Raw genomic sequence first — 56,491 nt, 5'->3', positions numbered from 1 at the left:
CGAGGCCCGCACCAGCTCCCGGTGGAAGGCCACGGTGTGCCGCACCTGGGCCTCGCCGTCGGCCCTGCGGTCGGCCTCGTAGAGCGCCCGCACCTCGGGCTCCAGCGCCGAGGTGTCCTCGGCCAGCCGGGGCGCCGCCAGCTCGGCGGCGATCTGCTCCAGACCGGCCCGCACCGGATAGATCTCCTCCAGGTCGGCGGCGGTCAGGTTCCGCACCCGGACGCCCTTGTTCGGCGCCGACTCGATCAGCCGCAGCGTCTCCAGCTCGCGCAGCGCCTCCCGTACGGGCGTCTGGCTCACCTCCAGCTCGGTGGCGATGCGCCGCTCCACGATCCGCTCGCCCGGCTTCCACCGCCCGCTGACGATGCCCTCCACGATGTGCTCGCGGATCTGCTCGCGCAGCGAGTGGATGACGGGCGGGATCATAAAGAGCGCTCCTTCGGAACCAGCGGTGAACGGAAGTCATTATCCAGGTGGCACGAGAACCAGGTGGCACGGAAAAGGGCCGCGCCCCGCACGGAAGCCCGTGCGGGGCGCGGCCGTATGCCGGAGGGGGCTCAGAGTCCGAGCTCGACCTCGAACTCACCGGCCTCCAGGATCTCCTTGACCGCGGTCAGGTAGCGGGCCGCGTCGGCACCGTCCACCAGGCGGTGGTCGTAGGAGAGCGCCACGTACGTCATGTCGCGCACCGCGATGGTCTCGCCCAGGTCCGGGTGGTTGATGACCACCGGACGCTTGACGGTCGCGCCGATGCCCAGGATGGCGACCTGGTTCGGGGGCACGATGATCGTGTCGAACAGCGCACCGCGCGAGCCGGTGTTGCTGATCGTGAAGGTGGCGCCGGACATGTCGTCCGGGGTGATCTTGTTGGAGCGGACCTTGCCCGCCAGCTCCGCCGTCTTCTTGGAGATGCCCGCGATGTTGAGGTCGCCGGCGTTCTTGATGACCGGGGTCATCAGGCCCTTCTCGGCGTCGACCGCGATGCCGACGTTCTCCACGTCGAAGTACGTGATCGTGTCGTCGTCGTTGATCCGGGCGTTGACGGCCGGGTGGGCCTTCAGCGCCTGGACGGCGGCCTTCACGAAGAACGGCATCGGCGAGAGCTTGACGCCCTCACGCTGCGCGAACGCCTCCTTGGCCTGGGCACGCAGCCGCATGACCTTGGTGACGTCCACCTCGACCACGCTGGTCAGCTGGGCCTGGCCGTGCAGGGCCTTCATCATGTTGTCGCCGATGACCTTGCGCATCCGCGGCATCTTGATGGTCTGGCCGCGCAGCGGCGAGACCTCCTGCTTGGCGGCCTTCGGCGCGGCGGCGGCCGGGGCCGGAGCCTGGGCCTGGGCCGCGGCCTTGGCGGCCTCGGCGGCGGCGATGACGTCCTGCTTGCGGATGCGGCCGCCGACGCCGGTGCCCTTGACGGTGCCCAGGTCCACGCCGTTCTCCGCGGCGAGCTTGCGCACCAGCGGGGTCACGTACGCGCCCTCGGCCTCGGGGGAGGCCGGAGCCGGGATGGACGGGGCCGGGGCCTGGGCGGCCGGGGCCGGGGCGGGCGCCGCCGGAGCCGGGGCGGGCGCCGGGGCCGGGGTGGGCTCCGGAGCGGGGGCGGGGGCCGGGGCCTCCTCCTTGACCGGCTCGGGGGCCGGGGCGGGGGCGGCCGGGGCCTCGGCGGGCGCGGCGGCCGGAGCGGCACCAGCGGCACCGATCACGGCGAGCTTGGCGCCGACCTCGGCGGTCTCGTCCTCGCCGACCAGGATCTCCAGCAGCGTGCCCGCGGCCGGGGCCGGGATCTCGGTGTCGACCTTGTCGGTGGAGACCTCGAGCAGCGGCTCGTCGGCCTCGACCGACTCGCCGACCTCCTTGAGCCAGCGGGTGACGGTGCCCTCGGTGACGCTCTCGCCGAGCGCCGGGAGGACCACGTCGGTGCCCTCGGCGCCACCGGCCGGGGCGGCGGCGGGGGCCGGGGCCTCGGCCGCGGGGGCCGCCTCGGGCTCGGGCTGAGCCGCCGGAGCGGGCTCGGCGGCGGGGGCGGGGGCCTCGGCCGGGGCGCCCTCGCCGTCGTCGATGACGGCCAGCTCGGCGCCGACCTCGACCGTCTCGTCCTCGGCCACCTTGATGGACGTCAGCACACCGGCGCTGGGCGCCGGGATCTCGGTGTCGACCTTGTCGGTCGAGACCTCGAGCAGCGGCTCGTCGGCCTCGACGCGCTCACCTTCGGCCTTGAGCCAGCGGGTGACGGTGCCCTCGGTCACGCTCTCGCCGAGCGCCGGCAGGGTTACGGATACCGCCATGGTGTTCGGTTGCTCCTTAACGATCTGTGCGGAATGGGTCGCGCGCTCGGACTGACTAGTCGTGGGAGTGCAGCGGCTTGCCGGCAAGTGCCAGGTGGGCCTCGCCGAGCGCCTCGTTCTGGGTGGGGTGGGCGTGGACGAGCTGCGCGACCTCGGCCGGCAGCGCCTCCCAGTTGTAGATCAGCTGAGCCTCGCCGACCTGCTCGCCCATGCGGTCACCGACCATGTGGACGCCGACGACAGCACCGTCGCGGACCTGGACGAGCTTGATCTCGCCCGTGGTCTTCAGGATCTTGCTCTTGCCGTTGCCCGCGAGGTTGTACTTCAGGGCGACGACCTTGTCCGCACCGTACAGCTCCTTGGCCTTGGCCTCGGTGATGCCGACGGAGGCGACCTCGGGGTGGCAGTACGTCACCCGGGGCACGCCGTCGTAGTCGACCGGAACGGGGTTCTGGCCGGCCAGGCGCTCGGCCACCAGCATGCCCTCGGCGAAGCCGACGTGGGCGAGCTGAAGCGTGGGGACCAGGTCACCGACGGCGGAGACGGTCGGGACGTTGGTCTGCATGTACTCGTCGACCAGGACGAAGCCGCGGTCCATGGCGACCCCGGCCTCCTCGTAGCCCAGGCCCTGCGAGACCGGGCCGCGGCCGACGGCCACGAGCAGCACCTCGGCCTCGAAGGTCTTGCCGTTCTCCAGCGAGACCTTGACGCCGTCGGCGGTGTACTCGACGCCCGAGAAGCGGGAGCCCAGGGAGAAGTTGATGCCGCGCTTGCGGAAGGCGCGCTCCAGCAGCTTGGAGCTGTTCTCGTCCTCGACCGGGACGAGGTGGGGAAGCGCCTCGACGATGGTCACGTCGGCCCCGAAGGACTTCCACGCGGAGGCGAACTCGACGCCGATGACGCCGCCGCCCAGCACGATCGCGGACTTCGGAACCCGGTCCAGGACCAGGGCGTGGTCCGAGGAGATGACGCGGTTGCCGTCGATCTCCAGGCCCGGCAGGGACTTCGGCACCGAACCGGTGGCGAGCAGGATGTGGCGGCCGGTGTAGCGCTCGCCGTTCACATCGACGGAGGTCGGCGACGACAGCCGGCCCTCGCCCGTCACGTAGGTGACCTTGCGGGACGCGATCAGACCCTGCAGGCCCTTGTACAGGCCCGTGACCACGCCGTCCTTGTACTTGTGCACACCTTCGATGTCGATGCCCTCGAAGGTGGTCTTCACGCCGAATTCCGAGCCCTCACGAGCCTGGTCGGCCAGCTCACCGGCGTGCAGCAGAGCCTTGGTGGGAATGCAGCCGCGGTGCAGACAGGTGCCGCCCAGCTTGTCCTTCTCGATCAGGGCGACGTCCAGGCCCAGCTGCGCCCCGCGCAGGGCAGCGGCGTAACCGCCGCTACCGCCTCCGAGGATCACTAGGTCGAAAACGGTGCTGGCGTCGTTCGCCACGTCACGTCCTCCATGCATGGGTGCGCCGGGCCGGCCGTAGGTAGCCGGGCGGCGGCGGTTGTTCGGCCGCTTCTTGCTCGCAGCCCTGGTGTGGGGGCCCTGTCCTGCCGGGACAACATCTTCGCACTTGTTGACGGGAGGCGGGACGCGGGGCCGCTGTGTGAGATATCTCTGGACCCGGGTCCAGGGGTTACTCGGCAGTACCCGGTAAAGGGTCTACCGGGTCAGCCTAGATCCCCCTCGGCGGTGCGCTCCGCGAGCCGTACCAGGGTGCGGACCGCGGACCCGGTGCCGCCCTTGGGGGTGTAGCCGAACGGACCGGACTCGTTGAAGGCGGGGCCCGCGATGTCCAGGTGACCCCAGGCGATCCCGTCCTCGACGAACTCCTTCAGGAAGATACCGGCCACCAGACCGCCACCCATGCGCTCGCCCATGTTCGCCAGATCGGCGACCGGGGATTCGATGCTCTTGCGGAGATCGGCGGGCAGCGGCATCGGCCAGGACGCCTCGCCCGCCTCGTCGGCGATCTCGTGCAGCGCGGTGCGGAACGCCTCGTCGTTCGACATGATCCCGAACGTGCGGTTGCCGAGCGCCAGCACCATCGCACCGGTCAGCGTCGCCACGTCGACGATCGCGTCCGGCTTCTCCTCGCACGCGCGGGTGAGCGCGTCGGCGAGCACCAGGCGGCCCTCGGCGTCGGTGTTCAGCACCTCGACCGTCTTGCCGCTGTACATCGAGAGCACGTCGCCGGGGCGGGTCGCCGAGCCCGACGGCATGTTCTCGGCCAGCGCCAGCCAGCCGGTGATGTTGACCCGCAGCCCCAGCTTGGCCGCCGCCACCACGGTGGCGAACACCGCGGCCGCGCCGCTCATGTCGCACTTCATGGTCTCGTTGTGACCGGCCGGCTTCAGGGAGATGCCGCCCGAGTCGTACGTGATGCCCTTGCCGACCAGGGCCAGGGTCTTCTCCGCCTTGGGGTGGGTGTACGCGATCCGCACCAGCCGCGGCGGGGCGTCCGAGCCCTGGCCGACGCCCAGGATGCCGCCGTACCCGCCCTTGGCGAGGGCCTTCTCGTCCAGCACCTCGGTCTTCAGGCCGTGCTCCTTGCCCGCGGCCACGGCGGCCGCCGCGAACGAGGCCGGGTCGAGCAGGTTGGACGGGGTGTTGATCAGGTCGCGGGCGCGGTTGACCTCGGCGATCAGCGCCGTGGCCCGTTCGGCCGCCGCCTTGTACGCCTTGTCGCGCGGCTTGCCGCCGAGCAGGGCCACCTCGGCGAGCGGACCGTTGTTCTTCGCGTCCTTGTCGCCCTTGGCGGCCTTGCCGCTCTTGGCGCCGTTGCCGTTGGTCTTGTCGTACGCGTACGCGCCGAGCAGCGCGCCCTCGGCGACCGCGGCCGCGTCCGCCGCGTCCTCGACGGGCAGCGCGAACGCGCCCTTCTTCGACCCCGCCAGCGCCCGGGCGGCCGCGCCCGCCGCGCGGCGCAGCGCCTCGGCGGCGAAGCCGTCGCCCTTCGCCGGAGCCTCGCCCAGGCCGACCGCCAGCACGACCGGGGCCTTGAGCCCGGACGCGGCGGGCAGCTTGGTCACCTCACCCTCGGCGCCGGTCGCGCCGAGCGTCTCCAGAACGGTGGCGAGCTTCCCGCCGAACGCCTTGTCCACGGCCTCGGCGCCCGGGGCGACGACGGGGCCCTTGGCCCCCTTCGCCACGCCGACGACGACGGCATCCGCGCGCAGCGTCGCGGCGGAGGAGGTGCTGAGAGTCAGTGCAGTCACAGTGGTCGGGTCCCTCTTCCGGTAGTTCACCGGCCGACACCGGGTGTGGTCAGCCTCGGGGCCCACCCTATTTCAGGCTTCGGTTTCGCCTCAGGGGCGTCGAAGCCCCGTATCCGTACGCTCAGCCGAACGTCAGGATCAGCAGGGCCGCCGTGGCCGCCGTCTCCGCGAGGGCGCCGAAGACGTCGCCGGTCACGCCGTCGAAGCGGCGTACGCAGTGGCGCGAGAGCAGATCGGCGGTGCCGAGCCCGGCCAGGGCCGCCAGGCCGTGCATCGGCATGGTGGACACTCCGACGAGCGCGCCCGCCCCCGCGCAAGCGGCGACGGCCAGCGCGGCCGCGACGGCGGCGGCCCGTGGCGGGACCACCCCCGCGACCGCCGCGCCCAGCCCCTCCGGCCGGGCCGCGGGCATTCCCTGGCGGGCCGCGAGCGTCAGCGCGCACCGGGCGACGAGCCCCGACGCGGCGGCGGCCACCGCGCCGCGCGTCCAGCTCTCCCCGTACAGCTCGGCCAGCGCCGCCACCTGCGCGAGCAGCACGAACAGCAGGGTGATGACACCGAACGGGCCGATGTCCGACCGCTTCATGATGCGCAGCGCCTCGTCCGCGGGCTTGCCGCTGCCGAGGCCGTCCGCGGTGTCCGCGAGCCCGTCGAGGTGCAGGCCGCGGGTCAGTACGGCGGGTACGGCGGCGGTGGCGACGGCCGCGAGGAGCGGCCCGGAACCGAGGAACAGCAGCACGCCGCCGAGTGCGGCCGCGCACAGCCCGACCGTCAGACCGACCGGCAGGGCGCACAGCATGCCGACGCGCGCCGCCTCGCGATCCCAGCGCGCCACCCGCACGGGCAGCGCCGTGAGCGTGCCGAAGGCGAAGCGGAGGCCGTCGTCGAGGGAGACGCGCGGGGGGTGCGCCGGTCGCGGCGGTATCTCCGGGCCGGGGTCAGGGCCGGGGCTCGGCGGTGTCTCCGGATCCGTTGCCCCCGGTATCTCCGGGTCCGGATCCGGCTGGCGGTCGGGGGACTGCTCCGGCGTGGTGTCCATCGCGCCGCAGGGTATCGCGCGACCCTGACGGGCCATGGCCCAATGGTGGGAACGCAACATCGTCGAGCCCGGCAAGCTGCCGCTGCTCCTCGCGCTGGCCTCGTTCATCCTCTCGTTCGTGATCACGCGCACCATCACCCGCCTGATCAAGGCGGGCAAGGGCCCGTTCCACGACGTCACCCCTGGCGGGGTGCACGTCCACCACGTGGTGCCCGGCGTGATCCTGACCGTCATCGGCGGCTTCGGCGCGGTCGCGAGCGCGCGGCACGGGGTGGGGGCGGCGGTCTCGGCGGTGCTCTTCGGGATGGGCGCGGGGCTGGTGCTCGACGAGTTCGCGCTGATCCTCCACCTGCACGACGTCTACTGGTCCGAGCAGGGCAGACAGAGCGTCGAGGTCGTCGTGGTCACCGCCGCCCTGGTCGCCCTGGTGCTCAGCGGCTTCCTGCCGTTCGGGGTGAACGAGGTGTCGGACGCCGAGCGCGGCGACCGCGGGGCGGTGGTCGCGGAGGTCTCCGTCAACTTCGCCTTCGCCCTGCTGGCCCTCGTCAAGGGCAAGTTGCGGATCGCGGTGATCGGGGTGCTGGTGCCGCTGGTGGCGATCGTCGGCGCGGTACGGCTCGCGCGCCCCGGATCGCCGTGGGCGCGCCGCGTCTACCGCCACCGGCCCCGGGCCCGGGCGCGGGCCCGCCGCCGGGCCGCGCGCCACGACGCGCGCTGGGACGGGGCGCGGCGGCGGCTCCAGGACTGGATCGGCGGTTTCTCCGAGCCGTCCTGAGTGCCCGTCAGCCGTCTTCCGGGTCCTCGGTCTCCTCCGCCGCTTTCTCCGCGGCCCGCTCGGGCAGTTCCCCCGCGAGCGCCGCGGCCGCCTGGACCAGCGGCAGCGCCAGCAGCGCCCCGGCTCCCTCGCCCACGGTCACGCCGTGGTCGAGCAGCGGGTCGAGCGCGATCCGGTCGAGCGCCTTCTCCTGCGCCGGTTCGCCGCTGGCCTGGCCCGCCAGCCACCAGTCCGGCGCGCGGAACGCCACCCGCTGGGCGACCAGCGCGCAGGCCGCCGAGACGACGCCGTCCAGGATCACGGGGGTGCGGCGCACCGCGCTCTGGAGCAGGAGGCCGGTGATCGCGGTGAGGTCCGCGCCGCCGACCGTGGCCAGCAGCTGGAGCTGGTCGCCGAGGACCGGGCGGGCCCGGCGCAGCCCGTCACGGATCGCCGCGCACTTGCGCATCCAGGCCAGATCGTCGATCCCGGCCCCGCCGCGCCCGGTCACCACGGACGCGTCCGTGCCGCACAGCGCGGCGGTCAGGGTGGCCGCGGCGGTGGTGCCGCCGACGCTGAGGTCGCCGAGCACCAGGAGGTCCGTCCCCGCGTCGGCCTCCTCGTCGGCGATGGCCATGCCGGTACGGAACGCCTGCTCGGCCTCCTCGGCGGTCAGCGCGTCCTCGATGTCGAGCCGCCCCGAACCCCGGCGCACCCGGTGCCGGGTGACCTCGGCGGGCAGGTCGGCCGGGTCGCAGTCCAGCGCCATGTCGACGACGCGGACGGGCACCCCGAAGCGGCGGGCGAGCACGGCGACGCTGCTCTCGCCGTCGATCACGGCGCGGGCGAGTGCGTGGGCGCTGCCTGCGGGGCGGGCGGAGACGCCGAGTTCGGCGATGCCGTGGTCGCCCGCGAACAGCACCACGCGGGGGCGCTCGATGGGCTTGACCGGCACCTGCTGCTGAGCGGCGGCGAGCCACTCACCCAGCTCGTCCAGCCGCCCGAGCGCCCCGGGCGGCGGCACCAGCCGCTCCCGCCGCTCCTCGGCGTCACGTCGGATGCCCCCGTCGGGGCGCTCGATCAGGTCGACGAAGTCATCGAGATTCAGGCCGCTGCTCACGCCGTGAACCCTACCGGCCGCCCGGCGTTGAGCCTCCAGCCCCCGGGGATCTCTCCCCGACCCCGCCCCTCCCCGAATCCGGGGGACACCCCCGGGCCCCCGGCAGCGTCGCCGCACGCCCTTGGTCGGGTCGGGCCCCGGCCCGGGCACGCGTGCCTCACCCCCGACACCCGCGGCCCGGGGCGGAGTTGCCCCACCCCATCCCGTCCGGCGTCGCCGGAGCGGGACCGGAAGCGGGGGTGGACCGCCTTCAGCCTCTCCGGCGTTTGAGGAGCGGGGGCCGGGGGTGCCCCCCGGTTACGGGGAGGGGCGGGGTGGGGGAAAGTCCCCGCGCTCAGCCCCGGAGGGGGAGGGGCTGGCCCGCTACCACCAGGAGCACCTGCTCGCACTCGCCCGCGAACCCCGCGTTCAGCCGCCCCAGTTCGTCCCGGAAGCGGCGCCCCGCCGCCGTCGCGGGGACCACCCCGGCGCCGACCTCGTTGCTGACCGCCACCACCGTCCGCTCCGTCGCCCGCACCGCCGCGACGAGGGCGGAGACCCGCTCGTGCAGGGCGCGTTCACCGCCGTGGGTCCACTTCTCGTCGTCCCAGGCCCCCACCGAGTCCATCGCGTCGGTGAGCCACAGCGACAGACAGTCGATCAGCAGCGGGGCACCGTCCCGCGCCAGCAGCGGCACCAGGTCGCAGGTCTCGGCGGTGCGCCACGAACCGGGCCGCCGGTCGCGGTGGGCGGCGATGCGGGCGGCCCACTCCCCGTCGCCGTCCCGGGTGCCGCCGGTCGCCACGTACAGCACGTCGGGGAAGGCGGCCAGCCGCCGTTCCGCTTCGAGTGACTTGCCGGACCGCGCCCCGCCCAGCACCAGGGTGCGCCGCGGCAGGTCCGGCACCTCGTGGAACTCGCCGACGATCAGCGTCTTCCCGTCCGGTACGGTGCGCGCGCCCACCGTCGCGAGGCGGCGGTGCAACTCGGCGCCGGGCGGCACGGTGTGGTCGAGGTGGACGGCCACCACGTCGGTGGTGGCGCCCACGCCGCCGGACGACCGGAGCCGGGCCAGCGCGTCCGGGCGGCCGAGGACGTCGAGCACGACCATGTCGTACGGCTCGGCGACGGGACCGGACAGCCCGGACGGGGCGCCGCCCGGCGGCAGATACAGCAGGCGGGTGCCGTCGGGGCCGGTCACCTCGTACCCCGTACCGGGCGAGTCCAGCGCCACCGCCCGCACCCGGTGCCCGCTGATCAGGGACAGTTCGCGCCCGTCCGGCACCCGCCCCGGCGCCGGGAGCCCGGCCGGGAACTCGACGGCGGGGCCCGCGTGCGGATGGGAGAGGAGTACCTGCCGCACCCCGACCAGCGAGTATCCGGCCCGCGCCGCCGCGAAGGCGGCGCCCGGGGTGAGGTCGAGGAGTAGCGCGCCGTCGATCAGCAGTGCCGTCGCCGCCCGCGCCTCGTCGCCGACGGCGGTCGCGCAGGCCGCGCAGGGACAGCCGTGGCGCGGCAGTCCATCGGGGGCCCCGGTGCCCAGAAGAGTGAGTTCCACGCCCCGATCGTCTCGCGTCCCCGCGGGCCGGGCGCGCCGGGTCACCCTCCGTGGCGGCGTACCGATCGGTTCGGAGCCGTACGGAGTGATCAGTCGCCTAGGCTGCGGGCAGATATCACGTGTCGACCAGTGGGATCGAGGAGGCGGACATGGCCTGGACGTGGCGGTTCGAGAAGTCCGACGGGACGGAGACGGCACCCGCGGTGCAGCCCGAGGAGTTCCCGACCCAGGGGGACGCGGAGTCGTGGATCGGCGAGGAGTGGAAGGCGCTGCTGGAGGGCGGCGCGGAGCAGGTCACGCTCTTCGAGGACGGGTCGGAGATCTACGGCCCGATGAGCCTGCGCGCCGAATAGCAGCCGAACAGCAGCCGCGTAGCAGCGGAAGAGCAGGGGGGCGGGGTACCGCCCCCCTCAGCCGCGTACGCCGCACAGGTGCAGCAGCGCCGCCACCGCGCGGTACGGATCGGTGCGCCCCGCCCGCTCCTCGGCGGCCAGCAGGCGGTCCCACTCGGGGGACGGCGGGGGCTGGGCGGTGTCGGGGGCCTGGTCGGTGAAGACCCGCACCCCGTACCAGGCGTGCAGCGGTGCCCCGATCGCGGTGAGCGTGGTGGTCAGCTCCTCGCGCCGGTCGGCGCGGACCTGGAGCCCGAGGCGGTTGGTGTACACCGGGGAGTCGAACGAGTCGAGCGCGGTGTCCCAGTCACCGGCCAGCCCCGGCCGCATCGCGAGCGCGTCGGCGTTGCGCACCAGGAGCGAGAGCAGCCCGCCGGGGGCCAGCACCCGGGCCAGCCCGGCGAGCAGCGGGTCCGGCTCGGCCGTGTACATCAGCACGCCGTGGCAGAGCACCACGTCGAAGGCGCCGGGCAGGAACGTCGCGCCGGTCTCCCGGCCGTCGCCCTGCAGCAGCCGCACCCGCTGCCGGATGCCCTCGGGCTCGTCGGCCAGCGCGGTACGGGCCGCCTCCAGCATCGCCGGATCGGATTCGATGCCGGTCACCTGGTGACCGGCACGGGCTAATCGCAGCGCCTGGGTGCCCTGGCCGAGGCCGACGTCGAGCACCCTGAGCCGCTGGTCGAAACGGAACCGCGAGGTGATCTGCTCATCGAGCTGATGGGCGACCAGGGCCTGGCGGACCGTGTTCCGTAAGCTTCCGAGGCCGCCGAGCCAGCCGGCCGCCCCACCGGCGAAGCCGGAGGTCCCGCTCAGGGCCGCTCTCCGCGCTTGACCTGCGGCTTGGGCAGACGCAGCCGGCGCATCTGGAGGGTGCGCATGAGGGCGTACGCGATCACGCCCCGCAGGTTCTCGTCCGGGAACTTCTGGCGCAGCTGCCGCTTGAGCTGGAAGGTGATGACGAAGGAGTTCAGGACGATCAGCACGATCACGACCATCCACAGCAGCAGCACATAGCTCTGCATGGCCCCGGCCTGGATCATGCTGAGCACCATGATCAGCACGGCGAGCGGCAGGAAGAACTCGGCGATGACGAACCGCGAGTCCACGAAGTCACGGGCGAACCGGCGCACCGGACCCTTGTCGCGGGCGGGCAGATAACGCTCGTCGCCACCGGCCAGCGCCTCGCGCTGGCGCGTCAGATCGGCGCGGCGGGCCTCCTTCTGCCGCTTGGCGGCGTCCTTGCGGGTCGTCGGCGTATTCGCCAGGCTGCGGCGCTGCGACTGGGCCACACTCCGCTTGGGCGTGGGGCGGCCCTTGGGCGCCTGAGGGTCACGGGTCTGCTGCGGCTGGTCCGCGGTCACCTTGGCGGCGGCGGCCTGCTCATCCTTGGAACGGCTTCGGAACACAAAGCCCAAGGGTACGGGTTCACGCGTGTGGGCCCCAGCGTCAGGGGGAAAGATCCGGCAACCGCTTTCCCGCTCCGCACGCCGCCGAACCGGATAAAACGGAAAGAGCGGGCGGGGTGGCCGGAGTGGTCCCCCTCCTCCCTGCGCCGGAGGCGCCTGGGCCGCGATCGTCCTGCAGGAGGAGCGCGGGACCGGCGGAACAGTGCGGTAATGGAAGCAGGGCCCGTAGGCTGGGTCTGTTGGGTGTGCTGGTTCCACAAGTCCGTCAGAAGGGGGCGCGCGAGGCCCATGAGCGGTGTCATGAAGCGTATGGGGATGATCTTCCGCGCGAAGGCCAACAAGGCCCTGGACCGGGCCGAGGACCCGCGCGAGACCCTTGACTACTCGTACCAGAAGCAGCTGGAGCTGCTGCAGAAGGTCCGGCGCGGAGTGGCCGACGTGGCCACCTCCCGCAAGCGCCTGGAGCTGCAGCTGAACCAGCTGCAGGGCCAGTCCGCCAAGCTGGAGGACCAGGGCCGCAAGGCGCTCGCGCTCGGCCGGGAGGACCTGGCGCGCGAGGCGCTGTCCCGCCGTGCCGCGCTGCAGCAGCAGGTCACCGACCTGGAGACGCAGCACCAGACGCTGCAGGGCGAGGAGGAGAAGCTCACCCTGGCCGCGCAGCGGCTGCAGGCCAAGGTCGACGCGTTCCGCACCCGCAAGGAGACCATCAAGGCCACCTACACCGCGGCCCAGGCGCAGACCCGGATCGGCGAGGCGTTCTCCGGCATCTCCGAGGAGATGGGCGACGTCGGCATGGCGATCCAGCGCGCCGAGGACAAGACCGCGCAGATGCAGGCCCGCGCGGGCGCGATCGACGAGCTGCTGGCCTCCGGCGCGCTCGACGACCAGTCCGGGATGGCCAAGGACGACATCGCGGCCGAGCTGGACCGGATCTCCGGCGGCACGGACGTCGAGCTGGAGCTGCAGCGGATGAAGGCCGAGCTGGCCGGTGGCAGCTCGCAGCAGGCGATCGAGGGCGGCCAGCAGGGCCAGTCGCAGCAGTCGCAGAACCAGCACAAGTTCGACAAGCAGTAGCCGCCGCCCCTTCCCGGGCGAGGTCGGTCGACGTCCCAAGGAGGTCGTCATGATCGTACGGATCATGGGGGAGGGGCAGGTGCGGGTGGACGACAGCCATCTGCCCGGACTCAACAAGCTGGACGACGATCTGCTCGCCGAAATCGAGAGCGGCGACCACGACGGCTTCCGGCGCACGCTCGGCGCGCTCCTCGACGCGGTGCGCTCGGCGGGCGAGCCGCTGCCCGCCGACGCGTTGGAGCCGTCCGGGCTGATCCTGCCCGCCCCGGACGCGACCCTTGAGGAAGTCAAGGCGATGCTCAAGGACGACGGCCTCATCCCGGGCTGAGCACAGTGCCCGCAGACCGCGCGTCCTCCCAGGTCACAGCCCAGGTCACGGCGGATCCCCCCGGTGCCGCGCGGAGGGCGGGGGCGGGACGCCGCCGAACCGGTCCGGCGCGGCGTTTACCGTTGGATCCCGTGACTCCCCTCGCCGTCGGGCCGGGCCTGGCCCGTCCGCACCGCTGGCTGGCCGCCCATCCACGTGCCCTGGACACCCTCGTGGCCGCGGGCTGCCTCGCCCTGATCCTCATCGGCGCGGCGTCCAACCCGCATCTGCGCGACCACCAGCACATCGGTGCCTTCTTCGGGCTGCTGGCCATCCTCACCTCCGCCTCGCTCGTCCTGCGCCGCGAGCTGCCGCGCGCGGTGCTGGCGTTCACCTGCGCGATCAGCGTCATCGAGATCGTCACCAACGACGACGGGCCGCCGCGCACCTCGATCGTGTTCGGGGTCGTGGTCGCGCTCTACACGGTCGCCGCGCGCACCGACCGGTCCACCACCTGGCGGATCGGCGCGGTCACGGCCGTGCTGCTCACCGGCACCGGGATGCTCTTCGGGCTCACTCCCTGGTACGCGCAGGAGAACTGGGGCATCTTCGCCTGGACCGGGCTCGCCGCCGCCGTGGGCGACGCCGTCCGCAGCCGCCGCGCCTTCATCGCCGCGATCGAGGAGCGGGCCGAGCGGGCCGAGCGCACCCGCGAGGAGGAGGCCCGGCGCCGGGTCGCCGAGGAGCGGCTGCGGATCGCGCGCGAGCTGCACGATGTCGTCGCGCACCACATCGCGCTGGTCAACGTGCAGGCCGGAGTCGCCTCGCACGTCATGGACAACCGCCCGGACCAGGCCAAGGAGGCGCTCGCCCACGTACGCCAGGCCAGCCGCTCGGCGCTGGACGAACTGCGTGCCACCGTCGGCCTGCTCCGGCAGTACGGCGACCCCGCCGCTCCCACTGAGCCCGCGCCGGGCCTCGGCGTCCTCGACCAGCTGGTGGACGGCTTCGTACGGGCCGGAATGCGGGTCGAGGTCAAGGAGCATCCGCGGGACGGCCTCGGGACGCTCGCCGGTTCGGTGGACCTCACCGCCTACCGGGTCGTCCAGGAGGCGCTGACCAATGTGCACAAGCACGCCGGGCCCGACGTCCGGGCCGAGGTCCGCATCGTCCGCACGGACGGCGAGCTGGAGATCACGGTGCGGGACGACGGCGTCGGCAACCTGTCCGGCGACGACGGGGGCGGCCACGGGCTGCTGGGGATGCGCGAACGGGTCGCCGCGCTGCGCGGCACCTGCGAGGCGGGGACCCGCCCCGAGGGCGGCTTCGAGGTGCGGGCGACACTTCCTCTGCAGACCCGCGGGGGAGGGGATTCATGACGATCAAGGTGCTGCTCGCCGACGATCAGACGCTGCTGCGCAGCGCGTTCCGGGTGCTCGTCGACTCGGAGCCCGACATGGAGGTCGTGGGGGAGGCATCGGACGGCGCGGAGGCGGTCGACATCGTGCGCGCCGAGGGCGCCGACGTGGTGCTCATGGACATCCGCATGCCCGGTACGGACGGGCTCGCCGCCACCCGCATGATCAGCGAGGACCCGCGGCTCGCGGACGTCCGGGTGGTCATGCTGACCACCTTCGAGGTCGACGAGTACGTGGTGGACTCGCTGCGGGCCGGGGCGAGCGGTTTCCTCGGCAAGGGCGCCGAACCCGGCGAACTCCTCGCCGCCATCCGCATCGCGGCCGCGGGGGAGGCGCTGCTCTCCCCGGTCGCCACCAAGGGCCTGATCGCCCGCTTCCTGGCCCAGGGTGCCCCGGTGTCCGGCGACGGCGCGTACGACGCCTCCCGGCTGGACGCCCTCACGGGCCGGGAGCGCGAGGTCCTGGTCCAGGTCGCGGGCGGCCACTCCAACGACGAGATCGCCACCCGCCTGGAGGTCAGCCCGCTGACCGTGAAGACACACGTCAACCGGGCGATGGCCAAGCTGGGCGCGCGGGACCGGGCCCAGCTGGTGGTCATCGCGTACGAAACGGGCCTGGTCCGCCCCGGCGCGTAATCCCCGCTGGGGCGCCCGCCCGCCGGGCAGGCGCCCCCGCTGCCGTCACCCGTCCGTGGCCTCGGTGGCCTCCTCCAGCCGCCTGCACAGCTCAGTGGCCAGCGCCTCAGCGTTGCGGCAGGTCCACAGGATCGTCGGGGGCGGCTTCAGGCCGAACCGGGCCGAGCGAGCGCACCCGGGCGGCGAACCCGCCCCCGGCGCCACCGCCGCCCGCGGAGGCCTCCCGCAGCTCCTGCCAGGTCGCCTGCGTCAGTGTCTCCGGATCGGCCTCGAACCACCGCGGCAGATCGAGGGGCGCGTCCCCGACCACGTCCTCCTCGCCGCTTTCCAGGAGCGCGCGCAGCGCGGACCATGCCCCGGCGGCCGGGAAAGCCGTCATGCCGTGATCGGCGAGCCGCGCCCCGCGCAGGGCGTCCGCGCCCCGCGCAGGGCGTCCGCGTCCCGCGGCAGGCCGGGGGAGCGGGGGAGGGCTACGGGAGCGCCAGCATCCGTTCCAGCGCGGCCTTCGCGTGGGCCTCCGTCTCGGCGTCCACCTGGATGCGGTTCACGACCTTGCCCGCCACCAGCGACTCCAGGGCCCACACCAGGTGCGGCAGGTCGATCCGGTTCATGGTCGAGCAGAAGCACACCGTCTTGTCGAGGAAGACGATCTCCTTGTCCTCCGCGGCGAATCGGTTCGCCAGCCGCCGGACGAGGTTCAGCTCGGTGCCGATGGCCCACTTGCTGCCGGGCGGGGCGGCTTCGAGCGCCTTGATGATGTACTCGGTCGAGCCGACGAGGTCCGCCGCCGCGACGACCTCGTGCTTGCACTCGGGGTGCACCAGCACGTTGACGCCCGGTATGCGCTCGCGGACGTCCGCGACGGACTCCAGCGAGAAGCGGCCGTGCACCGAGCAGTGGCCGCGCCACAGGATCATCTTGGCGGCGCGCAGCTGCTCGGCGGTCAGCCCGCCGCCGGGCTTGTGCGGGTTGTAGACGACGCAGTCGTCCAGCGACATGCCCATGTCCCGCACGGCGGTGTTGCGACCCAGGTGCTGGTCGGGGAGGAACAGCACCTTCTCGCCCTGCTGGAACGCCCAGTCCAGGGCGCGGCGGGCGTTGGAGGAGGTGCAGATCGTGCCGCCGTGGCGGCCGGTGAAGGCCTTGATGTCGGCGGAGGAGTTCATGTACGAGACGGGCACCGTCGTCCCGGCGACGCCCGCGTCGGTCAGCACCTCCCAGCACTCGGCGACCTGCTCGGCGGTGGCCATGTCGGCCATCGAGCAGCCCGCCGCCAGGTCGGGGAGGACGACCTGCTGGGCGTCGCCGGTCAGGATGTCGGCGGATTCCGCCATGAAGTGCACACCGCAGAAGACGATGTACTCCGCGTCCGGCCGGGCCGCCGCGTCACGGGCGAGCTTGAAGGAGTCACCGGTGACGTCGGCGAATTCGATGACCTCGTCGCGCTGGTAGTGGTGGCCGAGCACGAAGACCTTGTCGCCGAGCTTCTCCTTGGCCGCGCGGGCGCGGGCCACCAGATCCGGGTCGGAGGGCGCGGGGAGGTCGCCGGGGCACTCCACACCGCGTTCGCTCCTCGGGTCGGCGTCACGGCCGAGCAGGAGCAGCGCGAGCGGGGTCGGCTGGACGTCGAGGGGCTGGGCGGTGGTCACGACACGCACCCTTCTTTCTTCACTCGGAACCCTAATCGTCAATTTGACACTATCTATCATAACCGCTTCACGTCATGTTGACGATGGGCATCGCGTCGATGTGACGCATTCCGGACCGCGGGCCCCGTGTGCGAGCATGAAGTGCCAGGAACATGCGCTGGGCCCGGAATGAATCCGGGGTGCCGTTGGTTGGTGCCGACGGCAAGCAGTCCGTACGACCCGGGAGAGAAGCAGATGACCGTTCAGGACGAGACCACCGCGAGCGAGGGCATCATCCTGTCCGACGCCGCCGCGTCGAAGGTCAAGAGCCTGCTGGAGCAGGAGGGCCGCGACGACCTCGCGCTGCGCGTCGCCGTCCAGCCCGGTGGCTGCTCCGGCCTGCGCTACCAGCTCTTCTTCGACGAGCGCGCGCTCGACGGCGACGTCGTGAAGGACTTCGATGGCGTCAAGGTCGTGACCGACCGGATGAGTGCCCCGTACCTGGGCGGTGCCTCGATCGACTTCGTCGACACCATCGAGAAGCAGGGCTTCACGATCGACAACCCGAACGCCTCGGGCTCCTGCGCCTGCGGCGACTCCTTCAGCTGAGTCAGTCGGGCATACGGAGGCGGCGGGTCCATCCGGACCCGCCGCCTTCGGCTGTGTACGCCCTCTGGCGTTACTTCTTCTGCGCCGGGACCTTCTCGCCCGTCGACTTGTCGACGACCTCGCGGCCGTCCACCGGCTTGTCGAGCGTGACCTTCTTCGTCATCTCCTTGGCCATGAGGATGCAGGCCTGGCCCGGACGCTTCGGCTTGCTCTCGACCTCGACCGTCACCTTCTTCGACGTCTCCTCGGCGGAGACCGAGTAGGTGTCGCACACACCGCCCCAGAAGCGCAGCGTCAGGGTCTTCCCGTCCGCGCTGTACGAGGTGATGTCGTCGGCCTTGGAACCGCGGCCCGGGGTGCCCGGCTCACTGCGCTTCTGGCCCTGGCCCGGGGCCTCGCCACCGGTGTCGGTGCCCTTGGCCCGGTCCGCCTCCTTCTTGATGAACTCCGGCTTCACGGCCGGGTAGGGGAGGGTCGCCGCGACGCCGTTGGCCCCGGTCGGCTCCGTCTTGAAGATCCACGACGGCACCAGCGCCCGCTGCCCGGCCACGGAGTGGGAGGCCAGCCCGAAGGTCACCGACTTCACGGTCACCTTCCCGGCCCCCTTCGCACCGCTCTTGGGGGCCGTGGCGTTGAGCTTCTTCAGCGCCTGCTGGGCGCTGATCAGCGGGTAGCTGTCGGCCTCCTTCGGCGCCGACAGCATGCCGCTCCCGCCGACCAGCCCGCCGTCCGCACCCACCTGGAGGCTGGTCGTCCAGCCCTGCGTGGGCAGCTTGTCCAGCACCGGGTCCGCGTTCACCATGCGCACGGCGCCGTAGCGGCCGCCCGCGTCGAGCTTCGCGTCGGACAGCCCGAGCGCCTTCAGGACCGGCTCGGCCGTGCGCTTGGCCTTCTCCTCGGACACGGCCTTGTCGTCACCGCTCGTGTCGCTCTTGTCGGTGCCGCTCTTCTTCTCGCCGTCGCGGTAAGTCGGGCAGGAGGTGTTTCCGGCCTTCGGCCCCGCGCCCGGCGGATGCACGCACGAGTCGCCGCCCGGCGTCCCGGAGCGGGAGAACGACCAGCTGCCCGGGCCCTTCTCGCTCACCCGCAGCACCGGACCGCGGCCGTCCTCCGCGCCGCCGACCTTCCAGGAGCCGTGGTCGGCGCGGGGGCTGCCGGAGACGTCCAGGGCCTTCGCCAGCCGCGCCACGTCGGCCTTGGTGACCTTGGCGCCGGTCCGGTAGACGGGCGCCTCATCGGGCCCGTCGGGAAGCTTTCCGTCGACCACATAGCGGTCGCCGCCGCCGCTGCCGTGCGGATCGGGCTCGCCGACCGCGATCCCCTCGTGCCCCGCCGGGGCGGCGTACGCGTCCAGTGCGAGGGGCTGGGGGGTTCCACCCGAGCCCGGGCCCTGGGAGCCGCCGCCGTTCGCCGCGGTCGAGGCCCAGTAGGCGCTGCCGCCACCGGCGACCAGCACCGCGGCCGCCACCGATACGACGGCCAGCCGGGAACGCCGACGCGGCTGCGGATGGTCGTCGTCGGGGGTCTGCGGGGTGTCGGTCTCCTCGGTGCTCACCGTTTCACTCCTTCGGCTCCGCTCACGTTGTCCGGTCCCTTGCCCTCGCGAGGGGGTTGCCGTTGTGACGGGGTGAAGGGGCGGCTGGTTCCTTCCGCCGCTTTTCGGCCGCTCAGTGGCGGCCGTCGGCGGCGGCCTTCCTCAGTCGCCGTAGTCGGACATGCCGCCGACCAGATCCGCTGACGCGGCCGAAACCGTGATCCCGCGGATGCGCGACGGAGACACGGGCGCGGCGGGAGGCGCTACGGTGACCACCGGGACCGCCCAGTGCGGCGCCATCCGGGCGCCGTAGCCGCGCAGTTCGGCCAGGGAGTCGGGTTCGATCACACCGGCGGCGGGCAGGTCGGGCGTGACGTGCTGCGGCATACGGTCTCCCGGTCCAGGGGGCCCGCACGGGCACGAGCCCCGCCATCTCTGCACCGTATGCCCTACTACCGGGTAGTTCCTGCCGTTCGTAAGCGGCCGGGGAAGCCGATAGCGTGAAGCGTCCGATTTCGCCGCCGCCCCGAAACAGGAGCAGCTCTCGTGCGTATCGCCGTCACCGGCTCCATCGCCACCGACCATCTGATGACCTTCCCCGGACGCTTCGCCGATCAGCTGGTCGCCGACCAGTTGCACACGGTCTCCCTCTCCTTCCTGGTCGACACCCTCGAAGTCCGCCGGGGCGGGGTCGCCCCCAACATCTGCTTCGGCATGGGGATGCTCGGGCTGAGCCCGATCCTGGTCGGCGCGGCCGGCGAGGACTTCGCCGAATACCGTGCCTGGCTGGACCGGCACGGTGTGGACACCCAGTCCGTCCGGATCTCCGAGGTGCTGCACACCGCGCGCTTCGTCTGCACCACGGACGAGGACCACAACCAGATCGCCTCCTTCTACACCGGAGCGATGAGCGAGGCCCGCCAGATCGAGCTGCAGCCGGTCGCCGACCGGGTCGGCGGCCTCGACCTGGTCGTTATCGGCGCGGACGACCCGGAGGCGATGGTCCGCCACACCGAGGAGTGCCGTTCGCGCGGCATCCCGTTCGCCGCCGACCCCTCGCAGCAGCTCGCCCGCATGGACGGCGAGGACATCCGGGCGCTGGTGGGTGGCGCGCAGTACCTCTTCACCAATGAGTACGAGGCCGCGCTGATCGAGACCAAGACCGGCTGGACCTCGGAGCAGATCCTCGCCAAGGTCGGCACCCGCGTCACCACGCTGGGCGCCCAGGGCGTCCGGATCGAGCGCGAGGGTGAGGAGCCGATCGTCGTCGGCTGTGCCGAGGAGGAGCAGAAGGCCGACCCGACGGGCGTCGGCGACGCCTTCCGCGCGGGTTTCCTCACCGGTCTGTCCTGGAACCTCCCGCTGGAGCGCGCCGCCCAGGTGGGCTGCATGCTCGCGACGCTCGTCATCGAGACGGTCGGCACGCAGGAGTACGAGCTGCGCCGCGGCCACTTCATGGAGCGCTTCGCCAAGGCCTACGGCCACGAGGCGGCCGCCGAGATCGGCGACCACCTGGTCTGACGGCAGTACGCGCGGGGCGGGGCCGGGGGAGCGCCCTCCCGGCCCCGCCCCGCGTCCTGCCTCACGTCCGGCGGCGCACCCGGTACGCCGTGCCGCGCTCGGCGGGGCGCTCGCCCTCGTACGTCTGCCCCCGCATCTCGCACCACGCCGGGATGTCCAGCCGTGCGGCCTCGTCGTCGGACAGCACGGTCACCACCTCGCCCACCGGTACGTTCCCGATGACCCTGGCCAGTTCGATCACCGGAATCGGGCACCGCTTCCCCAGCGAGTCGACGACCAGGCCAGGAGCCTCGGAAGCGGCCTCCGCGGCGGGGGAGGCCCCGGCCGGGGGCGACGGGGCGCCCAGCCGCTCGCGCACCCCGGCCACCACGCCCGGCAGCACCTCCAGGAACCGGTCCACGTCCTTCCCGGACGTCCCGCGCGGGAGCGAGACCCGGATGTTGCCCTCGGACAGCACTCCCATGGCCCGCAGCACATGGCTGGGGACCAGCGTGCTCGACGTGCACGACGAGCCGGAGGAGACCGAGAACTCCGCCCGGTCCAGTTCGTGCAGCAGCGCCTCTCCGTCGACATAGAGACACGAGAAGGTGACCAGATGCGGCAGCCGCCGCTCCGGATCGCCGACCACCTCCACGTCCGGCACCAGCTCCGGCACCCGGACCCGGACGCGGTCCACCAGCTCCCGCAGCCGCGCCGCCTCCTCGGCGGCCTCGGCCCGTACGGCGCGCAGCGAGGCGGCGGCCGCGACGATGGCCGGGAGGTTCTCGAAGCCCGGGGCGCGCCCCGACTCCCGCTCGTCCGCCGCGGCCGGACGGAATCGCGTGCCCTTGCGCACCGCGAGCAGCCCGACCCCGGCCGGGCCGCCCCACTTGTGGGCGCTCGCCGTGAGCAGCGACCACGGGCCCTCCACCGGGCCCCAGCCCAGCGACTGAGCCGCGTCCACCAGCAGCGGCACGCCGTCCGCCGCGCACGCCTCCGCGGCCGCCGCCACCGGCTGCACCGTGCCCACCTCGTGGTTGGCGGACTGGAGGCAGGCCAGCGCGACGCCGTCGGGGGCTCCGCGCAGGGCCGCCGCGTACGCGTCCGGCGCGACCCGGCCCGTACGGTCCACCGGGACCTCGGTGACCTCGCCGCCGGACGCCTCGTGCGCCGCCGCGGCCTGGAACACCGCGGAGTGCTCCACGGCGGAGACGATCAGCCGCCGCCCGGCCCGCCGCCGCCCGGTGAGCGCCCCGGCGATGCCGTCGTGGAGGGCGCGGGTTCCCGAGGGGGTGAAGGCCAGCTCGTCGGGGCGGCATCCGACGGCCTCGGCGGCGGTCTCCCGCGCGGCGTCCAGCAGCAGCCGGGCGCGCCGCCCCTCGCGGTAGAGCCGGGCCGGGTCGGCCCACCCCTCGTCGAGGGCGGCGAGCAGCGCCTGCCGGGCCACGGGATGCAGCGGTGCGGACGAGGCCGCGTCGAAATAGGGCACGTATAGAACATGCCACGCACGGGCGTACGGCGTGCCGACGCGCGCGCATCACACGAATGGGGCGCTGCCCGCCCCACCTGTACCCCCGTCCCCCTCCGGCCACACCCCGCCCCGCCCCCGGGCCCGGAAAACGCTGGCCGAGCAGGTCATTCCGCCTGGATTCCGCGGCGTTCCGGGGGTGACGCCACCCCTTCGGGGAGGGGTCCGGCGCGTTGGGCACCCTCCCCGCGCAGCGCCAAATGGCGTCCAGTAGGGTTTGGTCCGCATAAACATCCAAACCCCTGCCCGCACCGGGCCGGCGACCGACCAGATGACGGCCGCGGCCGACCGCGCGGGCGAGACTCTCGGGAAGGCGCTACGTGAGTCCCAACGGCTCCGACCGCTCGTCGCGGCGCCCGGTGCGGCGGAAGCTGCTGCAGGCGCTGTCCGCCGGCGCGGTCCTGGCGACCGCCACCGGTTGCACATCCAAGGACTTCCCCCGGCTCGGAATGCCCACCCCGGTCACGGAGGAGGCGCCGCGGATCCTCTCCCTGTGGCAGGGCTCGTGGGCGGCAGCGCTCGCCGTGGGCGTGCTGGTGTGGGGCCTGATCCTGTGGTCGGTCGTCCTCCACCGCCGGACCAGGACCAGGGTCGAGGTTCCGGTACAGGTCCGGTACAACATGCCCCTCGAGGCACTGTTCACCGTGGTCCCGATCGTCATCGTCGCGGTGCTGTTCTACTTCACCGCGCGCGATGAGAACGCCCTCCTCAAGACCTCCAAGAAGCCCGACCACGTGGTCAACGTCGTTGGCTACCAGTGGAGCTGGGGCTTCAACTACATGGAGGACGTGGACGGGAACCCGGCCAGCCCCAAGGCCACCCCCAAGGAGGTGTCGTCCATCCCCGACAAGATGCTCGACACCGCCCCCAAGGGTGCCGAGGGCGTCTACGAGACCGGCACCCCCGGCGAGCGGAATCCGCAGAACGGCAACCCGGGTCCGACCCTGTGGCTGCCCAAGGGTGAATCGGTTGAGTTCATCCTGACCTCCCGCGATGTCATCCACTCGTTCTGGGTGGTTCCCTTCCTGATGAAGATGGACGTCATCCCGGGCCATGCCAACCGGTTCGAGGTCACCCCGAACCGCGAGGGCACCTTCAAGGGCAAGTGTGCCGAGCTGTGCGGCGTCGACCACTCCCGGATGCTCTTCAACGTCAAGGTCGTTTCCCCGGAGCGCTACCAGCAGCACCTGAAGGACCTGGCGAAGAAGGGCCAGACGGGATACATCCCGGCGGGCATTGCGCAGACGGACCCCGCCAAGAACGCGGAGACCAAGACACAGTGAGCATCCTCAACGAACCCCAGGGTGCCGACGCAACCGCCTCGTACGAGGATGAGTTGCCGGTGCGCCGCAAGCAGCCCGGCAATGTCGTCGTCAAGTGGCTGACCACCACGGACCACAAGACGATCGGCACGCTCTACCTGGTCACGTCGTTCGCGTTCTTCTGCATCGGCGGCGTGATGGCGCTCTTCATGCGCGCCGAGCTGGCCCGTCCGGGCACGCAGATCATGTCGAACGAGCAGTTCAACCAGGCGTTCACCATGCATGGCACGATCATGCTGCTGATGTTCGCCACCCCGCTGTTCGCGGGCTTCACGAACTGGATCATGCCGCTCCAGATCGGCGCGCCCGATGTGGCGTTCCCGCGGCTGAACATGTTCGCGTACTGGCTGTACCTCTTCGGCTCGCTCATCGCGGTGGGCGGCTTCCTGACCCCGCAGGGCGCGGCCGACTTCGGCTGGTTCGCGTACTCGCCGCTGTCGGACGCGGTCCGCTCGCCGGGCGTCGGCGCCGACATGTGGATCATGGGTCTGGCCTTCTCCGGCTTCGGCACGATCCTCGGTGCGGTCAACTTCATCACCACGATCATCTGCATGCGCGCTCCCGGCATGACCATGTTCCGCATGCCGATCTTCACCTGGAACGTGCTGCTGACCGCGGTGCTGGTCTTGCTGGCCTTCCCGGTGCTGGCCGCCGCGCTGTTCGCCCTGGAGGCGGACCGTAAATTCGGGGCGCATGTCTTCGACGCGGCCAATGGCGGGGCGTTGTTGTGGCAACACCTCTTCTGGTTCTTCGGACACCCAGAGGTGTACATCATCGCGCTACCGTTCTTCGGGATCATTTCCGAGGTCATCCCGGTCTTCTCGCGCAAGCCGATGTTCGGTTACTTCACCCTGGTCGCCGCGACGATCTCCATCGCCGGTCTGTCGGTGACCGTGTGGGCGCACCACATGTACGTCACCGGCGGGGTGCTACTGCCGTTCTTCTCCTTCATGACGTTCCTGATCGCGGTTCCGACCGGTATCAAGTTCTTCAACTGGATCGGCACGATGTGGAAGGGCTCGCTGAGCTTCGAGACCCCGATGCTCTGGGCGGTCGGCTTCCTCATCACCTTCACCTTCGGTGGTCTCACCGGCGTCATCCTTGCGTCGCCGCCGATGGACTTCCACGTCTCCGACTCGTACTTCGTGGTGGCCCACTTCCACTACGTGGTCTTCGGCACCGTGGTCTTCGCGATGTTCTCCGGCTTCCACTTCTGGTGGCCGAAGATGACCGGCAAGATGCTGGACGAGAAGCTCGGCAAGATCACCTTCTGGACGCTGTTCATCGGCTTCCACGGCACCTTCCTGGTGCAGCACTGGCTGGGTGCCGAGGGCATGCCGCGCAGGTACGCCGACTACCTGGCGGCCGACGGCTTCACCGCGCTGAACACGATCTCCACGATCAGCTCGTTCCTGCTCGGCCTGTCGATCCTGCCGTTCCTCTACAACGTGTGGAAGACCGCCAAGTACGGCAAGAAGGTCGAGGTCGACGACCCGTGGGGCTACGGCCGCTCGCTGGAGTGGGCCACCTCCTGCCCGCCGCCTCGGCACAACTTCCTCACCCTGCCGCGGATCCGTTCCGAATCCCCGGCGTTCGACCTGCACCACCCCGAGATCGCGGCGCTCGACCAGCTTGAGCACCAGGGTGCGGCCGACGAAGACAAGGCCCTCGCGGGTGGTAAGGAGGCCGGCAAGTGAAGGTCCAAGGCCGGATGTTCATCTGGCTCGCCGTCTTCATCCTGCTGATGGCGATCGTCTACGGCGTGTGGTCGAAGGAGCCCGCCGGTACCACGGCGCTGTTCCTCGCCTTCGGCCTGAGCATCATGATCGGCTTCTACCTGGCGTTCACCGCGCGCCGGGTGGATGCCGGAGCGCAGGACAACGAGGACGCCGATGTCGCGGACGACGCCGGTGAGCTGGGCTTCTTCTCCCCGCACAGCTGGCAGCCGCTCTCCCTGGCCGTCGGCGGCGCCCTGGCCTTCATGGGCGTGGTCTTCGGCTGGTGGCTGCTGTTCTTCTCCGCTCCGATGATCATGGTCGGCCTCTTCGGCTGGGTCTTCGAGTACTACCGCGGCGAGAACCAGAACCAGTAGCAGTTTCTGATCAAGGGGCCCGGCACCGAACAGGTGCCGGGCCCCTTGGCCGTGTGCCGTCACCCTGCTGCCTCGCCCGGCGCGCCGTCCGCCGCGGGCCTTCATAGCGTGAGCGCATGAACCACACACCTCGATCTCCTCGAACCCGGGCGGTGCTCTCCAGTGCCCTGCTGGTGGCGTCGCTGATAGCGGGTCTCAGCGGATGCGGGGGCCCCTCCTCGGACCCGCTGTCCGCCAAGCCGTACGACGCCGCCGACCAGATCTCCTTCAACGGTGAGAGCGGCGCGCGCGACGCCGATCCTGACCGGCCGCTCCAAGTGACCGCCAAGGGCGACGACGGCCGGATCACGGACGTCACCGCCACCGACGCGGCAGGCCGGTACGTACGGGGCGAGCTGACGCCGGACGGCAGCCGGTGGCGCTCCACCGTGCCGCTGGCCGCGGGCGCCCACTACACGCTGCGGGTGTCCACGGAGGACTCGGGCGGCGCGCCGGGCCGCCGTACGATCAGCTTCGCCACCAGCTCCAAGCACCGCCAGCTCAAGGTCAGCTTCGGGCCCAAGGCGGGGGAGTACGGGGTCGGCCAGCCGATCACCGCCAAGCTGAGCCGCCCGGTGAAGGACCCCTCGGCCCGGTCCGTGGTCGAGCGGGGCCTGAAGGTCGACTCACAGCCCGCGGTGGACGGCGTCTGGCACTGGGTGAACAACAAGACGCTGCACTACCGCCCGGCCGAGTACTGGCCCGCCCACGCCACCGTCAACGTGCGCTCCAACCTCAAGGGCATCAGGATCGGCGGCGGGCTCTACGGCGGCGAGGCCAAAACGCTGCGGATCACCACCGGCGACCGGATCGAGGCCCTCACCGACTCGGGGACCCACCAGATGACGGTGAAGCGCAACGGGCAGGTGATCCGGACCATCCCGATCACGACCGGTATGCCCGGGTTCGACACCCGTAACGGCACCAAGGTCATCCTGGCCAAGGAGTCGGCGGTACGGATGACGGGCGCCAGCATCGGCCTCGGCGCGGGTTCCTACGATCTGATGGTCTACTGGGCGGCCCGGGTCACCGAAAGTGGTGAATACGTCCACGCCGCGCCCTGGTCGACCGGCTCGCAAGGGTATGCCAACGTCAGCCACGGCTGCACCGGCATGTCCACCGAGAACGCCCGGTGGTTCTTCAACACCGTGCACCTCGGCGACGTCGTCAAGGTCGTCAACAGCAACGGCGCCGACATGGCGACGTTCGGCAACGGCTATGGCGACTGGAACATGGCCTGGGCCGACTGGCGACAGGGCAGCGCCCTCGCCGCCGGTCAGCGGGACGGCAGCACCCCGGCCGACGCGGCCCGGCTCCGCCCCATGGCGTGACCGGGTGAGACCGCGCGGAGTGCGGTCAGGCGCCCACCGCGAGCCGCTTGCGGAGCAGCCCGGCCAGCGCGTCCGACAGGGCCACCGGGTCCACCGGATGCGTCACCGCGGCCTCCGCGCGGCTCCAGGTGGCCAGCCAGGCGTCCTGCGGGCGGCCGATGAGCAGCAGCACCGGCGGGCACTGGAAGATCTCGTCCTTGATCTGCCGGCAGACGCCCATCCCGCCCGCGGGCGCCGTCTCTCCGTCCAGGACGCACACGTCGATCCCGCCGTCCTCCAGCGCCGTCAGGACGGCGGGGAGCGTCGCGCACTCCACGAACTCCACCGGAGGCAGATCGGCGGCGGGCCGGCGACCGGTCGCGAGCCGCACCTGTTCACGGGTGTTCGCGTCGTCGCTGTAGACCAGCACCGTGGCGGTCGGCCGCATCGTTTCCTCCGCATCAGCCAAGGGGACTACCGGGCTTCTGTGGCGGATGTTACTCCCGTACAGCCTTCCGGAGGAGGGGGCGAACCGATCTCTCCCCCCTTCGAGGGACGGCCCGGGAGAGCCGCGACGAGCAGCATCGATGCCCTTGACGCAGCCCCGGACACTCCGAACGGCACCCCCGGGAGTGAGGGCCGGATAAGCGACCGACATAATGTCGGTCGTGGCGACAGCAACAGCAACAGATACCGGGCACGCGCACCCGTCGGTCAACCGGCCGAACCTCACCAGCGTCGGAACCATCATCTGGTTGAGTTCCGAGCTGATGTTCTTCGCGGCCCTCTTCGCGATGTACTTCACCCTGCGATCGGTGACCGGAGCCGAGCACTGGAAGGAAATGGCGTCCGCGCTGAACTTCCCGTTCTCGGCGACGAACACCACGATCCTCGTGCTCTCCTCCCTCACCTGCCAGCTCGGTGTCTTTGCTGCCGAGCGTGGCGACGTGAGGAAGCTGCGCTCCTGGTTCGTGATCACCTTCATCATGGGCGCGATCTTCATCGGCGGTCAGATCTTCGAGTACACCGAACTGGTCAAGAAGGACGGGCTCTCGCTCTCCTCCGACCCGTACGGCTCGGTGTTCTACCTGACCACCGGTTTCCACGGACTGCATGTGACGGGCGGACTCATCGCCTTCCTGCTGGTCCTGGGGAGGACGTACGCGGCCAAGAGGTTCACCCACCAGCAGGCGACGGCGGCCATCGTCGTGTCCTACTACTGGCACTTCGTCGATGTCGTCTGGATCGGCCTCTTCGCCACGATCTACATGATCAAGTAAGCCGGTCACCGCGACCGGAAGCACGTCCTTAAGCATCGACGCAGAAGATCCTGACACCGGGGTAATCCGTGAAAAAGCTCTCCGCACGACGGCGCCATCCGCTGGCTGCGCTCGTCGTCCTACTCTTCGCGCTGGCGGTCACTGGGGGGCTGTACGCCGCGTTCTCGCCGAGCGAGGCGAAGGCCGATGACAGCTCCGCCCAGTCCCTCGCCATCGAGGAGGGCAAGAAGCTCTATGCCGTCGGCTGCGCCAGCTGCCACGGTACGGGCGGTCAGGGGACCACCGACGGCCCGAGCCTCGTCGGAGTCGGCTCCGCCGCCGTCGACTTCCAGGTCGGCACCGGCCGGATGCCCGCCCAGCAGCCGGGCGCCCAGGTGCCGAAGAAGAAGAAGATCTACTCGGACGCCGAGACCGAGCAGCTGGCCGCCTACATCTCCTCGCTCGGCGCCGGGCCGGTGACGCCCTCCAAGAGCCAGTACAGCACCGACGACGCGGACGTCGCGAAGGGCGGGGAGCTCTTCCGTACGAACTGCGCGCAGTGCCACAACTTCGCCGGCAAGGGCGGTGCCCTCACCAACGGCAAGTACGCGCCGTCCCTCGAGGGCGTGAGCAAGAAGCATCTGTACGAGGCCATGCAGACCGGCCCGCAGAACATGCCCTCCTTCCCCGACACCACGATGCCGGAGAAGAACAAGCAGGACATCATCGCGTACCTCGACACGGTCAACAGCGACAAGTCCAAGACCCCCGGTGGCCTTGAGCTCGGCGGGCTCGGCCCGGTCAGCGAGGGCCTCTTCGCCTGGGTCTTCGGCATGGGCGCGCTGATCGTCCTCACCATCTGGGTCGCCGCCCGGACCGCAAAGGCCAAGAAGTCATGAGTAGCCACGAGATTTCAGAAGCAGAAGAGAAGCTGCCCGAGGAGCGGGCGGGGGGCGGGGCGACCGTCGTCGCGGAAGACCCGTTCGCCGACCCGGGGCTGCCCCCGCACGAGCACCGTCAGCAGGACATCGACGAGCGGGCCGCCCAGCGGTCCGAGCGCACCGTCGCCCTGCTCTTCACGGTCTCGATGCTGGCGACGATCGCCTTCATCGCCTCCTACGTGGCGCTGCCGGTCGACAAGTACATCTACGTCTTCCCCATCGGTCACATCAGCGCGCTGAACTTCGCGCTGGGCGTCACCCTCGGCATCGCGCTGTTCGCCATCGGCGCCGGTGCCGTCCACTGGGCCCGCACCCTGATGTCCGACGTGGAGATCGCCGACGACCGGCACGCCATCGAGGCCAGCCCCGAGGTCAAGGCCAAGGTCCTCGACGACTTCCGCGCGGGCGCCAAGGAGTCCGGCTTCGGCCGCCGCAAGCTCGCCCGCAACACCCTCTTCGGCGCGCTCGCCCTGGTGCCGCTCTCCGGTGTCGTGCTGCTGCGCGACCTCGGCCCGCTGCCCGGCACCAAGCTCCGGCACACCAGCTGGGGCAAGGGCAAGCGGCTCATGAACTACAACACCATGCAGCCGCTGCGGCCCGAGGACATCTCGGTGGGCTCCCTCACCTTCGCCATGCCCGAGGGCATGACCGAGGAGGACCACGACTTCCAGACCGAGATCGCCAAGGCCGCCCTGATGCTGGTCCGGCTCCAGCCGGAGAACATCAAGGACAAGCGCGAGCTGGACTGGTCGCACGAGGGCATCGTCGCCTTCTCGAAGATCTGCACCCACGTCGGCTGCCCGATCAACCTGTACGAGCAGCAGACCCACCACGTCCTGTGCCCCTGCCACCAGTCGACGTTCGACCTCTCCGACGGTGGCCGAGTGATCTTCGGTCCGGCCGGTCACGCACTGCCCCAGCTGCGGATCAGGGCCAATGACCAGGGGTACCTCGAAGCCATGGGCGACTTCTCGGAGCCCGTCGGTCCTGCTTACTGGGAGCGCGGATGAGTACTGCAACAGACACGGGCACGCCGCGGCGCGGCAAAGCGCCCGCGGGCGAGCGCGTCGCCGACTGGGCCGACGGCCGGCTGGGCATCTACAGCCTCGCCCGGGCCAACATGCGCAAGATCTTCCCGGACCACTGGTCCTTCATGCTGGGCGAGGTCGCGCTCTACAGCTTCATCATCATCATCCTCACGGGTGTGTACCTGACGCTGTTCTTCCACCCCAGCATGGAAGAGGTCGTGTACCACGGCCCGTACGTCCCGATGCAGGGCGTGCGGATGTCCGAGGCCTTCGCCTCGACGCTCGACATCAGCTTCGAGGTGCGCGGCGGTCTGCTGATCCGCCAGATCCACCACTGGGCCGCGCTGGTCTTCCTCTGCGCGATGTTCGTGCACATGATGCGCGTCTTCTTCACCGGTGCGTTCCGCAAGCCGCGTGAGGTCAACTGGCTGTTCGGCTTCCTGCTGTTCTTCCTCGGCATGCTGACCGGCTTCACCGGCTACTCGCTCCCCGACGACCTGCTCTCCGGCACCGGTCTGCGGTTCATCGAGGGCGTGTTCCTGTCGATCCCGGTCGTCGGCACCTACATCTCGATGTTCGTGTTCGGCGGCGAGTTCCCGGGCATGGACCTCATCCCGAGGCTCTACCCGGTCCACGTCCTGCTGCTGCCGGGCATCATGCTCGGCCTGCTGGTGGCGCACCTGATCCTGGTCTTCTACCACAAGCACACGCAGTACCCCGGGGCCGGAAAGACCAACAAGAACGTCGTCGGCATGCCCCTGCTGCCGGTCTACATGGCCAAGGCGGGTGGCTTCTTCTTCCTGGTCTTCGGTGTCATCGCGGTCATCTCCGCGATCGCCACGATCAACCCGATCTGGACCATCGGCCCCTACCGGCCCGACCAGGTCTCCACCGGCGCCCAGCCCGACTGGTACATGGGCTTCGCCGAGGGTCTGGTCCGTGTGATGCCCGGCTGGGAGATCACCGCGTGGGGCCACACGCTCGTCCTGGGCGTGTTCATCCCGATCGTGCTCTTCCCGCTGGTCCTCTTCGCGATCGGCTTCTACCCCTTCATCGAGGGCTGGATCACCGGCGACAAGCGCGAGCACCACATCCTGGACCGCCCGCGTAACGCCCCGACCCGTACGGCCTTCGGTGTCGCCTGGCTGACCGCCTACTTCGTGATGCTGATCGGTGGCGGCAACGACCTGTGGGCCACCCACTTCCAGCTGTCGATCAACTCGATCACCTGGTTCGTGCGGATCGGCTTCTTCGCCGGGCCGGTCATCGCCTTCATCGCCACCAAGCGGATCTGCCTCGGCCTCCAGCGGCGTGACAAGGAGAAGGTGCTGCACGGTCGCGAGACCGGCATCATCAAGCGGCTGCCGCACGGTGAGTTCGTCGAGGTGCACGAGCCGCTCACGCAGGAGCAGATGCACGTGCTCACCCAGCACGAGCAGCCGAAGGCCTACGAGCTGGGCCCCGAGGTCGACGAGAACGGCGTCCGCCGCAAGTCCACGGCGTCGCAGAAGCTGCGGGCCAGGCTGTCCAAGTCGTACTACGGCGAGGACGCTTTCATCCCGAAGCCGACCTCCGAGGAGTACAAGGAGATCACCAGCGGCCACGGCCACCACTGATGTCCGCTGACGTCTGCTGACGTCTGTACGCCACAGACCAGGGCCCCGGCCCGGACCTCGCGTCCGGACCGGGGCCCTGGTCTGTGCTTATGACCAGTGTCCGCGCCGATAGGCTGGGGCTGATCGAGCGCGGATCCAGCCACTCAGGAGCGGACCATGGACGTTGTGACCCCAGTCGGAGGCGACAGCACCGCGACGGCCCGTACCTGGCCGGACGTGCTCAGCTCCCTCCTCGGCGGCCAGGACCTCAGCGCCGACGACACCGCGTGGGCCATGGACCGCATCATGCGCGGCGAGGCCACCGACGCCCAGATCGCCGGGTTCGCGGTCGCGCTGCGGGCCAAGGGCGAGACCGTCGCCGAGCTGTCCGGCCTCGTCCGCGCGATGTACGGGCACGCCAAGACGATCGAGGTGCCCGGGCCGACCGTCGACATCGTCGGCACGGGCGGCGACCGCGCCAAGACCGTCAACATCTCGACCATGTCCGCCCTGGTGGCGGCCGGTGCGGGCGCGCGCGTGGTCAAGCACGGCAACCGCGCCTCGTCCTCCGCGAGCGGCGCCTCCGACGTCCTGGAGAAGCTCGGCGTCAACCTGGACCTGAGTCCGGCGCGGGTGGCCGAGATCGCCGAGGAAGCGGGCATCACCATGTGCTTCGCGGTCAAGTTCCACCCGTCGCTGCGGCACGTCGCGGCGGCCCGCCGCGAGCTGGGCATCGCCACCCCGTTCAACTTCCTCGGCCCGCTCACCAACCCGGCCCGGGTCCCCTGCCAGGTCACCGGCGTCGCCGACGCCCGGATGGCGCCGATCATGGCCGGGGTGCTGGCCGAGCGCGGCTCCTCGGCGCTGGTCTTCCGCGGCGACGACGGCCTGGACGAACTGACCGTGACCGCGACCTCCCAGGTGTGGGTCGTACGGGACGGCACGGTCAGCCGGGAGACCTTCGACCCGCGCGACATCGGCTTCGACCTGTCCCCGGTGGAGTCCCTGCGCGGCGCCGACGCCTCCCACAACGCGGATGTGGCCCGCCGCCTGCTGGCGGGCGAGACGGGCCCGGTGCGGGACGCCGTCCTGCTGAACTCGGCCGCCGCCCTGGCGGCTCTGGGCTGGTCTGCCGAGCCGGTGGGCACCCCCCTGAACGATCGCATCGCGGCGGGCGTCACCCGAGCCGCCGAGTCGATCGACTCGGGCGCGGCGAGGGAGGCCCTGGAGCGCTGGGTGCGGGCGAGCAACGCGTAGCGGCCGCCCGGGGTTCCGTCGCCGGGTGCGGCCCGGTGGCCGGGTTGTGCCCACCCGTCCCTCCCCCAGCTAACGCTGGAAGGTGCCCCCTCCGCGGAACGATGGCCCACAACCAGGTCGCTCCACCCAGCCCTCGTGCCCGCTCCCCAGCCCCTCCGGGCAGTACCATCCAGCCCTCCGGCGTTCGAGGAGCGGGGGTGCAGGGGGGCGGAGCCCCCGCAACGGGGCCCGGGGGCGGAGCCCCCGCAGTCCAGCATGCGGACGCGCGCTGGGCGTCGCGCGTCCGCATGGCATAATCCCCGCAGGTCACGAGCGACAGCGACTTCGGCCCCGGCCCGCTGTCCGGCAACCCTCCGTCCGTGGCGGGGTGCCCCGGGTGATGACCAGGCCGCACGCAGCGAGGCGTGCGGCAAGCGCGGACCCCTCGCACTAGGGGTCCTGGTGGTCGAGGGAGTCTTTCCGTGACGCAGCGAATGCGCTAGGGCCGCAGCGCCCCGTTTTCCCCCCTGCTCCGCGCGGAGCCCACCGTGCACCGTGCGTTGAGCGAGTTTCCGCATGCTCGCAAACCCCTCGGGAGAATTCGCCATGTCCGCATGCCCTTCTGCAGTCGAGACCCCCGCCCTGCTCCCCGTCCTCGGCAGTGATGTCACCGTGCCCCTGGTCACCGGCGGCGAGGTCACCTACGCCGCGCTCGACTACGCCGCCAGCGCGCCCGCCCTGCGCAGGGTGTGGGACGACGTCGCCGCCTACGCCCCGTACTACGGGAGCGTCCACCGCGGGGCGGGTTATCTGTCGCAGTTGTCGACGGACCTCTTCGAGACCAGCCGCAAGGAGGTCGCGGCGTTTCTGGGGTGCCGGGAGGACGACCAGGTGGTCTTCACCCGCTCGACCACCGATTCGCTCAACCTGCTGGCCGCCGCGCTGCCCACCGGCACGGAGGTGTTCGTGTTCGAGACCGAGCACCACGCCTCGCTGCTGCCGTGGGAGCGGCGGGAGGACACCCGGGTGACCTACCTGAGCGCGCCGCGCTCGCCGCGGCAGGCCGTGGAGGCGCTGGAGAAGGCGCTGGCGGGCCGGGACGGCGGCCCGGCGCTGGTGTGCGTGACGGGCGCGTCGAACGTGACGGGCGAGCTGTGGCCCGTACGGGACCTGGCCGCGGCGGCCCGCGCGCGGGGCGCCCGTATCGTCCTGGACGCCGCGCAGCTGGCCCCGCACCACCCGGTGGACATCGCGGAGTCGGACGTCGACTGGGTGGCGTTCTCGGGGCACAAGCTGTACGCGCCGTTCGGGGCGGGCGTCCTGGCGGGCCGGGCCGACTGGCTGCGCGAGGCGAGCCCGTACCTGGCGGGCGGCGGCGCGAGCCGTAAGGTCGCGCGGCGGGACGACGGCGGGGTGGACGTCGAGTGGCACACCACCGCGGCGCGCCACGAGGCCGGTTCGCCGAACGTGATCGGGGTCTACGCTATCGCCTCGGCCTGCAAGGCGCTGTCCGAGGCCGGATTCGACGGCCTGGTCGCGCGGGAGCGGCAGCTGATCGCGAAGGTGCGGGAGGGGCTGGCGGAGGTGGATCAGGTGCGGCTGCTGTCGCTGTTCGGCGACGACGCGCCGCGCGTGGGGGTGCTGTCGTTCGTGGTGGACGGCTGGAACAGCTCGCACTTCGCGGCGGCGCTGTCCGCCGAGTACGGAATCGGCGTCCGCGACGGGCTGTTCTGCGCGCACCCGCTGCTGCGGACCCTGCTGGACAGCGAGCCCGACGAGCCGGGGGAGTGCGGCGCGCCCGAGGCCGCCCCGGGCGAGCGCTCGCTGAACGCGATCCGGGTCAGCTTCGGCGCGGGCACGCCGGACGAGCACGTGGAGCGCTTCGTCCGGGCCGTGAAGGAACTGGTCCGGGACGGCGCGCGGTGGGACTACCGCACGGAGGACGGCCGCTGCGTCCCGGTGTCCTAGGAGGGCCGGAGGACCGGAGGGCTAGCTGTCGAGGCCGATGGCGAAGGCCGCTTCCAGGTCGTGCTGGGAGTAGGTGCGGAACGCGATGTGCGTCTCCGTGGAGGCCACACCGGGGACCTTGGAGATCTGGCCCGGGATGATGTCCGCGAGGTCGTCGTGCTGGGCCACCCGCACCATGGCGATCAGATCGTGCGCCCCGGTGACCGAGTAGACCTCGCTCACGCCCTCGATCGCGGCGATCTTCTCGGCGATCTCCGGGATCCGGTCCACGCTGGTCTTGATGAGCACGATCGAAGTGATCACGGCTGGCTTTCTCCCTCGCTGGGCCTCGCTGCGCCGCCCACTCTATCCGGCCGCCCGAAGCGGGCCCACGCGTAGAGAAAACCGAGGGTGAAGCCCACGAGGTGGGCGAGGTAGGCCACCCCGGGGCGGGCGTCGGCCTGACGGGCGGCGAGCCACTGGAGGGTGACCCAGAAGATCAGTACGACCCAGGCGGGAAAGCGCAGCGGGAGGAAGAACAGGAACGGGAACAGGCTGGTCACCCGGGCGCGCGGAAAGAGCCAGAGGAAGGCGCCGAGGACGCCGGAGATGGCGCCGGAGGCGCCGACCAGCGTCTGCGGGGAGGAGGCATGGGCAACGGCGTAGCCGAGGAGGGCGAGATAGCCGGTGCCGATGTAGAAGAGCGCGAAGTGTATACGCCCCATGCGCTCCTCGGCCATGGCCCCGAAGACGTAGAGAAACAGCATGTTGCCGAGGAGATGCAGCCAGTTGCCGTGGACGAAGAGCGCGGTCAGCGGGGTCAGCGGCTCGGCGGGGGTGCCGCTCCACAGGGCGCTGGGGACGACTCCCCAGCGCTCGAAGTACGAGGTCTGGGCCTGGAGAAGGTCCCCGCCGGAGCCGTAGCGGGGGTCGAGCCCGGAGGCCGGTCCGAGGACGAAGATCAGGCAGCAGGTGATGATGAGGGCGTACGTCATCACGGGACGGCCGGACCCCGCCGACTTCTCGATCATGGGCAGATCATCGCGTACCCGGTACAACCTGCACAGAGCGCCTCGCCGCCGCCCAGGGGCGGGTACGGGCCCGACATCCCCCGGGCCTCAGGCCGTAGGGTTACAGGACGCCGATGAGCCGAGAAGCGAGGACGCGACACCATGGCCGTTCCCACGCCGACAGCCGAGACCCGCTGGCGCTGCACGCTGTGCGGCAACCTCACCCGTTTCGATGTGACCCGCTCGACGAAGGCGGTGGAGTTCGTGCATCTGGACCTTGCCGGAGAGGCTCGGGTCGAGGAGCGCGATGTGGTCAGTGAGACCATTGAGTCAGTGCGTTGTCGCTGGTGCAACGCGGTCGACCAGATCGAGCTGGTGGACCGTCCGAGCACGAACGCGAAGGCCTGAGAGACGGAGCGAGGAGAAGGTCGTGGACCGGACGGGCGGGCCCGGGACGGCCGGTGACGCCGAGGGTGTCGCCGAGGCGCTGGACCGCCCCCTGCCGGAAGGGGTGCGGCGGCGCGTCGTGGCGATGGTCGCGGACGCGTTCGGTGGTCTGACGGTCACCGAACTGCCACCCCAGCTGCGGCAGTACGCCCGGTTCACCCCGAACCGGCGCGCGAAGTTCGCGGGCAACGCGATGGCCGCCGCGGTGGAGAGCGACCCCGTCTTCCGGCAGCGGATCGGGCAGCGGCTGCGCGAGACCCAGACGGAGCTGACCGAGGCGATCGAGGGCGGTTCGCCGCCCGCGGCCGCCGATCCGGTGGACGTGGCGGCGGTGGCGTACGTGCTGCGCCCCGTGGGCTGGGTGAAGCTGGTCGAGGCGGCGGGCGAGGAGGCCCAGCGGGTCTCGGCCGAGCGGGCCGGTGAGGAGGCTGAGCGCGAGCTGCACCGGCTGCGCGAGGAGCTGGCCGCCGCCCGCGCGTCGGCGCGTAAGGAAACGGACCGGGTCCGTGCCGAGCTGGACGCGGCCCGTAAGGAAACGGACGCGGTGCAGCGCAAACTGCGCAGCGCGCAGAGCGATGTGAAGCGCGGGGCGGCGGCGCTGCGCAAGGCCGAGGGCGAGCTGGAGACCGTGCGGTCGGAGGCCACCGCACGGCAGGCGGCCGCCGACGGCGAGGCGCGGCGGCTGCGGGCCCGGCTCTCGGAGGCGGAGTCGGCGCTGGAGGCGAGCCGGCGCGCGGTGCGCGAGGGCCGCAGCGTGGAGGACATGCGGCTGCGGCTGCTGCTGGACACGGTGCTGGACGCGGCCCAGGGCCTGCGCCGCGAACTGGCGCTGCCGCCCGCCTCGATGCACCCGGCGGACACGGTGGACGCGGTGGAGCCGGGGAAGATGACGCCCAAGGACATAGCGACCAGGGCGCTGTCGGAGACGGACCCGGCGCTGCTGGACCAGTTGCTGGAGCTGCCGCAGGCGCATCTGGTCGTGGACGGCTACAACGTCACCAAGACCGGCTATCCGACGATGCCGCTGGAGAAGCAGCGGCTGCGGCTGTTGGGCGGCCTCGCGGTGCTCGCGGCGCAGACGGGCGCGGAGATGACGTGTGTCTTCGACGGCGCGGAGCTGGCGGCTCCGGTGCTGCTGGCGCCGCCGCGCGGGGTCCGGGTGCTGTTCAGCAAGCCGGGAGTGACGGCGGACGAGCTGATCCGGCAGCTGGTGCGGGCCGAGCCGCCGGGCCGTCCGGTGGTCGTGGTCTCGACCGACCGGGAGGTCGCGGACGGGGTCGCGCGCGCCGGAGCGCGCCCCGTGGCATCCGCCTTGTTGCTCAAGCGGCTTGCGCGTACCTGACCGCCCCTCAGTATCAGCACAGCGTCAAATGACCGTCACTGCCTGTGCGATGTTTGTAAAAGATGCGTCCGTGGCCAATTTTTTTGTCGTCGGGATTTGAACGGATCACGGCAGGGTCACTAATGTCGGCTCGAACCTTCGCGCGGTTGATCACCCATCCGGGGTGACAGCGGGGGTACCGCCGAGTCCGCGGCGTATCCGTGGAGCCGGGGTCGCGTTCCCACCCCCGGTAGGCGGCCGGAGGAAGAAGGAGATCGCCTTCGTGGCGTCCCACCGTCGACCCAAGCAGCCGAGCCGCACTCGGGTATCCGTACTCACGGCGACCGCCGCAGCCGCCGTCGCGCTCACGTCCCAGGCCGCCCAGGCCGCTCCTAAGCAGGACAAGAAGGACGTCAAGGAGCAGGTCGACAAACTCTACGAAGAGGCGGAGCAGGCGACCGAGAAGTACAACGGCGCCAAGGAGAAGCAGGAGAAGCTGGAGCAGCAGGTCGGCGACCTCCAGGACAACGTGGCGCGCGGTCAGGAGGACCTGAACAAGCTGCGCGACGGCCTGGGTTCGATGGCCACCGCCCAGTACCGCACCGGCGGTATCGACCCCTCCGTGCAGCTGATCCTCTCCTCCGACCCGGACACCTACCTCGACAAGGCGTCCACCCTCGACCAGGTCAGCGGCAAGCAGGCCGAGTCGCTGCGGAAGATCGCCGACAAGCAGCGCACGCTCAAGCAGCAGCGCGAGGAGGCGTCCACCAAGCTGCAGGACCTGGCGGACACCCGGAAGGCCCTGGGCGACAAGAAGAAGCAGATCCAGGACAAGCTCACCAAGGCCCGCAACCTGCTCAACACCCTCACCGAGCAGGAGCGCGCCAAGCTCGCGGAGGAGGAGCGGGAGCGCGCCAACCGCGCCAGCAGCCGGGTCGACCTGGGCAACGACGTGCCCGACTCGCAGCGTGCCGCCGCCGCGCTGGCCGCCGCCAAGACCAAGATCGGCTCCCCGTACGTCTGGGGCGCCACCGGCCCGTCCTCCTTCGACTGCTCCGGCCTCACCGGCTGGGCGTACCAGCAGGCCGGCGTCCAGCTGCCGCGCATCTCCCAGGACCAGGCCAACGCCGGTACGCAGATCGGCCGCGGCGAGCTGAAGCCCGGCGACCTGGTGATGTTCTACAGCGACCTGCACCACATAGGCCTGTACGCGGGCAACGGACAGGTACTGCACGCGCCCAAGCCCGGCGCCAACGTGCGCTTCGAGTCGATGGACAACATGCCGTTCCAGTTCGGCGTGCGGATCTGACGTCCGTTCGGGCGAATCGGTACAACTCCCCACGACTCCCGCCCCGTCGGTGACCTGCGGTCTCCGGCGGGGCGTCAGTTTGTGTGCCCGCGATCGGCTTTGGACCCGGGGTGGTCGCGCCGCTACTGTCTGCGCGCAGTTCCTCACCGACTCCGCGGAAGGGAGTGCGGCTCCCATGGCGTCCTCTCGCCGCTTCTCGAAACCCGGGCCCGTCCGGGCCACCGTCGTCTGGACCGCCGCCTCGGCGGCCGCCGCCACCGGCGCCGCGCTGGCCGCCCCGGCCGGGGCCGAGCCCCACGACACCACGGTGGGCCACCCTCCGGCCCGGAGCGCCACCGACCGGATCGACCGGCTCTACGAGCAGGCGGAGCGGGCCACCGAGCGCTACAACGCGGCCAGCGCCCGCACCCACCGGCTGCGCCGCCAGGTCGACCGGCTCCAGGACCGCGCGGCCCGTGGCCAGGAGCGGGTCAACCGGATGCGGGTGGCGCTCGGCGCGATCGCGGGCGGGCAGTACCGCACCGGCGGCTTCGACCCCGGTCTGGCGCTCCTGCTCTCCTCCGACCCGGCCCACTACCTCGACCAGGCCGCCATGCTGGACCGCATCAGCAGCCGCCAGGCCGGCCAGCTGCGGGTCCTGGCGCGCGCCCAGCGCACCCTGCGGCAGCAGCGCACGGAGGCCGCGGCGCAGCTGGTGAAGCTGGAGCGCGGCTGCCGGGCCGTCGCCCTCCACAAGCGCGAGGTCCAGCGCAAGCTGGCCACCGCGCGACGGCTGATGGGTGCCCTGCGGCCGGGGGAGTACGAGGCGTACGCACGCGCCTCGCGCGCCGGGGATGGGCGCGAGTACGGGGCGCACGGCCTGCCAGGCGCGCCCTCCGGTGCCGCGCACGCTACGACCGGTCCCGGGCCGTCCTCGCCGCGTGCCGCGGCGGCGTTCGGCGCGGCGCGGGCCGCGCTCGGCCTGCCGTACGCCTGGGGGCAGGCCGGGCCCACCGCCTTCGACTGCTCCGGGCTGACCCAGTGGGCGTACCGCCGCGCCGGGGTGGCGATCCCGCGCACCTCCCAGGCCCAGGCGAACACCGGGCAGACCGTGCCGCTCTCCCAGGCCCGCCCCGGCGACCTGGTCGTCTACCGCTCCGACGCCGGGCACGTCGCGATGTACGCCGGGGGCGGACAGGTGATCCACGCGCCCTATCCGGGGGCGGCGGTCCGCTACGACCCCGTCGGCATGATGCCGATCTTTTCCATCACTCGCGTCTGAAGCGCGGCGGCGGCTCGTACGATCTATGGCGTGACGGGTCGGTGGAGATCGGGGCGATGGCGGACGGCACTCTGTCTGCCGGTGGTGTGGGCGCTGCCGCTGGCCGCGCTCACCGCGTGCGGCACGTCCGTTCCGCCCGACGATCCCGCGGGGCGTGACGGGCGCGCCGTGCAGCGCATGCTCGACCAGCGGGCCGCGGCGGTCCGCGGCCGGGACGCGGGCGCCTTCCTCGCCACCGTCGACCGCGGCTCCGACGACTACCGGGCCGAGCAGCGGCGGGTGTTCCGGCGGCTGTCCGCCGTGCCCTTGCGCTCCTGGACGTACCGGCTGGTGCACACCGGCGGCTTCCGGCCCGCCGGCGGCACCGGCCGCCGCCTGGCCGCCCAGGTCGAACTGCGCTACCGGCTCGCCGGATACGACACCGCGCCCGTCGTCGCCCCCCAGTACCTGACGCTCGCGCAGCGCGGCGGGCGGTGGTTCGTCGCCGACGATGACGGCCGGGTGGACGGCAAGCCCGGCGTCGACCAGCTGTGGGACCAAGGACGGGTCGACGTCGTCCGGGGCGAGCACAGCCTCGTCCTCGGCGTCGGCCAGAACCGGCGACTGCTGCGCGGCGTCGCCGCCACCGCCGACCGGGCCGTGCCCGCCCTGGACCACGTCTGGCCCGGCTCCTGGGCCGGGCGCGTCGTCGTCGAGGTGCCCGCCTCGCTGGACCGCATGGCGGCCCTGCTGGGGGCCTCCGCGAGCGGCTACCGGGGCATCGCGGCCGTCACCACCGGCGAGGTGGGCGGCGCGAGCGACTCCTCGCCCGCCGACCGGGTGATCGTCAACCCCGACGCGTACCGGGCCCTCGGGGACTTCGGCCGTCAGGTCGTGATCACCCATGAGACGGCCCATGTCGCCACCCGCGCCGCGACCACCGCGGCCACCCCGCTGTGGCTCTCCGAGGGCTTCGCCGACTGGACCGGCTACCGCACGCCGGGCCGCACGCCGCGCCAAGTCGCCCCCGAACTCTCCGAGTCCGTCGCGAGCGACCGCCTCCCGAAGGCCCTCCCGCCCGACGAGGCCTTCCGCTTCGGCAGCCGCCCGGACCGTCTCTCCGAGGCGTACGAGCAGGGCTGGCTGGCGTGCCGCCTGATCGCTGACCGCTGGGGTGCGCGGAAGCTGGTCGCCTTCTACCGGGCGGTGGGGGCGGCGCCGCGGCGGGAGGGGGCGGTGGAGACGGGGCTGCGGGACGTACTGGACGTGAGCCTGGCGGACTTCACCGTTGAGTGGCGCAAATACGTGGCCAAGGTCCTGGGCTAAGCCCCCACCCCGCCGGGCGTACCACCCAGCCCCTCCGGCGATTGAGGAGCGGGGGTTAGAGGGCGGAGCCCCCAGCGGGGCCCGGGGCAGCGCCCCGGTTTCGGGAAGGGGCGGGGTGGGGGAACAAACCCCGCACCACCCCCACCCGGTACTGTCGGGCCCGATGGACAAGACCCTGCTCGTGACCAACGACTTCCCGCCCCGCCCCGGCGGCATCCAGGCGTTCCTGCACAACATCGCCCTCCGCCTGGACCCGGAGCGAATCGTCGTCTACGCCTCCACCTGGAAGCGCGGCGAGGAGGCCGCCGAGGCCACCGCGCGGTTCGACGCCGAGCAACCATTCCGGGTCATCCGGGACCGTACGACGATGCTGCTGCCGACGCCCCGCGTCACCCGCCGCGCCACCGAGCTGCTGCGCGAGCACGGCTGCGGTTCGGTGTGGTTCGGCGCCGCCGCGCCGCTCGGGCTGATGGCGCCAGCGCTGCGCGCGGCGGGGGCGAGACGGGCGGTGGCGACCACGCACGGGCACGAGGCCGCCTGGGCCCAGCTCCCCGCCTCACGGGCGCTGCTGCGCCGCATCGGCGAGGGTACGGACACGATCACTTACCTCGGCGAGTACACCCGCTCCCGCATCGCCGACGCTCTCACTCCCGAGGCCGCCGCCCGCATGGTGCAACTGCCGCCCGGGGTGGACGAGAAGACGTTCCACCCCGGCTCCGGCGGGGACGAGGTCCGGGCCCGGCTGGGGCTCACGGAGCGGCCCGTCGTGGTGTGCGTGTCGCGGCTGGTGCCGCGCAAGGGGCAGGACACGCTGATCGAGGCGATGCCGCTGATCCTGAAGCGGGTGCCGAGCGCGGCGCTGCTGATCGTCGGGGGAGGCCCGTACGAGAAGGATCTGCGACGCCTCGCCGAGTCGACGGGCGTGGCCGAAGCCGTACGCTTCACCGGTCCGGTGCCCTGGGAGGAGCTGCCCGCCCACTACGGCGCGGGCGACGTGTTCGCCATGCCGTGCCGTACGCGGCGGCGCGGGCTGGACGTCGAGGGCCTGGGCATCGTCTACCTGGAGGCGTCCGCGACCGGGCTTCCGGTGGTCGCCGGGGACTCCGGCGGCGCACCGGACGCGGTGCTGGAGGGCGAGACCGGGTGGGTGGTGCCGGGCGGCTCCGCGGAGCAGAGCGCGGAGCGGATCGTCGCCCTGCTGGAGGACGAGGCACTGCGCCGCCGGATGGGCGAGCGCGGCCGCGCCTGGGTCGAGGAGCGCTGGCGCTGGGACCTGCTGGCCGACCGGTTGCGTTCGCTGCTCTGAACGGACAGGAGCCCGGGGCCTTTGAGGAAAAGCCCCGGGCTCCCGGCCCGGCTCAGCTGCCGTACAGCGCCTCGATCTCCGTCGCGAAGTCCTTCGTCACGACATTCCGCTTCAGCTTCAGCGACGGCGTCACATGCCCCGAGTCCTCGGTGAACTGCTGCGTCAGCACGCGGAACTTCCGCACCGACTCCGCCTTCGAGACCGCCGCGTTCCCGTCGTCCACCGCCGTCTGGATCTCGGCCAGCAGATCGGCGTCCTCGCACAGGTCGGCCACCGTCGCACCCTCCGGCTTGCCGTGTTCGGCGGCCCAGCGGGGCAGGAACTCCTCGTCCAGGGTGATCAGCGCGCCCACGAACGGGCGGCCGTCGCCGACGACCATGCACTCGGCGACCAGGGCGTGCGCCCGGATGCGGTCCTCGATCACCGCGGGGGCGACGTTCTTGCCGCCCGCGGTGATGATGATCTCCTTCTTGCGGCCGGTGATGGTGAGGTAGCCGTCCTCGTCGAGGGCGCCGACGTCACCGGTGTGGAACCAGCCGTCGGACAGCGCCTCGGCCGTCGCCGCCTCGTTGTTCCAGTACTCCGTGAACAGATGATCCCCGTGCAGCAGCACCTCGCCGTCGTCGGCGATACGGACCACCGTGCCCGGCATCGGCTGGCCGACCGAGCCGATCTTCTGCCGGTCCCACGGGTTGAAGGTGGTGGCCGCGCAGGACTCGGTCAGCCCGTAGCCCTCCAGCACCGTGAAGCCGATGCCCCGGTAGAAGTGGCCGAGCCGCTCACCCAGCGGCGCGCCGCCGGAGATGGCGTGGGTGGCGCGGCCGCCGAGGGCGGCGCGCAGCTTGCCGAAGACCAGCCGGTCGAAGACCCGGTGCTTGAGCCGGAGTCCGAAGGACGGCCCGGACTCGGTGTCCAGCGCCTTGCTGTAGGCGATGGCGGCGTCGGCGGCCTTGTCGAAGATCTTTCCCTTGCCCTCGGCCTGGGCCTTGGCCCGCGCCGAGTTGTAGACCTTCTCGAAGACCCGCGGCACGCCCAGCACCAAGGTCGGCCGGAACGCGGCGAGTTCATCGGTGAGCGTCTTGATGTCCGAAACATGGCCGAGTTTGATCGGCGCCAGCACCGCGCAAATCTCCACCAACCGCCCGAAGACATGCGCTTCCGGGAGGAAGAGCAGCACGGAGGAGTCACCGGTGGCGAAGATGGGTTTCAGCCGGGCCACCGCGTTCCCGCACTCGGCGAAGAAGCTGCGGTGCGAGAGGACGCAGCCCTTGGGGCGGCCGGTGGTGCCCGAGGTGTAGACGATGGTGGCGGGGGAGTCCGCGCCCGCGAGCGAGGAACGCTCGTCCACCGTCTCGTCCTTGACGTCCGAACCCAGCGTCCGCAGCGTCCCGATCGCGTCGTCCTCGATCTGCCAGATGTGCTTGAGGTCCGGCAGGGTGTCCCGCACGGACTCCACGGCCGCCTCGTGCACCCCGGTCTCGACGAGGACCGCGACCGCGCCCGAGTCGCTGAGGATCCACCGCACCTGCTCCGGCGAACTCGTCTCGTACACCGGCACGGTGACGGCGCCCGCGCTCCAGATGGCGAAGTCCAGCAGCGTCCACTCGTAGCGGGTGCGCGACATCAGGCCGACCCGGTCACCCGGCGAGACCCCGGCCGCGATCAGGCCCTTGGCGGCTGCGCGCACCTCGGCCAGGAAGTCCGCCGCGGTGACGTCCTCCCACCGGTCGCCGACCTTGCGGCCGACCACCGCCACATCCGGATGCTGCGCCGCGTTGCGTTGGATGAGGTCCGTCAGATTGCCGTCGGCCGGAACCTCGTACAGGGCCGGAAGGCTGAACTCGCGCAAGACTGCTGCTCCTCGTGGGCGCCGGCGCCGCTGCAGGGCAATGGGGAGTGCTGGACTGCCCGGACGTTACCCATCGGTATGACTTCGGGATAGGGGTTTCCGTACAGATGTTTTATGCGTCACACACCACCCTCGTATCGCCCGCAGACTAGTCGACGGCCACCAGAGCCCGGAAGGAACCGCAGGTGGACGCGGGTCACGACGAGCAGAACACCTTACGGACGGATGGTCACAGGTCTTAGGGTGACACGCATGCGAGTCCACGTGGTGAGTGACGTGCACGGGAACAGTCAGGACCTCGGGAAGGCGGGCGACGGGGCCGACGCCCTGATCTGCCTCGGTGACCTCGTCCTCTTCCTCGACTACGCCGACCACTCCCGCGGCATCTTCCCCGACCTCTTCGGCGTCGAGAACGCCGACCGCCTGGTCGAACTCCGCACCGCCCGCCGCTTCGAGGAGGCCCGCGAGCTGGGCAACCGGCTGTGGGAGGGGCTCGATCGCAACGCGGCCATCGAGACCGCCGTCCGCAGGCAGTACGCCGAGCTGTTCGCGGCCTTTCCCGCCCCGACGTACGCCACCTACGGCAATGTCGACATACCGCGGCTCTGGCCGGAATACGCCGAATCCGGCACCACGATCCTCGACGGCGAGCGGGTCGAGATCGGCGGTCTCGTCTTCGGCTTCGTCGGCGGGGGCCTGCGCACGGCGATGCGCACCCCGTACGAGATCGACGACGAGACGTACGCCGAGAAGATCGCCGCGCTCGGCGGCCGTGGCGACGTGGACGTGCTGTGCACCCACATCCCGCCCGAGGTGCCGGACCTCTGCTACGACACCGTCGCCCGCCGCTTCGAGCGCGGCAGCAAGGCGCTGCTGGAGGCGATCCACACCATCCGCCCCCGCTATTCGTTGTTCGGCCACGTGCACCAGCCGCTCGCCCGCCGCATGCGGATCGGCGCCACCGAATGTGTCAACGTCGGACACTTCGCCTCCACCGGCACCCCCTGGGCCCTGGAGTGGTGACCCAGCCGCGATAGCCTTCACCGGCAGACACCCCATGCGGCGGACCGGTACGGAGGAGCCACGGCGATGGCGGAACACACCAGCTCGAGCATCACGATCGAGGCGGCACCGGCCGACGTGATGGAGGTGATCGCCGACTTCGACCGTTACCCGGAGTGGTCCGGTGAGGTGAAGGAGGCCGAGATCCTCACCAAGGACGATCAGGGGCGCGGCCAGCAGGTGCGGATGGTGCTCGACGCCGGGGCCATCAAGGACGACTACACGCTCCAGTACACCTGGACCGCCGACCAGGTCAGCTGGTCCCTGCTCAAGTCCCAGATGCTGCGCACCCTCGACGGTTCCTACCGGCTGGCCCCGCTGAACGGCGGCACGAGCACCGAGGTGACGTACCAGCTCACCGTGGACGTCAAGATCCCCATGCTCGGCATGATCAAGCGCAAGGCCGAGAAGGTCATCATCGACCGGGCGCTCGCGGGCCTGAAGAAGCGCGTCGAAGCCGCGTAGCCCGCTCGTCGGCCCCGTCCGGCGCGTGGTGTTCGGCGCGCGGCGTCCGGCAGGCGGGGAGGGGGCCGCCTGCGGGGTACGCTCCGGCGGGGGCGGCCACTGGGAGCCGCACCGCACACCCACGTACCACCCCGCCGGAGGCTCCTTTCATGCGTACGGTCCTCGTCACCGGTACGGGCGGCGCGGGCCGCACCACCGTGGCCGCCGCGACCGCCCTCGCCGCCGCCCGCGAGGGACAGCGCACCCTGCTGCTCACCGCGGACCGGGACGGCACGCCCGAGGCGCTGCTCGGCATCGGCCCGCTGAGCGGCTCGCCCGGCCGCAGCGCCGACCGGCTGCCGTGGTCCGTACCCGTCGCGCTGACCCCCGGGCTGTGGGCCGCCCGGGTCGTCACCGATGAATGGTTCCGCGACGAACTGACCGCCCTCCAGGACCGCGGCCGGAGCATGCTCGACATGCTGGGCTCGACCCCGCTGGACGGCGAGGAGATGACCGTGCTCCCCGGCGTGGAGGCGCTCGCGCTGCTGCGCGCGCTGCGCGTCGCGCAGACCGCCCCGCCCGGCACCGGCTGGGACGTCCTCGTGGTCGACCTGCCGCCCGCGCCGGAGACCGTCGCCCTGCTCGCCCTGCCCGATCAGCTGCGCCGCTATCTGCGGCGGCTGCTGCCCGCCGAGCGGCAGGCGGCCCGCGCGCTGCGGCCGATGCTGGCGCAGCTGGCCGGGATGCCGATGCCCGCGCAGAAGCTGTACGAGACGGCCGCGCGCTGGGAGCGCGAGCTGGCCGCCGTCCAGGACGTCCTGGAGTCGGAGGCCACGACCGTACGGCTGGTGGTGGACCCCGGGCCGCTGGCCGACCGCGCGCTGCGCACCGCCCGCGCCGGGCTCGCGCTGCACGGCTGCCGGGTGGAGTCGGTCGTCGCCAACCGGCTGCTGCCCACCGGCACCCCCGACGCGTGGCTCGGGGCACTGTCAGGGCAGCAGCAGGCCGCGCTGAAGGAGCTGTACGAGCAGTGGGCACCGGCCACGCCGGTCCGCGAGCTGCCGCACCTGGGCCGCGACCCGCAGGGCCTCGGCGACGCCACCGACACCGCCGACGATGCCTCCGCTGACGTCTCCGGGGTGGTCTCCGGCGTGGTTTCCGGAGTGGTGGTCTCCGGCGGGGGCGGCGCGCCCCGCCCGGCCGCCGGACTGGCCGCGCTGGCCGGTCCCGTCGGGGCGCCCGACCCCCGGCCGGACCGCCCGGCGGCCGACCCGTGGACCGTCGAGGACCGGCTGGCCGACGAGGGCGTGCTGCTGTGGCGGCTGCCGCTGCCCGGCGCCTCCCGGGACGGGCTGAACCTGGTCCGGCGCGGCGACGAACTGATCGTCACGGTCGGGCCGTTCCACCGCGTGCTGCCGCTGCCGTCCGCGCTGCGCCGCTGCACGGTCTCCGGGGCCGGGCTGCGCGAGGGCCATCTGCAGGTCCGCTTCACCCCGGACCCCGACCTGTGGCCGAAGCGCCCCTGACCGCTTCCGGGGCATCTGACCCCGGCCCCTCGTTCCGGTAACGTCGAGAGCAAGCCCGGTTGAACGAACGGACCGGGCAGCCAGCCTCCCCGCCGCAGGAGTTCGCCATGAGCGATGCCACCGAGCGCCCCGCCGACGCCCAGGGCACCGACGTACCGGTCGCCGACATCGACCCCGACGCCTGGGAGCAGGCCTGCGCCGAGGACCTGGCCGCCGAGAAGGCCCGGCGGAAGGCCCGGGAGGGCGGCGCCGAGGAGCCGGGCAGCGCCGCCGAGGAGCTGCGCAAGCTGGCCGACGCCGTCGCCGAGAAGCTGGCCGGGCTGCAGGTGCCGCTCGCCGGTACGGCGGTCGAGGGCGCCGTACAACAGTTGATCGCAGGCGCGAAGGCGGCCGTCGAGCCGGTCATAGAGCGCAATCCCGACGTATTCGAGCATCTCGCCGGTGCCGGAAGCGAACTGCTCGCCGCCTACCGGGCCGCCGTGACGGGCCAGGAGCAGCGTTGGACCCAGAGCGGCGACAGCGGGGGGTCCTCGCGCGGAGACGAAGGTCAGAGTTCGAGTAGTGAACACATCGACCTCGATTGAGCGCTACCTCCGGTACCGTTAGCCGTGGCGGGGTTCGACCAAATAACTGAGGGACTCATGGGACTCACCATCGGCGTCGACATCGGCGGTACGAAGATCGCGGCTGGCGTGGTCGACGAAGAGGGCTCGATTCTCGAAACGAGCAAGGTATCGACCCCGCCGACCCCCGAGGGAGTCGTCGACGCCATCGCGGACGCGGTGCGCGAGGTCAGCACCGGTCATGACGTCGAGGCCGTCGGCATCGGCGCGGCCGGTTACGTGGACGACAAGCGCGCCACCGTGCTCTTCGCGCCCAACATCAACTGGCGGCACGAGGCGTTGAAGGACAAGGTCGAGCAGCGCGTGGGCCTGCCCGTCGTCGTCGAGAACGACGCGAACGCGGCCGCGTGGGGCGAGTACCGCTTCGGCGCGGGAGCGGGCCATGACGACGTCGTGTGCATCACCCTCGGCACCGGCCTCGGCGGCGGCATCATCATCGGCGGCAAGCTGCACCGCGGCCGCTTCGGCGTCGCGGCCGAGTTCGGCCACATAAGGGTCGTCCCCGACGGTCTGCTGTGCGGCTGCGGCAGCCAGGGCTGCTGGGAGCAGTACGCCTCCGGCCGCGCCCTGGTCCGTTACGCCCAGCAGCGCGCCGCCGCCACTCCGGAGAACGCCGAGATCCTGCTCGGCCTCGGCGACGGCACCCCCGAGGGTGTCGAGGGCAAGCACATCAGCGACGCCGCCCGCCAGGGCGACCCGGTCGCCATCGACTCCTTCCGCGAGCTGGCCCGCTGGGCGGGCGCCGGGCTCGCCGACCTCGCCTCGCTCTTCGACCCCTCGGCGTTCATCGTCGGCGGCGGGGTCTCCGACGAGGGCGATCTCGTCCTGGAGCCGATCCGCAAGTCGTTCCGCCGCTGGCTGGTCGGCAATCAGTGGCGGCCGCACGCCCAGGTGCTCGCCGCGCAGCTCGGCGGCAAGGCCGGGCTGGTCGGCGCCGCAGACCTCGCCCGCCAGGGCTGACGAGCAAGGGGGGCGCGTGGTGCTCGCGGATCTGCCCGCCTCCACCACCGGCCCTGACGCGGCCGTGGTGCGGGTGCTCAGCTACAACGTCCGCTCGCTGCGCGACGACCGCGAGGCGCTGGCCCGGGTGATCCGGGCCTGCGCCCCCGACGTGGTCTGCGTCCAGGAGGCGCCGCGCTTCTTCCGCTGGCGCAAGGCCGCCGCCTGGCTGGCCCGCGAGACCGGCCTCGTCTACGCCACGGGCGGCGCCACCGCCACCGGCCCCATGATCCTCACCTCGCTGCGCGCCCATGCCGAGCGCTCCGAGGACGTCCTGCTGCCCCGCGTGCCCGGTCTGCACCGGCGGGGCTTCGCCACCGCCGTGCTGCGCTTAGGCGGGGGGCACCGGGGTGACGACGGCATACGGCTGGGCGTCGTCAGCTGCCATCTGAGCTTGTCCGCGACCGAGCGCTACGACCAGGCCGGGATGCTGCTGGACCGGGTCGCAGCCCTCGGCGTGCCGTACGCGGTCGCCGCCGGGGACATCAACGAGCAGCCGGACGGCCGCGCCTTCCGCCGTATCGCCGGAACGCTGCGGGACGGCTGGGCCACCGAGCCGTGGGGGAGCGAGGCCACCTTCGACCCGGGCGATCCGCGCCGCCGCATCGACGCGCTGTTCGCGTCCGACGGCGTCGAGATCATCGGCTGTGGGGTGCCGTCCGGGCTGCCCGGCGTCGCCGACGCGGACCTGAGGGCGGCCACGGACCACCTTCCGGTCCTGGCCGCGCTCCGGCTGCCGCGCGTGCCGGTGTCGCCCTCGTAGGCCTCGTAGGCCTGCCCGGGGCGACGGTCAGACGACGGCGCCCCGGCCCGGGTCCTCGTCCTCGCCCTCGTCGTCGCTGTCCTTCATCCGCATCACCAGCGTGACGAAGCCGCCCAGGAAACCGCCGACGCCCAGCGTCGTGATCCACCAGGTCAGCTCCACCCGGAACAGCACCACACCGAGCAGCAGCAGCGGCCCGCCCAGCACGCCCAGCCAGGCGAACCGGGACGTGGTGTCGGACTCGGGGAGCGGCGGCGGCTCGGGCGGGACGAAGTGGCCCTCGTCGCTCTCCTCGAAGTCGCCCTCGGAGGACTCCTCGGCGTCCCAGTCGCGCGGCCCCACGCCCGGCGCGTACACGATGAAGCTGCCGACGGGCTTGTCGTCCTTGCCCGTCTTGTCGCCCTTATCGCCCTTGTCGGCCTTGGTGAGGGTCTCCGGCGCCGCCCCGCCCGGACGGTCGTCCTCGGCGTCGAGATCGACGTCGTCCTCGAAGCGGTCGCCCCGCCGGTCGTCAGGGCTGCCGCCCAACTCGTCGTCCAGCTCGGGCAGCGGATCGTCGCGGCGGGAGTCCTCACGCCGGGAGTCCTCGCGGCCCCACTTCTCCGTCAGATCCTTGGCCGCGGGCCACCGCTTCGCCTCCGGCGGGTCCGGCGGCTCCTCCCCGTACGCGGCGACGATCGCCGCGAAGGCGGCGTCGTCGTCCCGGCGCGCCCCCGCCTCGTTCTCGTTCGAATCGCGCTCAGCCACTGGCCGCCGCCCCCTCCTTCCCGCTGATGTCACCGGGTCGTGTCCCGTTGTCCTCTCCCATACCCGCGGTCAGCCGGGTGATGAACGTGTCCGTCTCCTCGAAGATGAACTCGGCGTCGTAGTCCAGCGTCGCCACGTGGTAGCTGCGCTCCAGCAGGTGCTCGGTGACGTCGCGGGACGAGACCTGGCTCAGGATGCGCTCGGAGTCGGCCGACGGCACCACATGGTCCTGCGGGCTGTGCATCACCAGCAGCGGCTGGGTCACCTGCGGCAGTTCGGCGTCGACCACCCGGTAGAAGCGGCGCATCGAGTGCACGGCGTGCAGCGGCATCCGGTCGTAGCCCGTTTCCTGGGAACCCGGCTTGGCGATGTCGCTCACGATTCCCTTGACGGAGGGCACCAGATGACGCAGCACCGGAAGGGCCACGGCCAGCGGATCGTGGATCCGGTTGGCAGGATTCACCACGGCGACGCCACTGATCTCCCCGCCGTGCTGGGCGGCCAGCCGCAGCGCGAGCGCGCCGCCCATCGACAGCCCGCAGACGAAGACCCGGGCGCACCGCTCGCGCAGCGCCCGCAGCTCCCGGTCGACCTCGGCGTACCAGTCCTGCCATCCGGTGACGGCGAGATCCTGCCAGCGGGTCCCATGGCCGGGGAGCAGTGGAAGCGAGACGGTCAGCCCGCGCCGGGCGAGGTGCTCGGCCCAGGGGCGCACCGACTGCGGGGAACCGGTGAAGCCGTGACAGACGAGGACGCCGATCTCTCCGCCGTCGTGGCGGAACGGCTCGGCTCCGGGGAGGAGCGGCACCACGGATCTCCGTTCGGTGGTGAAGCGGTCAACGGGACCTCAGCGTACGCGGCGCGCCGCACCTGGGGTAGGCAGGTTAAGGTCTCCTCGTCGGATACAGGAGGTTCTCGGTTGTTCTACGGTGCGATGAAGCTGTCGGTGGGTGGCACGTTGAAGCTTGCCTTCCGGCCCTGGGTGGAGGGATTGGAAAACATCCCCTCCGAGGGGCCGGCCATCCTCGCGAGCAACCACCTCTCCTTCTCCGACTCCTTCTTCCTGCCCGCGATGCTCGACCGGAAGGTCACCTTCATCGCCAAGCAGGAGTACTTCACCACTCCGGGGATCAAGGGCAGGCTGACGGCGGCGTTCTTCAAGGGCGTCGGTCAGCTTCCCGTGGACCGCTCGGGCAGCAGGGGTGCGGGCGAGGCCGCGATCAAGGCCGGGATCGAGGTCATCAAGCGGGGTGAGCTGTTCGGCATCTATCCGGAGGGCACGCGCTCGCCGGACGGACGGCTCTACCGCGGCAAGCCCGGCGGACTCGCGCGGGTCGCGCTGGCGACGGGCGCGCCGGTGATCCCGGTCGCGATGATCGACACGGAGAAGATCCAGCCACCCGGCAAGGTGATGCCCAAGCTGATGCGCCCGGGCATCAAGATCGGCAAACCGCTGGATTTCAGCCGCTACCACGGCATGGACGGCGACCGCTTCATCCTGCGCTCGGTGACCGACGAGGTCATGTACGAGATCATGAAGCTGTCCGGCCAGGAGTACGTCGACGTCTACGCGACCGCCGCCAAGCGGCAGATCGCGGACGCGGAGGCGGCCCGGAAGAAGGCCGAAAAGGCCGAAAAGGCTGAGAAGGCCGAAAAGGCTGAGAAGGCCGACAAGCCCGACAAGGCGACGGACGAGGGCACGGACGGCAACAACAGGGACAAGGACAAGACCGGGGCGTAAGCCGCGCCGGACCCGGGGGTGGGGGGGAATTGGCGCTGCAGCCCAAGCGCGAGCGTGTCGTACGCATGTCCGTGGAGCAGCCGCTGTGGCAGGCACTGACGGCCTATCGGGTGCTCACCCTGGTCTACGCGCTCTGCCTCTTCGTCTACTCCTTCCACGACTACGACCATCCGCTGGGCGCCGCCGCCTATATGGCGGTGCTCACCCTGTGGACGGCGCTGACCTTCCGCATGGTCTCCTCGGCCGAGCGCTGCACCCGGCGCTTCCTGATCGGCGACCTCGGCGTCGCGATCACCGGCATCCTGCTCACCCCGCTCGTCGACACCCACGACCGCATCGTCGAGGGCACGCCCACGCTGCCCTCCATATGGACGGCGGGCGCGGTCCTCGGCTTCGCCATCAAGGGCGGCTGGCGGTGGGCCGCGTGGGCGTCGACCGTCGTGTGCGCGGCCAACATCATCGAACGCGGCGGGTTCGCCCAGGACACCGTCCACATGCTGATGCTGGTGTGGGTGGCGAGCGTGGCCATCGGGTACGTCGTGGAGGTCGCCCGCGCCAGTGAACGCACCCTGGAGCGCGCGCTGCGCATCGAGGCGGCGACCCGCGAACGGGAGCGGCTGGCCCGGGACATCCACGACAGCGTGCTCCAGGTGCTGGCCATGGTGCAGCGGCGAGGCGCGGCGATCGGCGGCGAGGCGGCCGAACTGGGCCGGATGGCGGGGGAGCAGGAGATCGCGCTGCGGTCGTTGGTGGCCACCGGTCTGGTCACCCCGCCGCGCGGTGCGGCGGACGCCCGTACGGGTGACGCCGCTGACGACCGGACGGACGCCACGACCCCCGTACCGCCGTGCGCTCCCGTGGACGCCTTGCCCGAGGACGCCGACGAGCCGTGCGATGTGCGGGCTCTGCTCGCCCCGCACGCCGGGTCCCAGGTCACCTTCTCCGAACCGGGCGCCCCGGTGCTCCTCGCGGCGGCCGCGGCGGGGGAGTTGGCGGCCGCTGTCGGTGCCGCGCTGGACAATGTGCGGGTGCACGCGGGTGAGGGGGCGCGGACCTGGATCCTGCTGGAGGACGAGCCGAGCGCGGTGATGGTCACCGTCCGGGACGACGGGCCGGGCATCCCGGAGGGCAGGCTCGCCGACGCCGAGCGGGAGGGGCGGCTCGGCGTTGCCCTGTCGATCCGGGGGCGGCTGCGGGACCTCGGCGGCACCGCCGAGTGGATCTCGGCGCCGGGGCAGGGCACCGAAGTGGAGCTGACGGTTCCGAAGCCTGCCGTGACGACGAAGGGAACGACCGCACGATGACCGACGACCTCCGGGAAGCCGAACGGCCGGTGACGGTGATGGTGGTGGACGACCATCCGATGTGGCGCGACGCCGTCGCCCGCGACCTGGCCGAGGCCGGGTTCGACGTGGTCGCCACCGCCGGGGACGGGCCGCAGGCGGTCCGCCGGGCCAAGGCCGCCGAGCCCGACGTCCTGGTGCTCGACCTCAACCTGCCCGGGCTGCCGGGCGTCGAGGTCTGCAAGGAGGTCGTCGCCGCCCAGCCCAAGCTGCGGGTGCTGGTGCTCTCCGCGAGCGGTGAGCACGCGGACGTCCTGGAGGCGGTCAAGTCCGGCGCGACCGGCTATCTGCTGAAGTCGTCCAGCACCGAAGAACTGCTGGACGCGGTGCGCCGTACCGCCGTCGGCGACGCCGTGTTCACCCCGGGCCTCGCGGGGCTGGTGCTCGGCGAGTACCGGCGGCTGGCCAGCGAGCCCGCCCCCGCCACCGCCGACAAGCCGGTCGTCCCGCAGCTCACCGAGCGGGAGACGGAGGTGCTGCGGCTGGTGGCCAAGGGGCTCTCGTACAAGCAGATCGCCGAGCGCCTGGTGATCTCCCACCGCACCGTGCAGAACCATGTGCAGAACACCCTGGGCAAGCTCCAGCTGCACAACCGGGTGGAGCTGGTGCGGTACGCCATCGAGGCCGGGCTGGACGACGCCTGATCCCTTGGGCGGTCCGTCTTGGCGGCCCGTCCGCTCGAACGGGTGAACTTCCCGCCCAACTCCCTTGTTATCCACAGGAATCACCATCCGCCCCATCCCCTGTGACCTGGATCACCGTTAGCGTGGCCCCGTACCGGGCCCCATCTCGGGATTTCCGGGATTTCAGCGGCAGAAGGGATGAAAAGGATGCGGGTCGGAGTGCTCACCGGCGGCGGCGACTGCCCCGGGCTCAACGCGGTCATCCGCGCCGTCGTGCGCAAGGGCGTGCAGGAATACGGTTACGACTTCGTCGGCTTCCGGGACGGCTGGCGCGGTCCCCTCCAGAACGACACCGTTCCCCTCGACATCCGCGCGGTACGCGGCATCCTGCCGCGCGGAGGCACCATCCTCGGATCGTCCCGCACCAACCCCTTCAACGCCGAGGACGGCATCCGCCGGGTCAAGGAGACCCTGGCCAAGCAGGAGGTCGACGCGCTCATCGCGATCGGCGGCGAGGACACCCTCGGGGTCGCCGCCCGGCTCTCCGGCGACTACGGCATCGCGTGCGTCGGCGTCCCGAAGACCATCGACAACGACCTCTCCGCCACGGACTACACCTTCGGCTTCGACACGGCCGTCAACATCGCGACGGAGGCGATCGACCGCCTCCACACCACCGCCGAATCCCATATGCGGGTCCTGGTCGTCGAGGTGATGGGCCGCCACGCGGGCTGGATCGCCCTCCACGCGGGGCTTGCCGGGGGCGCCAACGTCATCCTCATCCCCGAGCAGCGCTTCGACGTCGACCGCGTCTGCGCGTGGGTCGAATCCCGCTTCAAGATCCGCTACGCGCCGATCGTGGTGGTTGCGGAGGGCGCGATGCCGAAGGACGGCGACGCCGTCCTCAAGGACGAGTCCTTGGACTCCTTCGGGCACGTCCGGCTCTCCGGGATCGGGGAGTGGCTGGCGAAGGAGATCGAGCGGCGCACGGGGAAGGAGGCCCGTACGACGGTCCTCGGCCACGTCCAGCGGGGTGGCACCCCCAGCGCCTTCGACCGGTGGCTCGCCACCCGTTTTGGCCTGCACGCGATCGATGCCGTCCGTGACCAGGACTTCGGCCAGATGGTGGCCCTGCGCGGCACGGACATCGTCCGCGTCCCCCTGGCCGAAGCGACGGCCCGCCTCAAGACGGTGGACCCGTCCCTGTACGCGGAAGCGGAGGTCTTCTTCGGCTGACCCGGTCACGGCGGCTGTGCCGACGCCCCCGGGCCGGGGGCGCGGGCCCGAACCCGCGCCCCACCCCGCCCCTCCCCGAACCGGGACTCCGCCCCGGCCCCCGGCCCGGGGGCCGGGGGCCGGGGGCGCGCTGCCGGGCCCGGGGTTTCGTTGCCGGGTGCGGGCCGGTGGCCGGGTTGTGCCCACCCGTTCCTCCCCCAGCTACCGCTGGGAGGTGCCCCCCCGGCGGAACGATTGCCCACAACCAGGCGGATCTGACCACCGGCCAATGCCCCACCCCCAGCCCCCTGGGGGCACCTCCCAGCGGTAGCTGGGGGAAGTTTGAGGAGCGGGGTTCTGGGGCGGAGATGCCCCACCTCCAGCCCCTCCGGCGTTTGAGGAGCGGGGGTTCGGGGGCGGAGCCCCGGGCTCGGGAAGGGGCGGGGGTGGGGGAAACTACACGCTCACCGCGGCCAGCAGCTCCGCCACCAGCCTCGCCCCATCCAGCGACAGCACCGACTCCGGGTGGAACTGCACCCCCGCGAACCCCGGCCCGCGCAGAGCGTGGACATCCCCGGTCGACACATCCCGGCACAGCTCCACCCGATGCATCGCCAACTCCGCCTCCACCCCCTCATCGCACCGCGCGGTAAAGGTGTTGTAGAACCCCACCGTCTCCTCCCGCCCGAAGAAGTCGATCCGCTCCTGCGCCCCCTGGAACGGCACCGCCTTCCGCGCGATCTCCAGCCCCAGCTCCGCCGCGAGCAGCTCGTGCCCGAGGCACACCCCGAGCAGCCCGTGCCGGTGCTCGGCCACCAACTCCGCCGCCAGCCCCCGCAGGAA

Annotated in this window: 55 protein-coding genes and 1 riboswitch (2 of these 56 running past the window's edge); of the genes, 34 read left to right on the top strand and 21 right to left on the bottom strand. The window is 71.8% G+C overall.

Annotated elements, in window-relative coordinates:
• The 5 genes from ACZ6CL_RS10430 to ACZ6CL_RS10410 form a co-directional block, all read right to left on the bottom strand.
• On the bottom strand, positions 1-426 hold the 5' portion of the coding sequence (locus ACZ6CL_RS10430) for a GntR family transcriptional regulator (RefSeq protein ID WP_468933773.1). Its footprint begins 198 nt before the window's first position; 426 of the gene's 624 nt are visible here — the first part of the coding sequence; the start codon lies at positions 424-426; its stop codon lies beyond the left edge, outside the window.
• A gap of 131 nt (positions 427-557) precedes the next feature.
• Entirely contained in the window at positions 558-2,288 is a 1,731-nt protein-coding gene (gene sucB / locus ACZ6CL_RS10425; protein WP_468933770.1) for a 2-oxoglutarate dehydrogenase, E2 component, dihydrolipoamide succinyltransferase, read from the bottom strand.
• A 55-nt stretch (positions 2,289-2,343) separates the two neighbouring features.
• Complete coding sequence (gene lpdA / locus ACZ6CL_RS10420) at positions 2,344-3,732, bottom strand: dihydrolipoyl dehydrogenase (RefSeq protein WP_468933767.1); 1,389 nt, start codon at positions 3,730-3,732, stop codon at positions 2,344-2,346.
• Between the two features lie 224 nt (positions 3,733-3,956).
• Entirely contained in the window at positions 3,957-5,504 is a 1,548-nt protein-coding gene (locus ACZ6CL_RS10415; protein ID WP_468933765.1) for a leucyl aminopeptidase, read from the bottom strand.
• Positions 5,505-5,625: 121 nt separating this feature from the next.
• Positions 5,626-6,543, bottom strand: coding sequence for an adenosylcobinamide-GDP ribazoletransferase (locus ACZ6CL_RS10410; protein ID WP_468933762.1), 918 nt, complete (start codon positions 6,541-6,543; stop codon positions 5,626-5,628).
• A 34-nt stretch (positions 6,544-6,577) separates the two neighbouring features.
• Between ACZ6CL_RS10410 and ACZ6CL_RS10405 the strand changes: the two genes are divergently transcribed.
• Positions 6,578-7,318 (top strand): hypothetical protein, encoded by a 741-nt coding sequence (locus ACZ6CL_RS10405; RefSeq protein WP_468933761.1) that lies wholly within the window; start codon positions 6,578-6,580, stop codon positions 7,316-7,318.
• A 7-nt stretch (positions 7,319-7,325) separates the two neighbouring features.
• Here the strand turns inward: ACZ6CL_RS10405 and cobT are convergent, their stop codons facing one another.
• Both cobT and ACZ6CL_RS10395 read right to left on the bottom strand, forming a co-directional pair.
• Positions 7,326-8,405 carry a nicotinate-nucleotide--dimethylbenzimidazole phosphoribosyltransferase gene (gene cobT, locus ACZ6CL_RS10400; protein WP_468935178.1) on the bottom strand — a complete coding sequence of 360 codons (1,080 nt, stop codon included), beginning with the start codon at positions 8,403-8,405 and terminating at the stop codon, positions 7,326-7,328.
• Positions 8,406-8,751: 346 nt separating this feature from the next.
• Complete coding sequence (locus ACZ6CL_RS10395; protein WP_468933759.1) at positions 8,752-9,954, bottom strand: bifunctional adenosylcobinamide kinase/adenosylcobinamide-phosphate guanylyltransferase; 1,203 nt, start codon at positions 9,952-9,954, stop codon at positions 8,752-8,754.
• Positions 9,955-10,103: 149 nt separating this feature from the next.
• Here ACZ6CL_RS10395 and ACZ6CL_RS10390 point away from each other — a divergent pair, with 149 nt between their 5' ends.
• Entirely contained in the window at positions 10,104-10,307 is a 204-nt protein-coding gene (locus tag ACZ6CL_RS10390; RefSeq protein ID WP_468933757.1) for a hypothetical protein, read from the top strand.
• 57 nt (positions 10,308-10,364) lie between these two features.
• Here ACZ6CL_RS10390 and ACZ6CL_RS10385 read toward each other — a convergent pair whose 3' ends face one another.
• Together ACZ6CL_RS10385 and ACZ6CL_RS10380 are read right to left on the bottom strand one after the other, a co-directional pair.
• Positions 10,365-11,075 (bottom strand): class I SAM-dependent methyltransferase, encoded by a 711-nt coding sequence (locus ACZ6CL_RS10385; RefSeq protein ID WP_468935176.1) that lies wholly within the window; start codon positions 11,073-11,075, stop codon positions 10,365-10,367.
• Between the two features lie 80 nt (positions 11,076-11,155).
• Positions 11,156-11,752, bottom strand: a complete 597-nt coding sequence (locus ACZ6CL_RS10380; protein WP_468933755.1) for a DUF3043 domain-containing protein — start codon at positions 11,750-11,752, stop codon at positions 11,156-11,158.
• A 300-nt stretch (positions 11,753-12,052) separates the two neighbouring features.
• Between ACZ6CL_RS10380 and ACZ6CL_RS10375 the strand changes: the two genes are divergently transcribed.
• The 4 genes from ACZ6CL_RS10375 to ACZ6CL_RS10360 all read left to right on the top strand — a co-directional run bounded on the left by ACZ6CL_RS10375 (position 12,053) and on the right by ACZ6CL_RS10360 (position 15,186).
• Complete coding sequence (locus tag ACZ6CL_RS10375) at positions 12,053-12,826, top strand: PspA/IM30 family protein (RefSeq protein ID WP_468933753.1); 774 nt, start codon at positions 12,053-12,055, stop codon at positions 12,824-12,826.
• Between the two features lie 49 nt (positions 12,827-12,875).
• Positions 12,876-13,154, top strand: coding sequence for a PspA-associated protein PspAA (pspAA, locus tag ACZ6CL_RS10370; protein ID WP_468933750.1), 279 nt, complete (start codon positions 12,876-12,878; stop codon positions 13,152-13,154).
• Between the two features lie 122 nt (positions 13,155-13,276).
• Positions 13,277-14,512 (top strand): sensor histidine kinase, encoded by a 1,236-nt coding sequence (locus tag ACZ6CL_RS10365; RefSeq protein ID WP_468933747.1) that lies wholly within the window; start codon positions 13,277-13,279, stop codon positions 14,510-14,512.
• The gene (locus ACZ6CL_RS10360; RefSeq protein ID WP_468933744.1) at positions 14,509-15,186 is read left to right on the top strand and encodes a response regulator transcription factor; all 678 of its coding nucleotides are present in this window, start codon (positions 14,509-14,511) and stop codon (positions 15,184-15,186) included. Before ACZ6CL_RS10365 ends, ACZ6CL_RS10360 begins: the two co-directional genes overlap by 4 nt.
• 106 nt (positions 15,187-15,292) lie before the next feature.
• Here the strand turns inward: ACZ6CL_RS10360 and ACZ6CL_RS10355 are convergent, their stop codons facing one another.
• Complete coding sequence (locus ACZ6CL_RS10355; protein ID WP_468933741.1) at positions 15,293-15,565, bottom strand: hypothetical protein; 273 nt, start codon at positions 15,563-15,565, stop codon at positions 15,293-15,295.
• 91 nt (positions 15,566-15,656) lie between these two features.
• Positions 15,657-16,844 (bottom strand): quinolinate synthase NadA, encoded by a 1,188-nt coding sequence (nadA, locus tag ACZ6CL_RS10350; RefSeq protein WP_468933738.1) that lies wholly within the window; start codon positions 16,842-16,844, stop codon positions 15,657-15,659.
• 225 nt (positions 16,845-17,069) lie between these two features.
• On the opposite strand from nadA, the gene erpA reads away from it, so the two are divergent.
• Positions 17,070-17,423 (top strand): iron-sulfur cluster insertion protein ErpA, encoded by a 354-nt coding sequence (gene erpA, locus ACZ6CL_RS10345; protein ID WP_468933736.1) that lies wholly within the window; start codon positions 17,070-17,072, stop codon positions 17,421-17,423.
• Positions 17,424-17,493: 70 nt separating this feature from the next.
• Here erpA and ACZ6CL_RS10340 read toward each other — a convergent pair whose 3' ends face one another.
• Complete coding sequence (locus ACZ6CL_RS10340; protein ID WP_468933733.1) at positions 17,494-18,978, bottom strand: hypothetical protein; 1,485 nt, start codon at positions 18,976-18,978, stop codon at positions 17,494-17,496.
• Positions 18,979-19,119: 141 nt separating this feature from the next.
• Entirely contained in the window at positions 19,120-19,344 is a 225-nt protein-coding gene (locus tag ACZ6CL_RS10335; protein WP_468933730.1) for a hypothetical protein, read from the bottom strand.
• Positions 19,345-19,503: 159 nt separating this feature from the next.
• On the opposite strand from ACZ6CL_RS10335, the gene ACZ6CL_RS10330 reads away from it, so the two are divergent.
• Positions 19,504-20,478: a carbohydrate kinase family protein gene (locus ACZ6CL_RS10330; RefSeq protein ID WP_468933728.1), complete on the top strand. Its 975-nt coding sequence runs from the start codon at positions 19,504-19,506 to the stop codon at positions 20,476-20,478.
• Between the two features lie 61 nt (positions 20,479-20,539).
• Here ACZ6CL_RS10330 and ACZ6CL_RS10325 read toward each other — a convergent pair whose 3' ends face one another.
• Positions 20,540-21,946, bottom strand: a complete 1,407-nt coding sequence (locus ACZ6CL_RS10325) for an aminotransferase class V-fold PLP-dependent enzyme (RefSeq protein WP_468933726.1) — start codon at positions 21,944-21,946, stop codon at positions 20,540-20,542.
• Positions 21,947-22,305: 359 nt separating this feature from the next.
• Between ACZ6CL_RS10325 and ctaC the strand changes: the two genes are divergently transcribed.
• From ctaC to ACZ6CL_RS10305, 4 genes are all read left to right on the top strand, one after another.
• Positions 22,306-23,268, top strand: a complete 963-nt coding sequence (gene ctaC, locus ACZ6CL_RS10320; protein WP_468933723.1) for an aa3-type cytochrome oxidase subunit II — start codon at positions 22,306-22,308, stop codon at positions 23,266-23,268.
• Positions 23,265-25,004, top strand: coding sequence for an aa3-type cytochrome oxidase subunit I (gene ctaD, locus ACZ6CL_RS10315; RefSeq protein WP_468933720.1), 1,740 nt, complete (start codon positions 23,265-23,267; stop codon positions 25,002-25,004). Before ctaC ends, ctaD begins: the two co-directional genes overlap by 4 nt.
• A complete protein-coding gene (locus tag ACZ6CL_RS10310; protein WP_385448003.1) occupies positions 25,001-25,399 on the top strand; it encodes a cytochrome c oxidase subunit 4 in 399 nt (132 codons plus the stop codon). Before ctaD ends, ACZ6CL_RS10310 begins: the two co-directional genes overlap by 4 nt.
• A gap of 116 nt (positions 25,400-25,515) precedes the next feature.
• Positions 25,516-26,769 (top strand): L,D-transpeptidase, encoded by a 1,254-nt coding sequence (locus ACZ6CL_RS10305; RefSeq protein ID WP_468933716.1) that lies wholly within the window; start codon positions 25,516-25,518, stop codon positions 26,767-26,769.
• 25 nt (positions 26,770-26,794) lie between these two features.
• On the opposite strand, the gene ACZ6CL_RS10300 is transcribed toward ACZ6CL_RS10305, so the two are convergent.
• Positions 26,795-27,196, bottom strand: coding sequence for a hypothetical protein (locus ACZ6CL_RS10300; RefSeq protein WP_468933714.1), 402 nt, complete (start codon positions 27,194-27,196; stop codon positions 26,795-26,797).
• A gap of 211 nt (positions 27,197-27,407) precedes the next feature.
• On the opposite strand from ACZ6CL_RS10300, the gene ctaE reads away from it, so the two are divergent.
• The 6 genes from ctaE (at position 27,408) to ACZ6CL_RS10270 (ending at position 34,775) form a co-directional block, all read left to right on the top strand.
• Entirely contained in the window at positions 27,408-28,028 is a 621-nt protein-coding gene (ctaE, locus tag ACZ6CL_RS10295; RefSeq protein ID WP_385448010.1) for an aa3-type cytochrome oxidase subunit III, read from the top strand.
• Positions 28,029-28,096: 68 nt separating this feature from the next.
• Positions 28,097-28,906: a cytochrome bc1 complex diheme cytochrome c subunit gene (qcrC, locus tag ACZ6CL_RS10290; protein ID WP_468933671.1), complete on the top strand. Its 810-nt coding sequence runs from the start codon at positions 28,097-28,099 to the stop codon at positions 28,904-28,906.
• Positions 28,903-29,958 carry a cytochrome bc1 complex Rieske iron-sulfur subunit gene (gene qcrA / locus ACZ6CL_RS10285; protein ID WP_468933669.1) on the top strand — a complete coding sequence of 352 codons (1,056 nt, stop codon included), beginning with the start codon at positions 28,903-28,905 and terminating at the stop codon, positions 29,956-29,958. Before qcrC ends, qcrA begins: the two co-directional genes overlap by 4 nt.
• The gene (gene qcrB, locus ACZ6CL_RS10280; protein WP_468933666.1) at positions 29,955-31,592 is read left to right on the top strand and encodes a cytochrome bc1 complex cytochrome b subunit; all 1,638 of its coding nucleotides are present in this window, start codon (positions 29,955-29,957) and stop codon (positions 31,590-31,592) included. Before qcrA ends, qcrB begins: the two co-directional genes overlap by 4 nt.
• A 156-nt stretch (positions 31,593-31,748) precedes the next feature.
• Entirely contained in the window at positions 31,749-32,828 is a 1,080-nt protein-coding gene (trpD, locus tag ACZ6CL_RS10275; RefSeq protein WP_468933663.1) for an anthranilate phosphoribosyltransferase, read from the top strand.
• 304 nt (positions 32,829-33,132) lie between these two features.
• A riboswitch (SAM riboswitch) is annotated at positions 33,133-33,250 on the top strand.
• Positions 33,251-33,413: 163 nt separating this feature from the next.
• Positions 33,414-34,775 (top strand): aminotransferase class V-fold PLP-dependent enzyme, encoded by a 1,362-nt coding sequence (locus tag ACZ6CL_RS10270; protein WP_468933661.1) that lies wholly within the window; start codon positions 33,414-33,416, stop codon positions 34,773-34,775.
• Positions 34,776-34,796: 21 nt separating this feature from the next.
• Here the strand turns inward: ACZ6CL_RS10270 and ACZ6CL_RS10265 are convergent, their stop codons facing one another.
• Together ACZ6CL_RS10265 and ACZ6CL_RS10260 are read right to left on the bottom strand one after the other, a co-directional pair.
• Positions 34,797-35,078 carry an Lrp/AsnC family transcriptional regulator gene (locus ACZ6CL_RS10265; RefSeq protein ID WP_123100692.1) on the bottom strand — a complete coding sequence of 94 codons (282 nt, stop codon included), beginning with the start codon at positions 35,076-35,078 and terminating at the stop codon, positions 34,797-34,799.
• The gene (locus ACZ6CL_RS10260) at positions 35,075-35,785 is read right to left on the bottom strand and encodes a rhomboid family intramembrane serine protease (RefSeq protein ID WP_468933658.1); all 711 of its coding nucleotides are present in this window, start codon (positions 35,783-35,785) and stop codon (positions 35,075-35,077) included. Before ACZ6CL_RS10260 ends, ACZ6CL_RS10265 begins: the two co-directional genes overlap by 4 nt.
• Positions 35,786-35,926: 141 nt before the next feature.
• Here ACZ6CL_RS10260 and ACZ6CL_RS10255 point away from each other — a divergent pair, with 141 nt between their 5' ends.
• The 6 genes from ACZ6CL_RS10255 (at position 35,927) to ACZ6CL_RS10230 (ending at position 42,713) form a co-directional block, all read left to right on the top strand.
• The gene (locus ACZ6CL_RS10255; protein ID WP_385449033.1) at positions 35,927-36,172 is read left to right on the top strand and encodes a hypothetical protein; all 246 of its coding nucleotides are present in this window, start codon (positions 35,927-35,929) and stop codon (positions 36,170-36,172) included.
• A 22-nt stretch (positions 36,173-36,194) separates the two neighbouring features.
• Positions 36,195-37,553: an NYN domain-containing protein gene (locus ACZ6CL_RS10250; protein WP_468933655.1), complete on the top strand. Its 1,359-nt coding sequence runs from the start codon at positions 36,195-36,197 to the stop codon at positions 37,551-37,553.
• A 262-nt stretch (positions 37,554-37,815) separates the two neighbouring features.
• Positions 37,816-38,841, top strand: a complete 1,026-nt coding sequence (locus tag ACZ6CL_RS10245; RefSeq protein WP_468933652.1) for a C40 family peptidase — start codon at positions 37,816-37,818, stop codon at positions 38,839-38,841.
• Between the two features lie 175 nt (positions 38,842-39,016).
• A complete protein-coding gene (locus ACZ6CL_RS10240; protein WP_468933650.1) occupies positions 39,017-40,102 on the top strand; it encodes a C40 family peptidase in 1,086 nt (361 codons plus the stop codon).
• Between the two features lie 30 nt (positions 40,103-40,132).
• The gene (locus ACZ6CL_RS10235; RefSeq protein ID WP_468933648.1) at positions 40,133-41,407 is read left to right on the top strand and encodes a hypothetical protein; all 1,275 of its coding nucleotides are present in this window, start codon (positions 40,133-40,135) and stop codon (positions 41,405-41,407) included.
• Between the two features lie 163 nt (positions 41,408-41,570).
• Positions 41,571-42,713: a glycosyltransferase family 4 protein gene (locus ACZ6CL_RS10230; protein ID WP_468933646.1), complete on the top strand. Its 1,143-nt coding sequence runs from the start codon at positions 41,571-41,573 to the stop codon at positions 42,711-42,713.
• Between the two features lie 52 nt (positions 42,714-42,765).
• On the opposite strand, the gene ACZ6CL_RS10225 is transcribed toward ACZ6CL_RS10230, so the two are convergent.
• Positions 42,766-44,562, bottom strand: a complete 1,797-nt coding sequence (locus ACZ6CL_RS10225) for an AMP-dependent synthetase/ligase (protein ID WP_468933644.1) — start codon at positions 44,560-44,562, stop codon at positions 42,766-42,768.
• Positions 44,563-44,814: 252 nt separating this feature from the next.
• Between ACZ6CL_RS10225 and ACZ6CL_RS10220 the strand changes: the two genes are divergently transcribed.
• The 6 genes from ACZ6CL_RS10220 (at position 44,815) to ACZ6CL_RS10195 (ending at position 49,979) form a co-directional block, all read left to right on the top strand.
• Positions 44,815-45,585 carry a metallophosphoesterase family protein gene (locus ACZ6CL_RS10220; RefSeq protein ID WP_468933641.1) on the top strand — a complete coding sequence of 257 codons (771 nt, stop codon included), beginning with the start codon at positions 44,815-44,817 and terminating at the stop codon, positions 45,583-45,585.
• A 66-nt stretch (positions 45,586-45,651) separates the two neighbouring features.
• Positions 45,652-46,089, top strand: a complete 438-nt coding sequence (locus tag ACZ6CL_RS10215; protein ID WP_468933639.1) for an SRPBCC family protein — start codon at positions 45,652-45,654, stop codon at positions 46,087-46,089.
• Between the two features lie 149 nt (positions 46,090-46,238).
• Positions 46,239-47,594, top strand: coding sequence for an ArsA family ATPase (locus ACZ6CL_RS10210; protein ID WP_468933636.1), 1,356 nt, complete (start codon positions 46,239-46,241; stop codon positions 47,592-47,594).
• Between the two features lie 107 nt (positions 47,595-47,701).
• Positions 47,702-48,178, top strand: coding sequence for a DUF5304 domain-containing protein (locus ACZ6CL_RS10205; RefSeq protein ID WP_468933633.1), 477 nt, complete (start codon positions 47,702-47,704; stop codon positions 48,176-48,178).
• Positions 48,179-48,235: 57 nt separating this feature from the next.
• On the top strand, positions 48,236-49,177 hold the full coding sequence (locus tag ACZ6CL_RS10200) for an ROK family glucokinase (RefSeq protein ID WP_468933631.1): 942 nt from the start codon (positions 48,236-48,238) through the stop codon (positions 49,175-49,177).
• A 16-nt stretch (positions 49,178-49,193) separates the two neighbouring features.
• Positions 49,194-49,979, top strand: a complete 786-nt coding sequence (locus ACZ6CL_RS10195) for an endonuclease/exonuclease/phosphatase family protein (RefSeq protein WP_468933628.1) — start codon at positions 49,194-49,196, stop codon at positions 49,977-49,979.
• 27 nt (positions 49,980-50,006) lie between these two features.
• Here the strand turns inward: ACZ6CL_RS10195 and ACZ6CL_RS10190 are convergent, their stop codons facing one another.
• Both ACZ6CL_RS10190 and ACZ6CL_RS10185 read right to left on the bottom strand, forming a co-directional pair.
• Positions 50,007-50,726 carry a hypothetical protein gene (locus tag ACZ6CL_RS10190; protein ID WP_468933625.1) on the bottom strand — a complete coding sequence of 240 codons (720 nt, stop codon included), beginning with the start codon at positions 50,724-50,726 and terminating at the stop codon, positions 50,007-50,009.
• The gene (locus tag ACZ6CL_RS10185; RefSeq protein WP_468935174.1) at positions 50,719-51,534 is read right to left on the bottom strand and encodes an alpha/beta hydrolase; all 816 of its coding nucleotides are present in this window, start codon (positions 51,532-51,534) and stop codon (positions 50,719-50,721) included. Before ACZ6CL_RS10185 ends, ACZ6CL_RS10190 begins: the two co-directional genes overlap by 8 nt.
• Before the next feature lie 126 nt (positions 51,535-51,660).
• Here ACZ6CL_RS10185 and ACZ6CL_RS10180 point away from each other — a divergent pair, with 126 nt between their 5' ends.
• From ACZ6CL_RS10180 to ACZ6CL_RS10165, 4 genes are all read left to right on the top strand, one after another.
• A complete protein-coding gene (locus ACZ6CL_RS10180; RefSeq protein WP_468935171.1) occupies positions 51,661-52,467 on the top strand; it encodes a lysophospholipid acyltransferase family protein in 807 nt (268 codons plus the stop codon).
• A 65-nt stretch (positions 52,468-52,532) separates the two neighbouring features.
• Positions 52,533-53,771, top strand: a complete 1,239-nt coding sequence (gene macS, locus ACZ6CL_RS10175) for a MacS family sensor histidine kinase (protein ID WP_468935168.1) — start codon at positions 52,533-52,535, stop codon at positions 53,769-53,771.
• Positions 53,768-54,454: a response regulator gene (locus ACZ6CL_RS10170; RefSeq protein ID WP_468933622.1), complete on the top strand. Its 687-nt coding sequence runs from the start codon at positions 53,768-53,770 to the stop codon at positions 54,452-54,454. Before macS ends, ACZ6CL_RS10170 begins: the two co-directional genes overlap by 4 nt.
• 186 nt (positions 54,455-54,640) lie before the next feature.
• A complete protein-coding gene (locus ACZ6CL_RS10165) occupies positions 54,641-55,669 on the top strand; it encodes a 6-phosphofructokinase (RefSeq protein ID WP_468933619.1) in 1,029 nt (342 codons plus the stop codon).
• A gap of 435 nt (positions 55,670-56,104) precedes the next feature.
• Here ACZ6CL_RS10165 and ACZ6CL_RS10160 read toward each other — a convergent pair whose 3' ends face one another.
• On the bottom strand, positions 56,105-56,491 hold the 3' end of the coding sequence (locus tag ACZ6CL_RS10160) for an anthranilate synthase family protein (RefSeq protein ID WP_468933616.1). Its footprint extends 1,530 nt past the window's final position; the window shows 387 of its 1,917 coding nt (coding positions 1,531-1,917); the start codon falls outside the window, past its right edge; the stop codon is at positions 56,105-56,107.

This window comes from Streptomyces sp. NPDC041200 (assembly GCF_055591805.1).
This window is presented reverse-complemented; position numbering and strand designations above follow the sequence as displayed.

Coding starts and splice junctions, on each gene's coding strand:
- sucB (WP_468933770.1), bottom strand. CDS start 2,288: ATGGCGGTATCCGTAACCCTGCCGGCGCTCGGCGAGAGCGTGACCGAG.
- ACZ6CL_RS10410 (WP_468933762.1), bottom strand. CDS start 6,543: ATGGACACCACGCCGGAGCAGTCCCCCGACCGCCAGCCGGATCCGGAC.
- ACZ6CL_RS10405 (WP_468933761.1), top strand. CDS start 6,578: ATGGCCCAATGGTGGGAACGCAACATCGTCGAGCCCGGCAAGCTGCCG.
- ACZ6CL_RS10390 (WP_468933757.1), top strand. CDS start 10,104: ATGGCCTGGACGTGGCGGTTCGAGAAGTCCGACGGGACGGAGACGGCA.
- ACZ6CL_RS10375 (WP_468933753.1), top strand. CDS start 12,053: ATGAAGCGTATGGGGATGATCTTCCGCGCGAAGGCCAACAAGGCCCTG.
- pspAA (WP_468933750.1), top strand. CDS start 12,876: ATGATCGTACGGATCATGGGGGAGGGGCAGGTGCGGGTGGACGACAGC.
- ACZ6CL_RS10360 (WP_468933744.1), top strand. CDS start 14,509: ATGACGATCAAGGTGCTGCTCGCCGACGATCAGACGCTGCTGCGCAGC.
- ACZ6CL_RS10355 (WP_468933741.1), bottom strand. CDS start 15,565: ATGACGGCTTTCCCGGCCGCCGGGGCATGGTCCGCGCTGCGCGCGCTC.
- erpA (WP_468933736.1), top strand. CDS start 17,070: ATGACCGTTCAGGACGAGACCACCGCGAGCGAGGGCATCATCCTGTCC.
- ACZ6CL_RS10335 (WP_468933730.1), bottom strand. CDS start 19,344: ATGCCGCAGCACGTCACGCCCGACCTGCCCGCCGCCGGTGTGATCGAA.
- ACZ6CL_RS10305 (WP_468933716.1), top strand. CDS start 25,516: ATGAACCACACACCTCGATCTCCTCGAACCCGGGCGGTGCTCTCCAGT.
- ACZ6CL_RS10300 (WP_468933714.1), bottom strand. CDS start 27,196: ATGCGGCCGACCGCCACGGTGCTGGTCTACAGCGACGACGCGAACACC.
- ctaE (WP_385448010.1), top strand. CDS start 27,408: ATGTCGGTCGTGGCGACAGCAACAGCAACAGATACCGGGCACGCGCAC.
- qcrA (WP_468933669.1), top strand. CDS start 28,903: ATGAGTAGCCACGAGATTTCAGAAGCAGAAGAGAAGCTGCCCGAGGAG.
- qcrB (WP_468933666.1), top strand. CDS start 29,955: ATGAGTACTGCAACAGACACGGGCACGCCGCGGCGCGGCAAAGCGCCC.
- trpD (WP_468933663.1), top strand. CDS start 31,749: ATGGACGTTGTGACCCCAGTCGGAGGCGACAGCACCGCGACGGCCCGT.
- ACZ6CL_RS10270 (WP_468933661.1), top strand. CDS start 33,414: ATGTCCGCATGCCCTTCTGCAGTCGAGACCCCCGCCCTGCTCCCCGTC.
- ACZ6CL_RS10260 (WP_468933658.1), bottom strand. CDS start 35,785: ATGATCGAGAAGTCGGCGGGGTCCGGCCGTCCCGTGATGACGTACGCC.
- ACZ6CL_RS10255 (WP_385449033.1), top strand. CDS start 35,927: ATGGCCGTTCCCACGCCGACAGCCGAGACCCGCTGGCGCTGCACGCTG.
- ACZ6CL_RS10240 (WP_468933650.1), top strand. CDS start 39,017: ATGGCGTCCTCTCGCCGCTTCTCGAAACCCGGGCCCGTCCGGGCCACC.
- ACZ6CL_RS10230 (WP_468933646.1), top strand. CDS start 41,571: ATGGACAAGACCCTGCTCGTGACCAACGACTTCCCGCCCCGCCCCGGC.
- ACZ6CL_RS10220 (WP_468933641.1), top strand. CDS start 44,815: ATGCGAGTCCACGTGGTGAGTGACGTGCACGGGAACAGTCAGGACCTC.
- ACZ6CL_RS10215 (WP_468933639.1), top strand. CDS start 45,652: ATGGCGGAACACACCAGCTCGAGCATCACGATCGAGGCGGCACCGGCC.
- ACZ6CL_RS10210 (WP_468933636.1), top strand. CDS start 46,239: ATGCGTACGGTCCTCGTCACCGGTACGGGCGGCGCGGGCCGCACCACC.
- ACZ6CL_RS10205 (WP_468933633.1), top strand. CDS start 47,702: ATGAGCGATGCCACCGAGCGCCCCGCCGACGCCCAGGGCACCGACGTA.
- ACZ6CL_RS10200 (WP_468933631.1), top strand. CDS start 48,236: ATGGGACTCACCATCGGCGTCGACATCGGCGGTACGAAGATCGCGGCT.
- ACZ6CL_RS10180 (WP_468935171.1), top strand. CDS start 51,661: ATGAAGCTGTCGGTGGGTGGCACGTTGAAGCTTGCCTTCCGGCCCTGG.
- macS (WP_468935168.1), top strand. CDS start 52,533: ATGTCCGTGGAGCAGCCGCTGTGGCAGGCACTGACGGCCTATCGGGTG.
- ACZ6CL_RS10170 (WP_468933622.1), top strand. CDS start 53,768: ATGACCGACGACCTCCGGGAAGCCGAACGGCCGGTGACGGTGATGGTG.
- ACZ6CL_RS10165 (WP_468933619.1), top strand. CDS start 54,641: ATGCGGGTCGGAGTGCTCACCGGCGGCGGCGACTGCCCCGGGCTCAAC.